This is a genomic window from Janthinobacterium sp. J1-1 (genome assembly GCF_030944405.1).
Taxonomy (GTDB): domain Bacteria; phylum Pseudomonadota; class Gammaproteobacteria; order Burkholderiales; family Burkholderiaceae_D; genus Janthinobacterium.
Genome location: NZ_CP132339.1, coordinates 114,337 through 172,007 on the forward strand (window position 1 = coordinate 114,337; position 57,671 = coordinate 172,007).

Consider the following 57,671-nt stretch of genomic DNA (forward strand, 5'->3'; position numbering starts at 1 on the left):
GCCGCGCCCTGTTTCGCGCAGGCCATCGCCAGCATGGAAATCAATTCATCGGAGCCATTGCCCAGGATCACATCGTAACCGGCAGGCACGCCCAGCTTGGCGCAGATGGCCGTCTTCAGGCTGGCGTACGATGGCGGATAACGGTTCAGCACGGCGCCAGCCAGGCGCACGCCCAGCGCGTCGCGCAAATGCTGCGGCAGCAGATACGGGTTTTCCATCGCATCGAGTTTGACGTAGCCGCTGGCATCGGGCACGTGATACGTGCCGATGGCTTGCACATCGGCGCGTACCGTGTTCTGGATTAACTGATCGAGGAAAGACATGCTGCAAACACTCCTGACATGAATGACAATTTAGACGGCGGCGTCTTCCGGCACGGCGGCGCGGCGGGGTTTCCTGGCCGCGGTCTTTTTGGCGGCCGGCCGGCTGACGGCTTTCTTTTTCGCCGGCGCCGGCGCCGGCGCCGGTGCATTCTGCTCCAGCTCCAGCGCCGCCAGCCGCTGCTCGATAATGGCGCAGTAATCGGGGTTCAGTTCAAACCCCACGAAATCGCGCCCGCAGCGCCTGGCCGCCAGCGCCGTGGTGCCGCTGCCCATGAACAGGTCGAGCACCACGCCACCGGGCGGGCACGAGGCCTTCACCATGCGCTCGATGATTTCCAGCGGCTTCTGGGTCGGATGGTCGGCCCGCTCCGGGTGTTCCTTGTGCAACCGCGACACGCTCCACAAATCCTTCGGGTTGTAGCCCACTTCCAGCCATTTGGCGCCGATGAAGATCGAGCGCGAACGGGCTTTTTTGGTCGCCGCGTCATACGCGATGCGCACCGCGTCGAGGTCGAAGTAATAGTCCTTGCGCTTGACGAAAAAGCCGATCGTGTCGTGCACCGACGAAAAGCTGCGCACGCTGCCGCCCATCGACGGCACGCGGCGGTCCCAGATGATTTCATTCATCATCGCCATGCGCTGTTTCAGCATCACGAAGATCTCGGGCGAAAAGCGCCAGGTGGTGAAAATATACAGGCTGCCGTTGGCTTTCAGCTTGGGCAGCGCCGTATCGATCCACTGCTCGGTCCAGCGCAGGTAGTCGGCCACCGTCTGCTGGTCCGAGGCATTGCCGTAGTCCTTGCCCAGGTTGTACGGCGGGTCGGTCAGGATCAGGTCGACCGCGCCATCGGGAATGCGGGCCAGCCCGGCCAGCGCGTCTTCGCACCAGACCCGGTTGAGCCAGTCCTGCGCCGGCGCCGGCGATATCATTGCGGTTTCAAGCGCAGTTCGGCGCTGCGCGCGTGCGCCTGCAAGCCTTCGCCATAGGCCAGGGTGGCGGCGACCTTGCCCAGGGTTTGCGCGCCGGCTTCGCTGACATGGATGATCGACGAGCGCTTCTGGAAGTCATACACGCCCAGCGGCGAGGAAAAACGCGCCGTGCGCGAGGTCGGCAGCACGTGATTGGGGCCGCAGCAATAGTCGCCCAGCGATTCGGACGAAAAACGGCCGAGGAACATGGCGCCCGCATGGCGGATTTGATCGGCCCACTGCCACGGCTCGTGCGCCGAGATTTCCAGGTGTTCCGCCGCGATGCTGTTGGCAATCGCGCACGCTTCGTCCATGTCGCGCACCTTGATCAGCGCGCCCCTGTCCTGCAGCGAAGTGCTGATGGTGGCCTGGCGCGGCATGGTCGGCAGCAGCCTGGCGATGCTTTCCTCGACGCGCGCGATATAGTCCGCGTCCGGGCACAGCAAGATCGCCTGCGCCAGCTCGTCGTGCTCGGCCTGCGAAAACAGGTCCATCGCCACCCAGTCCGGGTCGGTCGTGCCGTCGCACAGCACCAGGATTTCGGACGGCCCGGCGATCATGTCGATGCCGACGATGCCGAACACGCGGCGCTTGGCGGCGGCCACATAGGCGTTGCCGGGGCCGACGATTTTATCCACGGCGGCGATCGTGCGCGTGCCATACGCCAGCGCGCCGACCGCCTGCGCGCCACCGATGGTGATCACGCGCGTGACGCCGGCAATCGCGGCGGCCGCCAGCACCATCTGGTTCTTGATGCCGTCCGGCGTCGGTACCACCATGATGATCTCGGCCACGCCCGCCACCTGCGCGGGAATCGCGTTCATCAGCACCGACGAAGGATAGGCGGCCTTGCCGCCCGGCACATAGATGCCGACCCGGTCCAGCGGCGTGATCTTCTGGCCCAGCACCGTGCCGTCAGCTTCGGTGTAGGTAAAGCCTTTCAGCTCGTCGCGCTGGCGTTCGTGGAACACGCGGATGCGCTGCGCGGCGACCTGCAGCGCTTCGCGCTGGGCCGACGGCAAGCCGTTCAGGGCCGCCTGCAGCTCGGCTTGCGAGATGTCGAAGGCCGCCATTTCGGCCGCGCCGCCATGCGGGATGCGGTCGAAACGGTTGGTGTATTCCAGCACGGCGGCGTCGCCGCGCGTTTTCACGTCGGCCAGGATTTTCGTGACCGACGTTTCAATCGCTTCATCGGTGCCCGCTTCGAACGCCAGCAGCGTGTCGAGCGACTGTTGAAAGCCATCCTGGCTTGAATCGAGCTTGCGTATCTGTATCGGCATGATGATCTTCCTGCTTGTTCCGGTGCGTGTTACTTGGCTTGCGAGGCGCGTTCAAACGCCTCGATGATCGGCTGCAAGCGCTCGCGCTTGAGTTTCAAGGCCGCCTGGTTGACCACCAGGCGCGACGAGATTTCCATGATGTGTTCGACTTCCACCAGGTTGTTCGCGCGCAGGGTGCTGCCGGTGCTCACCAGATCGACGATGGCGTCGGACAGGCCGACCAGCGGCGCCAGTTCCATCGAGCCATACAGCTTGATCAGGTCGACGTGCACGCCCTTGGCGGCAAAGTGCTCGCGCGCCGTGTGCACGAACTTGGTGGCCACCCGCAGGCGCGCGCCCTGGTGCACGGCTTTTTCGTAGTCGAAGCCGGCCTGCACCGCGACCGACATGCGGCAGGCGGCGATATTCAGGTCGATCGGCTGGTACAGGCCTTCGCCGCCGTGTTCCAGCAGCACGTCCTTGCCGGCGACGCCGAAGTCGGCCGCGCCATACTGCACATAGGTTGGCACGTCGCTGGCGCGCACGATGATCACGCGCACGTTCGGATCGTTGGTCGGCAAAATCAGCTTGCGCGAGGTTTCCGGGTTTTCCAGCACGCGGATGCCGGCCGCTTCCAGCAGCGGCATGGTGTCGTCGAAAATGCGGCCCTTGGACAGCGCCAGGATCAGCTGCGAGTCGTTGTTCAAACCATTCATGTTCTTGTCTTCTTTATTTGATGCGCACGATGTTCGCGCCGACCGCGGACAATTTCACTTCCATGCGGTCGTAACCGCGGTCGAGGTGATAGATGCGGTCGATCAGGGTTTCGCCGTCGGCCGCCAGGGCCGCGATCACCAGCGAGGCCGAGGCGCGCAGGTCGGTCGCCATCACGGGCGCGCCGCGCAGCTGCTTGACGCCGGCGATGATGGCCGTATTGCCTTCGATGGTGATGTCGGCGCCCAGGCGGTTCATTTCCTGCACGTGCATGAAACGGTTTTCAAAGATGGTTTCGGTGACGCGGCTGGCGCCATTGGCGATCGTGTTGACGGCCATGAACTGCGCCTGCATGTCGGTCGGGAAACCCGGGTATTCGGTGGTGCGGAAACTGACCGGGTTCGGACGGGCCGACATTTCGGCGCGGATCCAGTCGGCGCCAAAGGTCATTGTCAGGCCCATCGCGCGCAATTTGTCGAGCGCCGCGTCGAGGATGTCGGTGCGCACATTGCGCAGGGTGATGTCGCCGCCGGTGGCCGCCACCGCGCACAAGAAGGTGCCGGTTTCGATACGGTCGGCAATCACCGCGTGGGCCGCGCCATGCAGCTCGGCCACGCCCTGGATCACCAGGCGGCTGGTGCCGATGCCGTCGATCTTCGCGCCCATCGCCACCAGCAGGTTGGCCAGGTCCGTCACTTCCGGCTCGCAGGCGGCGTTTTCCAGGATGGTCTCGCCCTGCGCCAGGGTCGCGGCCATCAGCAGGTTTTCGGTACCGGTGACGGTGATCATGTCGGTCACGATGCGCGCACCCTTGAGCTTGGCGCACTTGGCGTAGATATAGCCCGCTTCGATACGGATCTCGGCGCCCAGCGCTTCGAGGCCCTTGATATGCTGGTCGACCGGACGCGAACCGATGGCGCAGCCGCCCGGCAGCGACACTTTCGCTTCGCCGAAGCGCGCCAGCAATGGCCCCAGCACCAGGATCGAGGCGCGCATGGTTTTCACCAGGTCATACGGCGCTTCCAGGCTGGTGATGGCGCTGCCATTGAGCACCACGCGGTCGCCGTCCTGCTGCACTTTCAAGCCCGTCTGGCCCAGCAATTTGAGCATGGTGGCGACATCGTGCAGGTGCGGCACGTTCGACAGTTCCAGGTCGCCGGCGGTCAAGAGACCCGCGCACAGGATGGGCAGGGCGGCGTTCTTGGCGCCGGAGATGGCGATGTCGCCGTTCAGGCGGTTGCCGCCGTTGATCAGGAGCTTGTCCATGGCTTATCCTTGGTATTCTTCAGGGGTCAGGGTTTTCATCGACAGCGCGTGGATTTCTTCGCGCATGCGGTCGCCCAGCGCCGCGTAGACGATCTGGTGGCGCTGGATCAAACGCTTGCCGGCAAACGCGGGCGAGACAATGATGGCCTGGAAGTGCTGGCCGTCGCCCTCCACTTCGAGGTGGGTGCATTCGAGGCCGGCTTGCAGGTAGCCGTGGATCAGTTCTGGTGTGGTGGTCACGATAAGTCCTTGGAGATTTGAATTGGGTCGTAAATAGTATTAATGACGCAGGCGGTAGCCGCTTTTCAGCAGGCGGATCGAGGCGAACGCCAGGATCACCAGGAAGCCGGCGACAATCGACACGCTCAGCCACGGATTGACGTCGGAGGTGCCGAAGAAGCCATAGCGGAAGCCGTCGATCATGTAGAAGAAGGGGTTCAGGTGCGACACCGTCTGCCACAGCGCGGGCAGGGAATGGATCGAATAGAACACGCCCGACAGGAACGTGGCGGGCACGATCAAAAAGTTCTGGAAGGCGGCCAGCTGGTCGAATTTCTCGGCCCAGATGCCGGCGATCAGGCCCATGGTGCCCAGCAGGGCGGCGCCCAGGAAGGCAAACACGATGATCCACAGCGGCGCCACGAACGACAGGTCGGCGAACCAGCAGGTGATGGCGAACACGCCGAAGCCCACCGCCAGGCCGCGCGCGACCGAAGCGAGTACATACGCTGAAAAGATTTCCCAGTGCGACAAGGGGGTCAGCAGCACGAACACCAGGTTGCCGGTGATCTTAGACTGGATCAGCGAGGACGAGGAGTTGGCGAACGCGTTTTGCAGCACGCTCATCATCACCAGGCCGGGAATCAGAAAGGCGGTGTAGCTGACGCCGGGACTCGGTTCGACGCGCCCGTCCAGTACATGGCCGAACACCAGCAGGTACAGCATCGAGGTCAGCACGGGGGCGGCCACGGTTTGCGTCGCCACTTTCCAGAAGCGCAAGGTCTCTTTATAGACGAGGGTGCGAAAGCCTGACGACATCATACGGTACCTTTATCCATGATCTGCAAGAAGATATCTTCCAGGTCAGCTTGTTGCAATTGCATTTCATCGATCACGGCGCCCGACTCGCGCAGGCGGGCCAGGATCTGTTCGACTTCGCTGTAGTCGTTCACGCGCAGGCTGAACTTGTTCGGCGCCTGCTGCTCTTCGGGGTGCAGTACCAGGTGGCGCAGATCGGCCGGCAGGCTGCCGTGCAGCAGGTGTACCTGCAGCTGCGAGCCGGCGATGCGGCGGATCAGGGCCGACATGGTGTCGAGCGCCACCACCTTGCCGGTTTTCAGCATGGCCACGCGCTGGCACATGGCTTGCGCCTCTTCCAGGTAGTGGGTAGTCAAGACCACCGTGTGGCCGCCTTCGCGGTTCAGGCGCGAGATGAATTTCCACAGGGTCTGGCGCAGTTCCACGTCGACGCCGGCGGTCGGCTCGTCGAGCACGATCACGGGCGGCTTGTGCACCAGCGCCTGGGCCACCAGCACGCGGCGCTTCATGCCGCCCGACAGCGCGCGCATATTGGTGTCGGCCTTGCCGGTCAGGTCGAGGTTTTCCATCACCTCGTCGATCCACTTGTCGTTGTTCGGCAGGCCGAAGTAGCCGGACTGCAGGCGCAAGGTTTCGCGCACCGTGAAGAAGGGATCGAACACCAGTTCCTGCGGCACCACGCCGACGCTGCGGCGGGCATTGCGGAAGTCGGTGACCACGTCGTGGCCCTGGATGGTGACGCTGCCGGCGTCCGGCCGTATCAGGCCGGCGATGATGGAAATAAGGGTGGTCTTGCCGGCGCCGTTGGGACCGAGCAGGCCGAAAAATTCGCCCTCCTCGATCGCCAGCGAGACGCCGCCCAGCGCCTTGAGCGATTTATAGCTCTTTTCGACATTCGTGATTTGAATTGCGGTCATGTGCTTGTGTTCTGGTGTGATGCGCCGCTTGCCGGAGTAAGGTCAGGCCGACAGGCCGGTGCCGGGCGCCGTCTTCTGTTGAAGGTGGCGCAACAGTCAATTATAGTTGGAAAATTCGTGGAACACTTGGAGATCAGTCCGGCGGCGCTGCTGCACGGCCGGCCTGATAACTACTGCTGATGCGGGGAGCGGGACAGGATCAATGATGATGCAGGTCGGACGGGCTGCGCGCGGCGTGCGCGCCGGCAGTGCCACAGTCGTCGGCCGACAGCGTGCTCGACACGAGCGAGCAGACGCCATACAGCTTGGTCAGGTTTTTCAGGTTGGTCGGCAGGTTGTTCAGCTCCAGCACGGCGCCCGCTTCCTGTGCCGCGCGCTGCCACGTCAGCATGACCGACACGGCCGCCGAATCGACGGCCTTGACATTGCGCAGGTCAAACCTGGTCTGGCCCGAGCGGATCGCGTCCAGCCCCTGCTCCAACGCCGAAGTGGCGTTGTGCACGGTCAGGGAGGTCAAGGACTGCAAGGTGTCGAGAGGGTCTGGCATGGCGTCGGGCTGCGCTGGTCGGGTGCTGGAGCTAGTATGATAGCCGATTATTTGGCTTTGGCCGCAGGACGCGAGGCCAGCGCCTTGTTTTTGTCGGCCAGGGTCTTGATCAGGCCATCGATGCCGCCCTTGCTGATTTCGCTGTTGAAGCTGCTTTTGTAGGTTTCCACCAGCCAGGCGCCCATCACGTTGATGTCATAGATCTTCCAGCCGGCAGGCGACTTGGCCACGCGGTAGTTCAGCAAGACTGGTTCGCCACGGGCGACATTGACCTGCGAACGCACTTCCACTTCGGTATCGTCGGGGCTGGCGCGCAGCGGCTTGAAGTCCACGGTTTCATTCTTGATCTGCGACAGGGCGCCCGAATAGGTGTACACCAGCAGGGTACGGAACTCGGCCGACAGGCGCTGCTGCTGGTCCGGCGTGGCGGTACGCCAGTGACGGCCGGCGGCCAGCGAGGTCATGCGCTGGAAATCCACGTATGGCAGGATCTTGGTTTCCACCAGCTGGTTGACGCGGTTGATGTCGCCGGCCTGAATGCCCTTGTCGGCCTTGGCCGTGTCGATCACGTCCTGGCTGATGCGTTTGACCAGCGCGTCCGGCGCTTCGGTGGCGGGTGCGGCCTGGGCGGCGGTGGCAAAGGCGATGGTGGCCATCGCCAGCAATTGTTTCATCAATTTCATGGGTCTACCTTTCTGGTGGTGTTGCCAGCCGCAGGAGGCCAACAGGCGCTCGCTGCGGTGCTTGCGGTATGGCTAGTTTACTCTGAGGTCGTGGTCTCGGCGGCAACAGTATTGCTACCAGATGTTACGGGCTCCAGGGTGACGACGGGTGCCACTGGCGCCGGCTCGCTAGCGACTGGCGCCAGTTTCACGTCATCTTCCTCATCGATCGCGCTGCTGTCGTTTTTCGGTGCTTTCTGGTCGCGGCGGTCGGTGTCGCCATCGAAGACCTTGCTTTCGCGCGCTTGCAGGTAGCCGTCGCGGATGAACTCGTAACGGTCCAGCGCCGCCGCTTCCATCAGGTTGGTCGCGTCGAGATAGGCGGCGCGCTTGTCGACGATGCGCGTAAACGTGCCGATATTGCGCACATTGGTCGGATCCTTGTAGCGCCATGGGTCGCCGACGACATCGAGCGGGAGGGCGACGGTGTCGCGCATGGTCGACGGCCCCATCAGCGGCAGCACCACGTAAGGGCCGGGGCTGACGCCGTACCAGCCCAGGGTCTGGCCGAAGTCTTCATTGTGTTTCGGCACGCCTGCTTGCGAGGCGATGTCGATCAGGCCCAGGATACCGAAAGTCGAGTTCATCGTGACGCGCACGATGTCCTGCAGGCCCGCCTCGCCCTTGCCTTGCGCCAGATTGTTGGCGGCGCTCCAGACATCGGACAAGTTGCCGAAGAAATTGCTCACGCCGGTCTGCACGAACGATGGCAGCACGTTCTTGTAGGCGGTGGCGACCGGTTTCAAGGCCACTTCATCGACTTTGTCGTTGAACTTGAACATGGCGCGGTTGTAACCCTCCAACGGGTCGCGCGGGTTGCCGCTGCTGGCGCAGGCGCTCAGGGTGGCGGCGATGGCCAGCATCAGGGCGATACGGCCCGCATTTGCTACAGTATTCATGTTCGACTCGCTCATTTGCTGTCCTTTCCGTCCGCTGCCTTGCTGTAGATGAACTGATTGATCAGGTCTTCCAGCACTGTGGCCGATTGAGTGCGGGCAATCTTGTCGCCCTCCGCCAGGTTTGCTTCGTCACCGCCCGCTTCCAGGCCGATATATTGCTCACCCAACAGACCGGCCGTCAAAATCTTGGCCGAGCTATCTTTCGGAAATTTATAACCTTCTTCGATGTCCAGCTTGACCAGGGCCTGGTACGTCTTGTCGTCAAACACGATTTCCGACACCCGGCCGACCACCACACCAGCGCCCTTGACGGGTGCTTGCGGTTTCAGGCCGCCGATATTGTCGAACTTCGCCGTAATAGTATACGTATCGGTGAAAGACAGCGAACTCATGTTGCCAGCCTTGAACGCCAGAAACATCACTGCCGCCACGCCCAGCAAGACGAACAAGCCTACCCAGACATCCAGAGATTTACGTTGCATAAACAATCCTAAATAATTTTTACTTGCCGCCCCCTGCGCAAACCCTGTGCAGGCGGCTGATTTTCTTGCTTTTACGAAATTTATTTGCTGAACATCACGGCCGTCATCATGAAGTCCAGCCACCACACCATCAGCGACGAGATCACCACCGTGCGCGTGGTGGCGCCGGACACGTCTTCCGGTGTCGGCTGCGCCTGGTAGCCCTGGAACAGGGCGATAAACGTCACGGCGATGCCGAATACCATGCTTTTGATATACGTGCCGTTGACGATATCTTTCCACAGATCGACGCCGGCCTGCATTTGCGACCAGAACGAACCTTCGTCGACGCCGATCAGCACCACGCCCACCAGATAGCTGCCGATAATGCCGACCGCCGTGAAAATGCCGCCCAAAATAGGCATGGCGATCACGCCGGCCCACAGCCGCGGTGCCAGCACGCGCTGGATCGGGTTCACGGCCATCATTTCCATGGCCGACAATTGCTCGCCAGCCTTCATCAGGCCGATTTCGGCCGTCAGCGAGGTGCCGGCGCGGCCGGCAAACAGCAGCGCGGTCACGACCGGACCCAGTTCACGCATCAGCGACAGCGCCACCAGCTGGCCCAGCGACTGCGTCGCGCCATAGGTGGTCAAGGTGTAATAGCCTTGCAGCCCCAGCACCATGCCGACAAACAGGCCGGACACGGTGGTGATCACCAGCGAGCGGCTACCGACAAAAAACAATTGTTCGACCACCAGGCGCGGCCGGCGAAACAGGCCGCCCGAGGCGGCGATAATGATAAAGAAGGACCTGACGGCAAAGCCGAGGTCCTGGACCGAATGACGCAACCATGCTCCGATAGCCGCCAGGAAACGCGCGATCATCGGCTGCCCTTCGCATGCAGGCCCAGGTCATCGGCCAGGGTCTTGCCAGGGTAATGGAACGGCACCGGGCCGTCCGCTTCCGCATTGACGAACTGCTTTACGTACGGGTGGGTCGAGACGGCCATCTCGGCCGGCGTGCCGTGCGCCACGATTTTGCCGGACGACAGAAAATAAACATAATCAGCGATGGCGAAACACTCCTTCACATCGTGCGAAACCAGAATGGACGTGGAACCGAGCGCATCGTTCAGGTTGCGGATCAGATTGGCGGTCACGCCCATGGAAATCGGGTCCAGGCCGGCAAACGGTTCGTCGTACATGATCAATTCAGGGTCGAGCGCAATCGCCCGCGCCAGCGCCACGCGCCGGCCCATGCCGCCTGAAATTTCAGCAGGTTTGAGTTGCGCCGCATTGCGCAGGCCGACCGCGTGCAGCTTCATCAGCACCAGGGTGCGGATCAGCTCTTCGTTGAGGTCGGTATGCTCGCGCAGCGGGAAGGCGACGTTCTCGAACGCCGTCAGGTCGGTAAACAAGGCGCCATGCTGGAACAGCATGCCCATCTTGCGGCGCATCAGGTACAGGTTTTCAGTATCGAGTTCATGCACGATCTGGCCGTCCACATTGACGGCGCCGGAACCGGGGCGCAGCTGGCCGCCGATCAGGCGCAGTACGGTGGTCTTGCCACTGCCGGAGCCACCCATGACGGCCACAACTTTTCCACGTGGGAAATCCATTTGAAGGCCCGATAAAATCGAACGTTCTCCATAGGCAAAGTGTAAATCACGGATTTCAACAAGATTTGGCACGACAGAACTCACTATTTTAATGGCGTATTGTAGTGCAGAAACACCAATCTCTGCTGAGGCACCCCTCGCCACCAGCCTGGCAAGGGGAAGAATACAACACTAATGAATCGAAAGTCAGATATTTTAGTGTAAAAACCGTGTAAAGACCGGCCACCTTCCCGATCACTTGATGTGCGAGCAAAACAACAAAGGCCACGCCGCTATGCGCGCCGTGGCCCTGGCTTTCAAAGCGAGCGAGTGCTCGCTTATTTCTTAACGCGGCAGCAACGATGCGCCCATCAGGAACTCGTCGACGGCGCGCGCGCACTGGCGTCCTTCGCGGATCGCCCACACCACCAGCGACTGGCCGCGGCGCATGTCGCCGGCGGCAAAGATCTTCGGCACCGAGGTGTAGTAGCTGCGTTCGCCTTCCGTGACGGCCTTGGCGTTGCCGCGCGCATCAGTGTCGACGCCGAACGCTGCGAGCACCTGCTGCACTGGCGACACAAAGCCCATCGCCAGGAACACCAGGTCGGCCTTCATCTCGAATTCCGAGTTTGGCACTTCGCTCATCTTGCCGTCTTTCCATTCGACCCGGCAGGCGATCAGCTTTTCGACCTTGCCGCCCTTGCCTTCGAAGCGCTTGGTGGCCACCGCCCAGTCGCGCTCGCAGCCTTCCTCGTGCGAGGACGAGGTGCGCAGCTTGGTCGGCCAGTAAGGCCAGACCAGCGGCTTGTTTTCCTGTTCCGGCGGCATCGGCATCAGTTCGAACTGGGCCACCGAGGCGGCGCCCTGGCGGTTCGAGGTGCCGACGCAGTCCGAGCCCGTATCGCCGCCACCGATCACCACCACGTGCTTGCCGGTGGCCTTGATCTGGTCCTTGACCTTGTCGCCGGCGTTGACCTTGTTTTGCAGCGGCAGGAAATCCATGGCGAAATGCACGCCCTTCAGTTCGCGGCCCGGCACCGGCAAGTCGCGCGGCTGTTCCGCGCCACCGGCCATGATGACGGCGTCGAATTCTTTTTCCAGGTCTTCCGGGAAAATCGTTTCCTTGGCCCAGTTATTTACATGGGCAGGGAAATCCTTGCCGACCAGCACGCTGGTGCGGAATACCACGCCTTCGGCTTCCATCTGTTTCACGCGCAGGTCGATATGCGACTTTTCCATCTTGAAGTCGGGAATGCCGTAGCGCAGCAGGCCGCCCACGCGGTCGCTCTTTTCAAACACGGTGACGGCGTGGCCGGCGCGCGCCAGCTGCTGCGCCGCCGCCAGGCCGGCGGGGCCGGAACCGACGATGGCCACTTTCTTGCCGGTGCTGAACGACGCCGGCTGCGGCGTGACCCAGCCGTGCTCCCAGCCCATGTCGATGATTTTATGCTCGATCGACTTGATGCCAACCGGATCTTCGTGGATGCCCAGGGTGCAGGCCGACTCGCATGGCGCCGGGCAGATGCGGCCGGTAAATTCCGGGAAGTTATTGGTCGAATGCAAGACATCGAGCGCTTCGCGGTAGGCGCCGCGGTACACCAGGTCGTTCCAGTCCGGGATGATGTTGTTCACGGGGCAGCCCGTGTTGCAGAAAGGGATGCCGCAATCCATGCAGCGCGCGCCCTGCACGGTCGCCTGCGCGTCCGACAGGTGCAGCACGAATTCCTTGTAGTTCTTCAGACGCGCGGCAGGCTCCAGATAGTGTTCGTCCTGGCGCTTGAATTCCATGAAGCCGGTGATTTTACCCACGATGATTCCTTTGTATTTAGGCTGGCGGGGAGCGGCCTGGCCGCTCCCTGGTCACATTGTTGTCAGCTGGCTCAGGCGGCGACGGCTTGCACTTCCTGTGCGGCGTCGGCGGCCATTTCGATCAGCGCGCGCTTGTATTCGTTCGGGAAGACCTTGACGAATTTGCCGCGTGCCACTGCCCAGTCGTCGAGCAGGACGCGGGCGCGGGTGCTGCCCGTGTGCTTGAAGTGACGCTCGATCAGGCGCTTGAGGATCACTTCATCGGCTTCCGGCGTGCCGTTGCGGTGCTGGGCATGCCAGGCGTCGCGGTTGACCTGCTGTTCGCTGGCCGAGACCACCTTGTCGAGGCCGACCATGGCCGTGTTGCACTTGCTGGCAAAGTCGCCGGCCGGGTCATACACGTAGGCGATGCCGCCCGACATGCCGGCCGCAAAGTTACGGCCCGTCGCGCCCAGCACCACCACCGTGCCGCCGGTCATGTATTCGCAGCCATGGTCGCCCAGGCCTTCGACCACCGCGGTGGCGCCCGAGTTGCGCACGGCAAAGCGTTCGCCCGCCACGCCATTGAAGAAGGCTTCGCCGGCGACGGCGCCGTACAGCACCGTGTTGCCGATAATAATGTTGTCCACCGCCCAGCCGCGGAACTCGGTATTCGGCCGCACGATGATGCGCCCGCCCGACAGGCCCTTGCCGACGTAATCGTTGCCTTCGCCGACCAGGTCGATCGTGATGCCGTGCGCCAGGAAGGCGCAGGCCGACTGGCCCGCCGTGCCTTGCAGCTGGATGTGAATCGTGTCGTCCGGCAAGCCGGCATGGCCGTATTTCTTCGCCACTTCGCCGGACAGCATGGTGCCGACCGTGCGGTTGACGTTGCGCACCGGCGAGATGAAGGACACCCGTTCGCCCTTTTCCAGTGCCGCGCGCGCTTGCGCGATCAGCTTGTGGTCGAGCGCTTTTTCCAGGCCATGGTCCTGGTTTTCCACGTGGCGGCAGGCCTGCTCGCCCGTCGTTTCCGGCTTGTGGAAGATGGCCGAGAAGTCCAGGCCCTGCGCCTTCCAGTGCGTGATCGCCTTCGACTTGTCGAGCAGGTCGACGCGGCCGATCAGTTCGTCATAGGTACGGATGCCCAGCTGCGCCATCAATTGACGCGCCTCTTCGGCCACGAAGAAGAAGTAGTTGACGACATACTCGGGCTTGCCCGAGAACTTGGCGCGCAGGACCGGATCTTGCGTGGCCACGCCCACCGGGCAGGTGTTCAGATGGCATTTGCGCATCATGATGCAGCCTTCGACCACCAGCGGCGCGGTGGCGAAGCCGATTTCATCGGCGCCCAGCAAGGCGGCGATCACCACGTCGCGGCCGGTACGCATCTGGCCGTCCGCTTGCACGCGGATACGGCTGCGCAAGCCATTCAACACGAGGGTTTGTTGGGTCTCTGCCAGGCCCAGCTCCCATGGCGTGCCGGCGTGTTTCACCGACGACAAGGGCGAAGCGCCCGTGCCGCCGTCATGGCCGGCCACCACCACGTGATCGGCCTTGGCCTTGGTCACGCCGGCGGCCACCGTGCCGATACCGACTTCCGACACCAGCTTGACCGAGATCGAGGCGCGCGGATTGGCGTTTTTCAAGTCGTGGATCAGCTGCGCCAGGTCTTCGATCGAATAGATGTCGTGGTGCGGCGGCGGCGAGATCAGGCCCACGCCCGGCACCGAGAAGCGCAGGGTGGCGATGTATTCCGACACTTTATGGCCGGGCAGCTGCCCGCCTTCGCCCGGTTTCGCGCCTTGCGCCATCTTGATCTGGATCTGGTCGGCCGAGTTCAGGTAGGCCGCCGTGACGCCGAAGCGGCCGGACGCGACCTGCTTGATGCGCGAGCGCAGCGAATCGCCTTCCTGCAGGGGAATATCGACCACCATCTGTTCTTTGCCCATGATCGAGGCCATGGTTTCGCCCTGCTTGATCTTGATGCCTTTCAGTTCCATCGCATAGCGCGACGGATCTTCGCCGCCTTCGCCCGTGTTCGACTTGCCGCCGATACGGTTCATGGCGACGGCCAGGGTGGCATGCGCTTCGGTGCTGATCGAACCCATCGACATGGCGCCGGTGGCGAAACGCTTGACGATTTCCTTGGCCGGTTCCACTTCCTCGAGCGGAATCGCCTTGGTCGGGTCGAGCTTGAATTCGAACAGGCCGCGCAGGGTCAGGTGGCGACGGCTCTGGTCGTTGATGATCTGGGCGTACTCTTTGTAGCTGGAGAAATTGTTGCTGCGCGTGGAATGCTGCAGCTTGGCAATCGCATCCGGCGTCCACAGATGATCTTCGCCGCGCACGCGGAAGGCGTATTCGCCGCCGGCGTCGAGCTTATCCATCAGAACCGGGTCATTGCCGAAGGCCAGGTTATGCAGGCGCAGCGCTTCTTCCGCCACTTCGAACACGCCGATGCCTTCCACGTTGGAGGCCGTGCCCTTGAAGTACTTGTCGACCAGCGATTTATTGAGGCCGATGGCTTCGAAGATCTGCGCGCCGCAGTAGGACATGTAGGTCGAAATACCCATTTTCGACATGACTTTCATCAAGCCCTTGCCAACTGCCTTGGTGTAGTTATAGATCGCCTTGTCGCCCGACAGGTCGCCCGGCAAGCCGTGCGCCAGTTCGACCAGGGTTTCCATCGCCAGGTAAGGGTGGACGGCTTCCGCGCCATAACCTGCCAGCAAGGCGAAGTGATGGGTTTCACGGGCCGAACCGGTTTCCACCACCAGGCCGGCCGACGCGCGCAGGCCCTTGCTGACCAGGTGCTGGTGCACGGTCGAGGTGGCCAGCAGCGCCGGAATGGCGACCTGCTCGGCGCAGATGGCGCGGTCCGAGATGATCAGGATGTTATGGCCCGACTTGACGGCGTCGACCGCTTCGGCGCACAGCGAGGCCAGGCAGGCTTCCACGCCTTCCTTGCCCCAGGCCAGCGGGTAGCAGATATCGAGTTCATACGACTTGAACTTGCCGCCCGTGTGCGCGCTGATATTGCGCAGGCGCGCCATGTCGTCAAAGCCCAGCACCGGCTGCGAGACTTCCAGGCGCATCGGCGGGTTGACGTTGTTGGTGTCGAGCAAGTTCGGTTTCGGGCCGATAAACGACACCAGCGACATCACCATCGCTTCGCGGATCGGATCGATCGGCGGATTCGTCACTTGCGCGAACAGCTGCTTGAAGTAGTTATACAGCGGCTTCAGTTTGTTCGACATGACGGCCAGCGGCGAGTCATTGCCCATCGAGCCGGTGGCTTCCTCGCCGGCAACGGCCATCGGTGCCAACAGGAATTTCAGGTCTTCCTGGGTGTAGCCGAACGCTTGCTGGCGGTCGAGCAGGGACGGCTGGGCTTTTTCGCCCTGCGCGCGGTCCTGCTTGAGCAGGCTGTCGGCCATCTTGATTTCGTCGAGCTTGATGCGCACCGAGTTGATCCAAGCTTTATACGGCTTGGCGTTGGCGTAGGTGTTTTTCAGTTCCTGGTCGTCGATGATGCGGCCCGCTTCCAGGTCGATCAGGAACATTTTGCCAGGCTGCAAGCGCCATTTCTGGATGATCTTCGATTCCGGGATGGGCAGCACGCCCGATTCCGAAGCCATCACCACCAGGTCGTCGTCGGTAACGATATAGCGCGCCGGACGCAGGCCATTGCGGTCCAGCGTGCCGCCGATATGGCGGCCATCGGTAAATGCCATGGCGGCCGGGCCGTCCCACGGTTCCATCATGGCCGCATGGTATTCGTAGAAGGCGCGGCGGTTGTCGTCCATGGTGGTATGGTTTTCCCACGCTTCCGGGATCATCATCATCATCGCCTGGGCGATCGGGTAGCCGGCCATCAAGAGCAGTTCGAGCGCATTGTCGAAGCAGGCCGTGTCGGACTGGCCTTCATAGATCAATGGGAACAGCTTTTGCAGGTCGTCGCCCAGCACGGCCGACTTCATCACGCCTTCGCGCGCGCGCATCCAGTTGAAGTTGCCTTTTACCGTGTTGATCTCGCCGTTGTGCGCGATCAGGCGATACGGGTGGGCCAGCGGCCATTCCGGGAAGGTATTGGTCGAGAAACGCTGGTGCACCAGCGCCAGCGCCGAGATGCAGCGCGCGTCCTGCAGGTCTTTATAGTAGACACCGACCTGGTCGGCCAGCAGCAGGCCTTTATACACGATGGTGCGCGCCGACATCGACGGCACGAAGAATTCCTTGCCATGCAGCAGTTTCAGGGCCTGGATGGCGTGGCCCGACGATTTGCGGATCACATACAGTTTGCGCTCGAGCGCGTCGGTGACCATGATGTCCGGGCCGCGGCCGATAAAGATCTGGCGGATCACGGGCTCTTTCGCGCGCACGGTCGGCGACATCGGCATGTCGGTATCGATCGGCACATTGCGCCAGCCCAGGATCACCTGGCCTTCGATGCGCACGGCGCGCTCGATTTCCTGTTCGCAGGCGATGCGCGAGGCGTGTTCCTTCGGCAGGAACACCATGCCCACGCCGTATTCGCCAGGCGGCGGCAATTCCACGCCCTGCTTGGCCATCTCTTCGCGGTAATACTGGTCAGGAATCTGGATCAGGATGCCGGCGCCATCGCCCATCAGCGCATCGGCGCCCACGGCGCCCCGGTGATCGAGATTTTTCAGTATCAGCAAACCCTGTTCGACGATCGAATGGGTTTTGTTGCCCTTGATATGGGCGACGAAACCGACGCCGCAGGCATCGTGTTCATTGGCTGGGTCGTACAGGCCTTGCGCTTTCATGGGCTTCTCCGCTGCAGATGACTATCGAAAAACTAGAGTAGTGCAATGCAGCAGAAAACTCAACTAGAACAATCAGGGTCGGAGTCGAATTAAATGCAATTTTGTCGCCGTCAAAATTTAATAGGGACATAGTCACGAATACACCAATGAAAATGCGTCTTGTTTACCCTGGCGTTTTTTCGCTGATCTCGGCCGCCATCTTGCGCGGCCGGCCCCGTTTCGCGGGCAGCACTTGCCGTTTCATCTTCTGTTCCAGCGCCTGCTTGAACGCGTCCGAACCGAGCGGCCAACCCTTCAATACCGCCGCTTCCAGGGCCTTGACCTGGCTGCTGCCCAGGCCCTGCTCGACCAGGCGCAGATAGGCCGCCTCGCGGTCGAACGGGGTATTGCCCAGCGCCCAGTACAGCGCATGGTCGGTGACGATGGGGTCGGGCTGCAGGCCGGCATGGTAGGCGTGGCTGGACCAGGGGTAGTCGCGCGGCTGGGCCGCCAGGCCCGCCTGCACCGGCACCATTTCCAGATAGTGACAGGAAAGCAGGAAAAAATGCTCGGCATCGATCACCGAGGTTTTGTAGCGTCCCTGCCACAATGCTCCCTCGCGGCCATACTTCTGGTTAAAGTAGGGTACGTAATAGCGCCCCAGCCACTGCATCAGCTGGCCCAGGCCAGTCGCATCGCCGGGCGTGGCCAATAAATGCAGCTGATCGGGCAATAAAACATAGGCGTGGATGGCCACCTTGAACATTTTGGCGCCGGTTTTCAGCCACGCAAGAAATTGCAGGTAATCGGCGTTGTCCTGGAACACCGGCTGGCGGTTGCTGCTGCGCTGGATGACGTAATGGGGCAGGTGCGGGATGATCAGACGGGGCAGGCGGGCCATGGCAGAGTCGACAGATTAGGGCGAATGCCTTGATTCTACACAGCTTGCGTGCTGTGGCGCGACTCTGACCCTGATTTTTTTCACAAACGAAAAAAAAGGGACGACTCCGTCCCTTTTATTATTGTCAGCCTGTCTTCAGGACAGATTGAAACTGGCCGACAGGCTGTAGCCCTCGCCATAGGCGCTGCGCAGCGGCAGGTCCTGGCCCAGCCCCGTCTTGGCTTTCTTGCGCAATCGATACACCAGCATGTCGACACGGCGGCCCGCATCGGGATCGTCGCCACCCATGCCGGCCACGATCACGTCGCGCGGCACCGGGCGGGTATTGATGGTCAGCAGGTGCAGGAAATTGAATTCCTTTTCCGTCAGCGCGATCACCGAACCCATCAATTCCAACTGGCGCGCGCTCACTTTCAAGGTCCACTTGCCCGGCTCCGGCGCCGCCGATTCCTGCGGACCGACGCGGCGGTCCAGCGCCTCGATATGGGCGGCCAGTTCCGGGAACTTGATCGGCTTGGTCAGGTAGTGGTCGGCGCCCAGGCGCAGGCCCAGGATGCGGCTGTCGAACGCCACCCGTCCGGTCAGCACCAGCACGCCGATCTGCGGGTACAGCTGGCGCATGCGCGGGATGACATTGAAGCCGTCCTCGTCGGGCAAGCCCAGATCGAGCACGACCACATCGACATTGCCGTGGCTGAGCGCTGCCCACATATCGCCGGCCGAGCTGGTGATATGGACTTCATGTTCGAGCTCAACGAGGAACTCCGCCATGTCTTCTGCGTAGTCCAGATTGTCTTCGACGATCAGTATTTTCGTCATTGCTACGCCATTCTTCTGTTAATAAGCATTTCATGCGGCAAACCTTGCCATGCACTTCTTGCACCATCATGGACGGCAGGGCAGGTCTACGTCAAGGAATTATCACGGTTGACTTCAGCGTAAGCAAGGCTTTTCCCGGTGGCCACCGGCAGCGGCAGCCAAATCCGGAAAGCGGCGCCGCCCTCCCCGCGGTGATCGAGCTGCAAGCTGCCGCCATGGACCTCGACCACGGCGCGCGCCATATACAGGCCCAGCCCCGCGCCCGGGTGGCCGGCCGCAAGACTGCCGCGGTAGCCCTTGTCGAACACTTGCGCCATTTCAGACGCCGGCACGCCGGGACCATGGTCCAGCACCACGAACTCCACCCCACCCTGTGGCCCCAAGCGGCCTTCAAGTACGATCGGGCTGCCGGCCGGGCTGAATTTGACGGCGTTTTCCAGCAGGATTTTCAGGGCCAGGGCCATGCCGGCCACGTCGCAGCGCAGGCGGGCCGGCAAGTCTTCATCGAGATGCAGCTGCACCGGATGGCTGGCCGGCACGGTGGCGGCGGCCTGTTGCAGCAGCGCCAGGGGGGCGATGCCGTCGGCGGCGCGCTCGCGGCCGATGGCCGCCATGCGCTCGGGCGACAGATAGTCGTCGATCATGGCCAACAAACGGTCGACCGCCGCCTGTATCTTGAGATAGCGCTTGCGCGTGGCCTCGTCGGCACCGCCGCCGGTCGCCACCAGGCGCTGGGCGGCGCCATCGATGGTGGCCAGCGGCGTACGGAATTCATGCGACAGCATCGAGGCAAAGCGTTTCTGCTCGACGCCGCGCTGTGCTTCTTCCCGCTGCGCCTGCGTCACGTCGCGCACGCTGCCGACCAGGGTCCAGGGGCGGCCCGCCATGCGCTCGACGATGGTGGAGGTGATTTCCAGCGCCAGCTGGCCGTCGCCGTGCGGCAGTTCCGCTTCGCGCATGAGCGTCAGCCGGCTGGTGTCGCCGTCTTGCCAGCGCTGCAAGCGGGCCGGCACGTCGGCGCACAACAGCGCCGCATGCCGCTGCAAGGCGGACAGGTCCAGCCCGGTGACACGCTGTGCGGCCGGGCTAATATAAAGCAATTCGAGGGTGGTCGCGTCGAGCAGGAATTGCGCGTCACGGCTATGCTCGGCCAGCAGGCGGAACTGCGCCTCGCCGGCGCGCGCGCGCAGCAGGGCGCGGCGCAATTGCACGAAACGCAGCGCCATCAGGATGGCGCCGGCCAGCAGCAACAGGAAGACAGGCAGCATGTTTACACCCGGCATGGAATCAATACGCCAGTATAAGCGTGCTTAATCCTCCAGCGGCGCGAAAATCTGCTGCAAGTCTTCCTGGGTGAGCGCCATTTTCTGCGACTCGCCTTCGGCCAGGATCGATTGCGCCAGTTCCGATTTCTTTTGCTGCAGCAATTGAATCTTTTCTTCCAGCGTGCCCTTGGCGATCAATTTATAGACAAACACGGGCTTGTCCTGACCGATGCGCCAGGCGCGGTCGGTGGCCTGGTTTTCCGCGGCCGGATTCCACCACGGATCGTAATGGATGACGGTGTCAGCGGCCGTCAGGTTCAGGCCCACGCCGCCGGCCTTCAGGCTGATCAAAAAGATCGGCACGGCGCCCTGCTGGAAGGCCGCCACCTGGGCGCTGCGGTCCTTGGTTTCGCCGGTCAGCAAGGCGTAGGGAATATCGCGCGATTCCAGTTCTTCCTCGATCAGTTCCAGCATGCTGGTAAATTGCGAGAACACCAGGATCTTGCGCCCTTCGTCGAGCAGGTCTTCCACCATCTGCATCAGGTCGGCCAGCTTGGCCGAACCGGCCGCCTGCTTTTTCGCCGGCAGGGATTTGACCAGGCGCGGATCGCAGCAGACCTGGCGCAGTTTCAGCAGCGCTTCGAGGATCACGATCTGGCTGCGCGCCACACCCTTCTTGTCGATTTCCTCGCGGACCTTCTGGTCCATCGCCAGGCGCACGGTTTCGTACAGGTCGCGCTGCGGCCCCGTCAGTTCGACCTTGCGCACCATTTCCGTCTTTGGCGGCAACTCCTTCGCGACATTGTCTTTCGTGCGGCGCAGCAGGAAGGGCTTGATGCGGCGGTTGAGCAGCATGCGGCGCAGCGGGTCGTCCTGGCGCTCGATCGGATGGCGGAACTGGCTGTTGAAGGTTTTCTCGTCGCCCAGCAAGCCCGGCAGCAGGAAATGGAATTGCGACCACAGTTCGCCCAGGTGATTTTCCAGTGGCGTGCCGGACAAACACAGGCGGTGGCGCGCGCGCAACAGGCCCGCGCTTTGCGCCGCCTTGCTGCGCGTATTCTTGATGTAGTGCGATTCGTCGAGGATCACCAGGTGGAAATCATGCTCGCGCAAGATTTCCTCGTCGCGCGGCAGCAGCGCATACGTCGTCAGCACCAGGTCGCAATCGTCGATCTGGTCGAATTGCTGGGCGCGGTCCTTGCCTTGCAGCAGCAGCACTTTCAGGCTCGGGGCGAATTTGGCCGCCTCGTCCTGCCAGTTGCCCATCAGGCTGGTCGGCGCGATCACCAGCGCCGGATGCGTCAAGCGCCCCGCCTCTTTTTCGATCAGGATATGCGCCAGCGTCTGCACCGTCTTGCCGAGGCCCATGTCATCGGCCAGGATGCCGGCCAGGTCATGGTCGCGCAGGAATTGCATCCACGCCAGGCCGTCGGCCTGGTAATCGCGCAAGGTGGCTTGCAGGCCAGCGGGCGCCGCCACTTTCTGCACCGAGCCGAACTGGCTCAGCTTGCGGCCCATGGCGCGCAACTGCTCACCACCGGTCCAGCGCAGTTCCAGTCCGCGCGCCAGCTCTTCCAGGCGCGCCGCATCCAGGGTCGACATGCGCACGGCGCGCTTGATCTTGTCGTTGAAATACAGCTCGCCCAGGGTGTTCAGGATAGGACGCACCCTGCCCCACGGCAGCGCCACGCGGGTGCCGTCAAGCAGGGTGGCCAGCATCTGGTCATCCTCGGCATGCGCATCGATGATCTTCGGATTGAAGTCGTTCGGCGCATTGCGGATCAGTTGCACCAGCACCGGCAGCAGCGGCACGCGCTCCTGGTTGACGACGATGCCCAGTTCCAGCTCGAACCAGGCGTTGCCGCTGTCCGGGTCCTGGTCATCGATATCGGCGTACCAGTCATCGACATCAAGCACGTCATAGCGGTATTTATTGGTTTTCTCGACGATCCAGCCCGCATCGAGCAAGGTATCGATGCCGGACTCGGCAAAGCGCAGCCATTCGGCCTGGCTCGGCAGCAGCAAGGCGCCCTTCAGGCCGCTCAAGGGTGCCGAGCCTGGTTTCTTGAATTGCAGTTCGGCCAGCAGCGCCAGCGCGCGCGCCTCGTCGACCGTGTTGCGCTGGATAATCTCGGTGACTTCGCCGACCTGGCGCACCACGCGCTGGGCCGGGTCGAACGACACCCTTTCGCCATCGTAATCGTAGGACAGCACCACAAAATCATGCCAGCGCTGCACGCTGCCGTCGGCCAGCATGGCGCTGTCCATCAGCAATACCGGCGTGGCCGCCACATCCTTGCGCAGACGTTGCGGCAAGGGCTGCGGCAGCGGCATCAGGTGCTGCAAGCCCTGCGCCAGCAACAGTTGCGACACACGCACCTTGTCGTTCGCATTCAAGGGCGGCGCCTGCGCCACCAGCGCCTGCAGGTCGGCCAGGGAAATGTCGGAGCCGCCCTGGTTCAGTTCCAGCACGCCGCACGACAGATTGTCGATATACCACGGCGGATCGGTCGGCAGCATGTAGTCGATCTGGTCGGCGCCGTGGTGGCTGACGCCTTCCGGCGGGTCGACCTGCCAGCCCAGGCGCATGGTCTTGCCCTCGTCGCGCCAGAACAGCCGCGCCGGACGCACCGGGCCTTCTTTCAATGGATACACCAGGCCATTGCCGACATCGGCCCAGGAATTGGCCCACAACAGTTTGTCCTGCTCGGCCAGCATGGAAAGCAAAGCCGCGCCGACTTTCCCCTTCGGTTCGGTGGCGCTGCCGGTCTGCGAATTCTGGCCCGTGCGCATGGCCACAAAGAAGCGCACCAGGTCTTCATCGGCCGGCGTCAAAAACGTGGGCGGCGCCGACAGCAGCGAAAAGATCTCGCTGATGGGGCTGGCCGCAGCGACATCGCCATTCGGCCGCAGCCGCGCCTTGTACAGGCACAGCGCCACATGGCGCCCGCCGCTGGTGGGCGCCAGCACATAGATCAGGCGGTGCGCATTGAGCTTGGGATCGGGTTCGGCCAGCGGCAGCACGGGCTTGGGATGGGCGGCCGCCTCCACGCGCTGCAGCCAGGTGGCGACGGCGTACGGCAAGGGCCCGCCAGGCGCGCTGGCCGGTGCGGCAGGGGTGTCACTGATGTCGTCGCGGGTAAAATCCATGGTACGCATGATGGTTGGAGTGTGTATCAAAATCGGCAACAGGCAATATTATCCTTCATACGCGGCCGAATAGCTTATTCAATATCAGTTCCGCAGCGCACACTGTCCAAAGACTGACACAATCGCGCCGATTGCGTATCATTCCAGCCTTGATCGCTTTGGAAACAACCATGCTGCCCACCATCGAACAACGTCTTGCCCTTGAACTTGCCGCCAAACCGGTGCAGGTTGCCGCCGCCATCGAACTGCTCGACGAAGGCGCCACCGTGCCCTTTATCGCCCGCTATCGCAAGGAAGCGACCGGCGGCCTGGACGATATCCAGCTGCGCCTGCTCGAAGAGCGCCTGCGCTACCTGCGCGAACTGGAAGACCGGCGCGCCGCCATCGTGGCCTCGATCACCGAACAGAACAAGATGACGCCGGCCCTGCTGGACGCCGTCATGCACGCCGAAGACAAGACGCGCCTGGAAGATTTGTACTTGCCCTATAAACAGAAGCGCCGCACCAAGGCCCAGATCGCCATCGAAGCGGGCTTGAGCCCGCTGGCCGATGGCTTGCTGGACAATCCGGAGCTGACGCCGGAAATGGAAGCGGGGAAGTTCCTGCGCGATGCGTTTACGAGTGCCGACGGCAATAACCCGGGCGTGGCGGACACCAAGGCCGCGCTGGACGGCGCGCGCCAGATCCTGATGGAGCGCTTCGCCGAAGACGCGACCCTGCTGCAAACCTTGCGCGAGTACGTGCAGGAGCATGGCGTGGTCGAATCGAAAGTGGTCGAAGGCAAGCAGGACGAAGGCGAAAAATTCGCCGATTATTTCGATTACTCGGAAACCATTGCCACGGTGCCATCGCACCGCGCGCTGGCCCTGCTGCGCGGCCGCCGCGAAGGCATCCTCGACGTCATCCTGCGCCTGGACACGGAAGCGGAAAAACCGAAATGGGATGCGCCGCACAATCCGTGCGAAGGCCGTATCGCCGCCCGCTTCGGCATCAAGAACCAGGGCCGCCCGGCCGACAAATGGCTGTCGGACACGGCGCGCTGGACCTGGCGCGTGAAAAGCTTCATGCACCTGGAAACCGAACTGATGGGCGCGCTGCGCGAACGCTCGGAGCAGGACGCCATCAATGTGTTTGCCACCAATTTGAAAGCGCTGCTGCTGGCGGCACCGGCCGGCCAGCGCGCCACCATGGGCCTGGACCCGGGCCTGCGCACGGGCGTGAAGGTGGCCGTGGTCGACGCCACCGGCAAGGTGGTCGACACGGCCGTGATCTACCCGCACCAGCCGAAAAACGACTGGGATGGCTCCTTGCATACCTTGGGCCGCCTGGCCGCCAAGCACAATGTGTCGTTGATTTCCATTGGCAACGGCACCGCCTCGCGCGAAACGGACAAGCTGGCGCAGGACCTGATCAAGCAGCATCCGGAAGCGAAGATGACGAAGATCGTCGTCTCGGAAGCGGGCGCGTCAGTGTATTCGGCGTCCGAGTTCGCCTCGAAAGAATTGCCGGACATGGATGTGTCCTTGCGCGGCGCCGTCTCGATCGCGCGCCGTTTGCAGGACCCGCTGGCCGAGCTGGTGAAAATCGACCCGAAATCGATCGGCGTGGGCCAGTACCAGCATGACGTCAGCCAAAGCCAGCTGGCGCGCTCGCTCGATGCGGTGGTGGAAGATTGCGTGAATGCCGTCGGTGTCGACGTCAATACGGCGTCGGCGCCACTGCTGGCGCGCGTGTCGGGCCTGTCGGCCAGCGTGGCGCAAAGCATCGTCAGCTACCGCGACATGAAGGGCGCGTTCACTTCGCGCGCGGCTTTGAAGGGCGTGCCGCGCCTGGGCGACAAGACGTTCGAACAGGCGGCCGGCTTCCTGCGCGTGATGGGCGGCGACAATCCGCTGGACGCCTCGGCGGTGCACCCGGAATCGTATCCGCTGGTGGAAAAGATCCTGGCGGACATCAAGAAGGACATCAAGGCGGTGATCGGCGAAACGTCGCTGCTGAAAACCCTGAGCCCGGCAAAATATGCCGACGAAACCTTCGGCGTGCCGACCATTTCCGATATTTTGAAAGAGCTGGAAAAACCGGGCCGCGATCCGCGTCCGGAATTCACCACCGCCACCTTTAAAGAAGGCGTGGAAGAAATCCGCGACCTGCGCCCGGACATGATCCTGGAAGGCGTGGTCACCAACGTGGCCGCGTTTGGCGCCTTTGTCGATATCGGCGTGCACCAGGACGGCCTGGTGCATATCTCGGCGCTGTCGAATACCTTTGTGAAGGATCCGCACACGGTGGTGAAAGCCGGGCAAGTGGTGCGTGTGAAAGTGCTGGAAGTCGATGAGAAGCGCAAGCGCATCGCACTGACCATGCGGCTGACGGACAGCGCGCCGCAGGCCGGCAGCAAGCCCGAGCAAAAGGGCGACCGCAACGACCGCCGCAGCATGGCCCAGCACCAGTCGCAAACGCGCAACGCGCCGGAGCCGGCCGGCAGCATGGCGGCCGCGTTTGCCAAGCTGCGCGGCTAAAGCAATATGTCGGAGATCGTCATTGCAACAGCCAGCGCCAGCAGTCCCGAGGCGCGGCTATTGCAGGATGAGTTGTCCGCCGTGCTGCAGCAGCTGAGCGGCGACAGCGGACGGGCGTCATTTGATGCCGATGCACCGGACCAGCGCGCTGGATTTTACTTGGCCAAAAACAGTGCCGGCCAGCTGCTCGGCTGCGCCGCCCTGCGACCGCTGGGTGCGCCAAATAGTACGACGGCCGAACTCAAGCGCATGTTTGCCCGTCCGGGCAGCGTGGGTGTGGGTGCGGCATTGCTGGCTCATGCCGAAGCCGAAGCCCTGCGCCTGGGTTACCGCACGGTGGTCCTGTCCACCCGCGTGATCAATAGCCGCGCCGTGGCGTTTTACCGCAAGCACGGCTATGCGTCCGTCGCACCGTATGGCAAATACGTGGGCGCGGCCCAGTCCGTCTGCCTGGGCAAGATCCTGTAGCGTGGCGCGCATCCTGAATTAATGACCTGAGCGCATACCCCTGGCGTCGTTTTCTTATAAAATGACGCCATCTATTTATTTACCCAATCAGAGGCCACCATGAGCGACGTACAAACCTGGATCAAAGAAACCGTGACGAGCACGCCGGTCGTGCTGTTCATGAAAGGCACCGCCCAATTTCCACAATGCGGCTTTTCCGGCCGCGCCATCCAGATCCTGAAAGCCTGCGGCGTGGAAAATATCGCGACCGTCAACGTGCTGGACGATCCGGAAGTTCGCCAGGGCATCAAGGACTACTCGAACTGGCCAACCATTCCACAACTGTATGTCAAGGGCGAGTTCATCGGCGGCTCCGACATCATGAATGAAATGTTTGAATCGGGCGAACTGAAGTCCCTGCTCGATGCCTGATGTACCGCAGCGGCCGCGCCGTATCGTGGTTGCCATCACGGGCGCCACTGGCGCCGTGTACGGCTTGCGGCTGCTGCAATTATTAGGCGCCATCCCCGGCGTCGAAACCCACCTGGTGTTGTCGGACGCGGCGGTATTGACCTTGCACCAGGAAACCGGCATGGGCCGCAAGGACGTCGAAGCACAAGCGCATGTGGTGCACAAGCTGCGCGATATCGGCGCATCGATTGCCAGCGGCTCGTTCCAGTCGGATGGGATGGTGATCGCGCCCTGCTCGATGAAGACGCTGGCGGCCGTGGCGCATGGCCTGTCGGATAATCTGATCACGCGCGCGGCCGATGTGGTGCTCAAGGAGCGCCGGCGCCTGATCCTGATGGTGCGCGAAACGCCGTTCAACCTGGCGCACCTGCGCAATATGACGGCCGTCACCGAAATGGGCGGCATCATCTTCCCGCCCCTGCCCAGCTTTTATAATTTGCCGGACAGCATAGCCGAGATGGTCGACCATACGGTCGCGAGAGTCATCGACCTGCTCGGCATCGAGCACAGCCTGGCGCCGCGCTGGCATGGATTGAAGGCCGGCGACAGCAATCCTGCGTGAAGCGTTATCTTTTATCGAACTGACTGGCGCTTGCGCGCTTCAAATCCCTGGCTTCTTCAACCATCCTGCGGTGGGCGATCCGTTTGCGCATCACTTCCGCATGTTGCGCGGCGGTCATGGGTGGCACGGTCATCAAGTCTTTCAGCTGCGCGGTGTTGCTGTAGTTGCTTTTCATAAGACGGCTCAAATGCTCGGCTCCGTGTTGGATGACAAACTGGCTGCTGCTGGTCTTATTATGCGCCGCTATTGGCGACTGCGCTGTCTGTTACGGGATGATTGTCGAATAATCCAGTTGCAGTGCAACATAAGAGGTCTTATTGTGCAGCAAAATCATGTCTCCAGCATGACCTCGCGCAAAAAAACAGCCGACCTTGAACGGCCGGCCTGGCGCCATGCGATGGCGCCGTATCTACGGGAAAATACTTACTTTTGGTAGTTGACGCGCACCAGCATGCGAATAAATTCGCGCGCGATTTGACGATGATGCTCATCTAATCTTTGCAGATCAGCAATTAATTTCACATCGGCCGACTCGAAGCGCGACAAGGCGCTGCCCGCTTCGCCATTCGGCACGGCGCTTTCGGGACCGCCAAAGCGCAGCCATTCCGCCGGCACGCCCAACCATTGGGCGATCATGCGCAATTTTTCTTGCGTGGGTATGGCTTCCCCGACTAACCATTTCCTTGCAGCATGCACGGTAATCGGGCGTCCGTCGAAGCGGATATTGAATTCCCGGGCCAGTCTGGTCGGGCTGTCGGGGGAGTAGTGGGCGTTTTTCAGAGCCAGCTGAAGTCGCTGGCTAAAGCTTTCGCGTTCGTTAGAAGAATTCATAGGTGTACTATTTCATGTTGTAACATGAAAGTCAGTTTCTTGAATGACCATACGGATTGTTACTTTTTGAAAAGAAAATAATTTACAATTAACACTCCGGCGGACTTTTTGGGTAAAAAAGCGGCCAAATTTTCTCTTGTTATCCTGCATGGCTTCGGGTCAAATTCGCGGCTGGCTTTGAATTTCGCAATGCAGCACGATTTCAAAGCCTCGTTTTGGCGCTACAACATACGGTAGTGGATCATGCGCCCCTGCGGCGACACATGCAAGGCCCACGCCATACAATTTCTTAATAACAAACTTTGCACAAAAACCATTTAATTTTTAATATGGAAACTTATGGCAGTATGCTTGTCTGGATAGCAAATTTACTTCCATCATAACGAAAAGCGCTTATGTTGGCACAAAGAAAGTTCTTTTTGGTGTCATCTGCGCCACCAACTTTCAATCTTCATTGACTTTTTCGTACTAAAATCCGTCAATTTCAATAAATTTTGTATCGTGCATAACGATTGCCGTCACCACGTGCCAGCATTTCTTTTCTGGCAGCACGGCGTGGGCACGCTACAATGGCATTGACGTGAACGTAAACGTCAATCCAGTCCACACCATCATGCCCACCAGCCCCACGCCCATGTCCCTGCCTGCGCCCGCACCAAGCATTACCTATACCATTACCGAACTGGCCCGCGAGTTCGACATCACGGCGCGTGCCATCCGCTTCTATGAAGACCAGGGACTGCTGAGCCCGAAACGCGAAGGCGCGGGCGGGCGCAGCCGCGTCTACACGCCGCGCGACCGCACCCGCCTGAAACTGACCCTGCGCGGCAAGCGCCTGGGCCTGGCCTTGTCCGAGATCAAAGGCCTGGTCGACATGTATGAATCGCCTAAGGACACGCGCGCGCAGATGGACCGTTTTCTTGGCGTGCTGGCGCAGCACCGGCAGACGCTGGAGCAGCAGCGCATCGACATCGAAATGGCGCTGGCCGAGATCAGCAGCCACGAAGCGGCCTGCGCGCGCATGCTGGCAGAACTGGACGACGGCGCGCTGGCGCCAACCTGATGCGGCAGGCCTGATGCAGGCCAGGCGGACCTGTTTTATACTTTGCTTTACGTTTACGTAAACGTCACAACTGAGTATCATTGCTTTTGACACGATGACTTTTGAAGCGGCAGACAGCCGACACCACATAACGACGACGAGGACGACATGCTCCATCTCCCAGGCTTGACCTTTGACCACGGCGAAGACATCGCCTCCCTGCGCGAAGCGATTCAACAATTCGCCGCCGCCGAAATCGCACCGCGCGCCGCCGAAATCGACCGCAGCGATCAGTTCCCGATGGACTTGTGGCGCAAGATGGGCGACATGGGGCTGCTCGGCATTACCGTCAGCGAAGAATACGGCGGCGCCGGCATGGGCTACCTGGCCCATATCATCGCCATGGAAGAAATCTCGCGCGCCTCGGCCTCGGTCGGCCTGTCCTATGGCGCCCACTCGAACCTGTGCGTCAACCAGATCAAGCGCAACGGCACCGACGAACAGAAAGCCAAATACCTGCCGAAACTGATCACCGGCGAGCATATCGGCGCGCTGGCCATGTCGGAACCGAACGCCGGTTCGGACGTCGTCAGCATGCAGCTGCGCGCCGATTTCAAGGGCGACCGCTGGGTGCTGAACGGCACCAAGATGTGGATCACCAACGGCCCCGACGCGGACGTGCTGGTGGTGTACGCCAAGAATGACCTGGCGGCCGGCGCGCGCGGCATGACGGCCTTCCTGATCGAAAAAAGTTTCAAGGGTTTCTCGATCGCGCAAAAGCTCGACAAGCTGGGCATGCGCGGCTCGCACACGGGCGAACTGGTGTTCCAAGATTGCGAAGTACCGGCCGAAAATGTATTGGGCGGCCTGGGCAAGGGCGTCAATGTGCTGATGTCGGGCCTGGACTTCGAACGCACCGTGCTGTCCGGCGGACCGCTGGGCATCATGCAGGCCTGCATGGACCTGGTGGTGCCGTATGTGCACGACCGCAAGCAGTTCGGCCAGGCCATCGGCGAATTCCAATTAATGCAGGGCAAACTGGCCGACATGTATTCGACCATGATGGCTTGCAAAGCCTATGTGTATGCGGTGGGCCAGGCTTGCGACCGCGCCACCACGCCGGAAGCCGTGCGCCAGTTGCGCAAGGATGCGGCCGGCGCGATTCTGTACAGCGCCGAAAAAGCCACCTGGATGGCCGGCGAAGCGATCCAGGCGCTGGGCGGCAATGGCTATATCAATGACTACCCGGCGGGCCGCCTGTGGCGCGACGCCAAGCTGTATGAAATCGGCGCCGGCACCAGCGAAATTCGCCGCATGCTGATCGGCCGCGAACTGTTTGCCGAAACCAAATAACCCATTACTGATACGGAGATCCATCATGCATGATCCAGTCGTTATCGTCGGTGCCGCGCGCACCCCCATGGGCGCCTTCCAGGGCGATTTTTCCAACATCACCGCCAGCGACCTGGGCGCCGTGGCCATCAAGGCCGCCGTCGAGCGCGCCGGCATCGCCCCCGAATTGGTCGAACACGTATATTTCGGCAATTGCCTGATGGCCGGCCAGGGCCAGGCGCCCGCGCGCCAGGCCCTGCGCAAGGCCGGCTTGCCGGACTCCACCGGCGCCGTCACCCTGTCCAAAATGTGCGGCTCGGCCATGCAGACCACCATGTTCGCCCACGACACCCTGCTGGCCGGCAGCGCCGAGGTGGTGGTGGCCGGCGGCATGGAATCGATGACCAATGCGCCCTATCTGGTGCCGAAGGCGCGCGGCGGCTACCGCATCGGCCACGGCATGCTGTTCGACCACATGATGATGGACGGCCTGGAAGACGCCTACAGCCGCGATGAAAAAGGCAATGCCCGCTCGATGGGCACGTTTGCCGAAGAATGCGCCAGCCAGTACGCCTTTACGCGCGAAGCGCAGGATGCGTTTGCCATCGCCTCGGTGCAGCGCGCCCAGGCAGCCGCGAAAGATGGCGGCTTTGACTGGGAAATCGCGCCCGTCACCGTGCCCGGCCGTGGTGGCGACACCGTCGTCAGCGTTGACGAAGGACCATTGAAAGCGCGCCTGGAAAAGATCCCGGCCCTGAAACCGGCGTTCAGGAAAGACGGCACGATTACCGCCGCTTCGTCCTCGTCGATCAACGATGGCGCGGCCGCCCTGGTGCTGATGCGCGAATCGACGGCGAACAAGCTGGGCTTGACCATCATCGCCAAGATCCACGGCCACGCCACCCATGCCCAAGCACCGAACCTGTTTACCACCGCCCCGATCGGCGCCGTGAAAAAACTGTACGCCAAGACCGGCTGGAGCAGCAGCACTGTCGACCTGTTTGAAATCAACGAGGCGTTTGCCGCCGTGCCGATGGCCGCCATGCATGACCTCGATATTCCACACAGCAAGATCAATATCCACGGCGGCGCCTGCGCGCTGGGCCACCCGATCGGCGCCTCGGGCGCGCGCATTATCGTCACCCTGCTGGGCGCGCTGAAGCAGACGGGCGGCAAGCGCGGCGTGGCGGCCCTGTGCATCGGCGGCGGCGAAGCGACGGCAATGGCGATCGAACTGGTATAAGCTGGGCTTTTTCCATCACTCCAGGGAGCAGCATATGCCTACAGCATTGATCATCGGCGCCTCGCGCGGCATCGGCCATGAAATCGTCCGTCAATACCGCCAGGATGGCTGGCGCGTGATCGCCACCGCGCGCAGGCCCGAGGATTGCGACACCCTCAAGGCCTTGGGCGCCGAAGCGCACCAGCTCGACGTGACCGATGTGGAAGGTTGCGCCGGCCTGGGCTGGAAGCTCGACGATGAAAAACTCGAGGTCGCCATCCTGAACGCGGGCGTATATGGTCCGCGCCACGACGGCTTTCCCGCGCAAGCCGATTTTGATGCCGTGATGCACACCAATGTACTGGCGGCGATGCGCCTGCTGCCGATCTTGGCGCCGCTGGTGGGCAATGCCAAGGGCAAGCTGGCCGTGCTGTCATCGCACATGGGATCGCTCAGCGAGCGCAGCAGCGCCAGCGGTTCGCTGTACCGCGCCAGCAAGGCGGCCCTGAACTCCGTGCTGATCGACACCGCCCTGGTGCATGGTCCGCAGGGCGTGAGCTGCGTGGCCTTCCACCCGGGCTGGGTGCGTACCGACATGGGCGGCGCCGGCGCCGATATTTCCCCTGAAGAAAGCGCGGCCGGCATCCGCGCCACCCTGGCCAGCCTGCCCGCAAGCAAGCAGGCGGTCTTCCGCAATTACGACGGCAGCCCTATCGGCTGGTAAAAAAATCCATGATACTCAATGAAGAGCAAAGCATGATCCAGGACGCGCTGCGCAGTTTTTCGCGCGAGCGCCTGGCGCCCAACGCGGCCCGCTGGGACAAGGAACACCATTTCCCGAAGGAAGAACTGCAGGAACTGGCGGCACTGGGCGCGTTTGGCGTGGCCGTGCCGGAGGAATTCGGCGGTGCCGGCCTCGACTATGTGTCGCTGGCGCTGGCGCTGGAAGAAATCGCCGCCGGCGATGGCGGTACCTCGACCATTATCTCGGTCAACAATTGCCCCGTCTGCAGCATCGCCATGATGTACGCGAATACCGCGCAGAAAGAGCAATGGCTGCGCCCGCTGGCACAGGGCACCATGCTGGGCGCCTTCTGCCTGACCGAACCGCACACGGGCAGCGACGCCTCGGCCCTGCGCACCACGGCCACCCGCGATGGCGACGAGTACGTCATCAACGGCACCAAGCAGTTCATTACCAGCGGCAAGCATGCGGACGTGGCCATCGTGCTGGCCGTCACCGACAAGGCGGCCGGCAAGCGCGGCATCAGCGCCTTCTGGGTACCGACCAGCGCACCCGGCTATATCGTGGCGGGGCTGGAACAGAAGATGGGCCAGCACTCGTCGGATACGGCACAAATCCTGTTTGACAACTGCCGCATTCCCGCCGCCAACCTGATCGGCGAAGAGGGCCAGGGCTACAAGATCGCCTTGTCGGGCCTGGAAGGCGGGCGTATCGGCATCGCCTCGCAGGCGGTCGGCATGGCGCGTGCCGCCTATGAGGCGGCCTTGACCTACGCGCGCGAACGGGAGAGTTTCGGCAAAGCCATCTTTGAACACCAGGCGGTGCAGTTCCGCCTGGCCGACATGGCGACGCAGATCGAAGCGGCGCGCCAGCTGATACGCCACGCGGCGGCCATGAAGGATGCGGGCCTGCCCTGCCTGAAGGAAGCGGCGATGGCGAAACTGTTTGCCTCCGAGATGGCGGAAAAAGTGTGCTCCGACGCCATCCAGGTGCATGGCGGCTATGGCTATGTGTCGGATTTCCCGGTCGAGCGCATCTACCGCGATGTGAGGGTGTGCCAGATTTACGAGGGGACCAGCGATATCCAGAAGATACTCATCGCAAGAGCCTTGTAAAGCGCCCGGCAGTAAAAGTTTCAGCGCTTTTAGAAACCGTAGCGAGCAAGCCCGATATCGGATTGAGTAACGCAGCCGTACATTCGGTACGGCGAGTAACGCCGATTCGAGAGCGGGCGGCGCAGTAGGTTTATAAAGGCGCCATCCGGACGAAAAAAAAGCCCGCTAGCGCGGGCTTCGTTCCAATGTATTACCAATGCTTTAATCGTGTCATGGACGCCAGTGCTATCTGCAAAGTGCCTCCTGATTTTCGGACTCCCATGCTATCTGCATGGTGACTCCAAGTGTAAAATCGACCAACGTATCCGGAATTACAAAATCCACTCTTTCGTACTAGTCACGCCATCGACATTACACCTGTCGGTCGCCGTACTGAAACTGGATAGTGAGAGCATCTGCAAGCAAATCTCAACCACTGAAAGCATTATAGCATACGTTTTTGTGCGGCGCAACAACCTTTTTAAATCAAGTCCTTAGCTCCAGCGGCTTGTCTTCTTCGCCACCGCGCGCCACCCGCTCGTACTCGGAAATCACCTGTGCCCCCAGCAGCAGCAGGGTGGCGCCGATTTCCAGGCTGAACATGACGACAATCGCCGTCGTCATCGAACCGTAGACAATATTGACCTGTGACAATGTGGAAAAATACCAGACCAGCACATGGCGTGCGATTTCCCACAGCAGCGCCGCCGTCACGCCGCCCATCAGTGCATGCGTAAACGACAGCCGGCCCACCGGCATCACCAGGTAAATTGAACTGAGCACCAGGATCTCGCCCGTCAGCCCCAGCAAATACAGCAGCGCGCCGGACAAGCCTTCCAGCCCCCAGTCCCGGCGCAGGAAGCGCACGCTTTCGTCGCCCATCACCTGCAAGCCACCCGCCACCAGCGTGATCAGCAGTATACCCACGCCCAGGCACAGGATGTAGCAATACGGCAGCACGGCGGAAATCAGGAAATGGCGGCGGCGTATCGCCACGCGATGGTTGAAGATCACGCTCATGGCGTTTTCCAGCACGGTAAACGCCAGCGAGCTGAAAAACAGCATGGTCAGCAACAATAGCCAGCCGATCACGCTGCGGTTATCGAGAAAATGCGCGACCTCCGTCACGATGGCCTTCGATTGTCCCGGCACCAGCCATTCCAGGTAATGGCCTATGGTGCGCAGCAATTCTTCCTGCGCGATCACGTGCGACAGGGCCACCACCACCAGCATCAGGAGCGGCACGATGGACAGCAGCGAATAATAGGCGACGGCGCCGGCCAGCAGCAGGCCCTGGTTGGCGCGAAAGCCTTTCAACACCTGCAGCACGAAGCGCAAGGGATGGCTGAGAATATACGCGCTGGCGTGGCGGTTGATGATCATGAACGGTACACCTGGTGAATGAAACGGCATGGCCTTGTGCCATGCCGCCCATGCACCATAGCATACGGACAATTCACGCCCACCGCTGTACGCAAGCTAACTGACGGCCGCTTCCAGCAAGGTCACCGTCTGGCGCTGCGCGTCCAGGGTGGCCATTATGCCCATCGGCAAGGTGAACTGGTCGCGGATATGGCCGAAGGAATAGCCGGCCACGGCCGGCACCGTCAAGGGCTGCAGATGCTGGTCCAGCGTCTGGTCCAGGCTCAGGGCGATATCGCCCTCGTCCGCCTCGCAATGCATGAACACGCCCAGCATCAGCGCCGCCGCGGTCGACAAGTTGCCGGCGAGATCGAGCTGGTACAGCATGCGGTCGACCCGGTACGGCGCTTCGTTGATTTCTTCCAAAAACAAGATGCGGTCGTGAAACTCGGCCGCATACGGCGTGCCGGCCAGCGCGCTGACCATGCACAGGTTGCCGCCGGTCAGCCTTCCCGTCGCCTGGCCGTCATGCACGGTGCGGATCGTGAAGTTGGCGTGGGTTTGCGCGCGGCGGTGGTTTTCCAGCGCCATCGGGATCGTGTACTGCTCCTGCGGCTGCATCAGCACATTTTTCAGATGCGTCACCGTGTACTCGGAAAACGTCGAGGAAGCGACGGGGCCATGGAACGTCACCAGGCCCGTGTGGCGATGAATCGCCAGGTGCAGCGCCGTGATGTCGGAGTAGCCGATCAGTATTTTCGGATTGGCGCAGATCAGCTTGTAATCGATCAGCGCCAGCAGCGAGATGCAGCCCGAGCCGCCGCGTATCGCCCACACGGCTTTCACTTGCGGATCGCGGAAGGCCGCGTGCAAGTCGTCGAGCCGCTGCTGCACCGTACCGGCATAGTTGCCATGCACGGCACGGATATTGGTGCCGAGGGTGACGCGCAGGCCCAGCGATTCGAGATTGCCCACGGCCTTGGCGATGGCGTCGTCGTCCGTAAAGCCGGCGGGGGCGATGATGGCGACCAAGTCGCCCTGGCGCAGGCGCGCCGGTTTGATCAGGGGGTGTGCTTGCATGCGTGCTCCTTTTGGCTGCGCGGCAGCGGCCAGGGCCGGTGCGCCGGCCGCGCCGACGGCGGCGGCCAGCATGCCGCCAAACTGGCGCCGGCTAAAACTGCGGTGACTGCTCATGCGGCCCTTTCTGGAAAAGAAAACGGCGGCGCCAGGCGCCGCCGCTGCGAACATGTTCCGCCAGCGCGGATTACATGAACTTGTATTTCACCTGGAACGACAGGGCGCGGCCACGCGGATCGGCCACCCGTGGATCCCAGCCGGCGCCGACCACATCGTCGACGTTGTGCGCGGTGAACGGCGGGTCCTTGTCGAACAGGTTCTGGATACCAACCGTCAGGGTGGTGTTCTTGAAGCCCGTGTAGGTGCCCGACAGGGTGTAGGTAGTATAGCTGCCGACCTTCGGATTGAAGCCCACCGGATACGGCAGCGCGCCGCCGTTCGGTACCTGGTCCTTGTAGCCGGTGCTGTATTTTTGCGTCAGCAAGCCGCTCCAGTCGCCGCGCGCCAGCGAGAACGAGGCGTTGTGCTTCCAGCGCAAGTACAGGTCGCGCGTGTAGAAATTGCCCACGTACTCCTTGTATGGCTGGCCGGCGATCTCGGCAAACTTGAAGCTCTGGGTCCAGGTGCCATCGAGCGCCGCATTCCATTTGAAGCCGTTGGTGCTGCCTTCGCCACGCAAACTCAGGTCGGCGCCGCGCGTGCGCGAACCGGCCGCATTGATCCAGCCGGCCTGGATATAGTTGATGGTGTCGTCCGCGTTGCGGATGATGTACTGCGGCAGCAGGGCGGCATTGTTCAGCACGATGGTAGCCGAGCGGTTCAGGATGCGGTCCTTGGAATTGATGGCCCAGTAGTCGAGCGAGGCGGAATATCCCTTGACCGGTTCGATCACCATGCCCACGCTGCCTTGCTTCGAGGTTTCCGGTTTCAGTGTGGTATTGCCGCCCGAGAAATAATTCAGGCGTGCCGGTGCGCAGAAAGCCGGGTCGCCAGGATGGCGCGCGCAACCGAGCGTATCGATTACGCCGCTCGACAATTCCTGGAACAGCTGGCCCGAATACAGCTGGGTAAAGCTGGGTGCCAGGAAACCCTTGTTGGCCGAACCACGGAACAGCAGCCAGGAAGCCGGCTGGTAGCGGAACGACACTTTCGGATTGGTCGACGCGCCCACCAGGCTGTAGTCATCGCGGCGCAAGGCCAGCTGCATTTCCAGGTCCTTGATGATCGGCACCAGCAACTCGGCATACACGGCCTTGACGTTGCGGCTGGCTTTTTCCAGCGCCGCATTGCCCGGCGACAGGTAGACCAGCGTCGCGTCGATATCCTGGCCAAACGCATAGCTTTCGCGGCGCAAGTCAAAACCGACGGCGGCCGACATGGCGCCGGCCGGCAGTTGCAGCAGTTCGCCCGACACCGAGCCATCGATGGCGGTCAGCGTCGTCTTGCCGTGTTGAAAATCGCCACGGAACTTGGTCGACTCGATCAGATCCCTGGCGGCCTGGCTCTGGCTTTGTCCGGCACCCACCCACGGGTTGATCACGCCGCTGGCCAGCGCCGGGAACAGCTGCGCCGTGTACGAATAACCATCGGTCAGCTTGGTGTTGGTCTTGCTTTGCGCATGCGACACGCCCGCCTTGTAGTCCCACTTGCCGACCGTCCCTTCGAAGCCGACCAGCAAGCGCAGGTTGTCGGTGGTATTTTCCTGGGTGCGGTTGCCGAAATCGTTGGCGCGCCACTTGTAGGCGATCGGCTTGGTGCGGTCAAAGGTCGAGATATATGCCGACAGGTCCTGGTAATACGCGCCACCCACCGGATACAGGCCGCCGTTGGCCGCCGTGGTCTGAATCTGCATCGGCGTGAATTCCGCCGTGGCCTTGGTGCGCGAACCGAGCAGCTCGACGAACATGGTATGGTCCTGCGCCAGCTTGAAGGTGCCGCGGCTGAGCAAATTGGCGCGCTCGACCGGGAAGGAGATCACATAGTCGCCGCCATAGTCATAGGCGCAGGAATAGGTGGTGCGCAGCGGCGAGGTCACTTTCGACCACAGCGCCGTCTGGTATTGCGACATGCCGGCCACCGTATCGCACTTGCCCGTGAAACTGAGCGGATTGGCTTGCAGGTATTGATTGGTGCTGCCGGGAACCGTAAACGCGGTACCCAGGGCCGTGCCGGCACCGGTCATCTGGTTGGCGAACGGCGTGCCGGTGGTATCGGGCGACAGGCCGCGGCCCGGCTGGAAACCGTTGGCAAAACTGCGCTGGTTCGAGCTGAGCTTGTCGTTATTGTCGACCGTCAGGCTCATCATGACGTTGTAGCCGTCTTCTTCCAGGTTGCCATGGCCAGCCAGCAAGGACGCGCGGCGGTTCATGCCGCCGCCCGCTTCGGTGGAATTGGTGGTGGCCGACGCTTCCACGCCGTTGTAATTGGTTTTCAGAATGAAGTTGATCACGCCGCCGATGGCGTCGGTACCGTAGATGGCCGACGCGCCGTCTTTCAAAATTTCCACGCGCGAAATGGCGCCCATCGGAATCGAGTTCAGGTCGACCGCCTTGCCGCTGGCGCCGTGGGTGGCGATGCGGCGGCCGTTCAACAGCACCAGGGTGCTGTTCGGCCCCAGGCCGCGCAGCGAAGCGAACGAGGCGCCGCCACTGACCCGGTCGGCATCGGCGCCAAATACGTTATTGCCGGACGTCATATTGTCCGCGCCGGTGCCGTTCGAGGAGATCGTCGACAGCAATTGCTCGGCGCTGGTAATGCCCTGCTTTTCGATCTGGTCGTAGGTGATCACCTGCACCGGCAGCGCGCCTTCCTTGGCGATGCGCTTGATGCTGCTGCCCGTCACTTCGACCCGTTGTATCGCCTGCTGCGCCGCTTCTTGCGCAACGGCCGTGCCAGCCACCCCTATCAATGCCATCAACTGCGCTAGCTTCTTCAATTTCACGGGCCTTCTCCTTATTGGGCAATCGATACTTGAATTCTTCAAGTCAGGTTGTTAGTCACATCGCTGCATCTGTCTCGCAGTACATTTTCTTATGATGTTTGCGCATGACTTTATTTGTTTTCATTTTCAGAGTAGCGCGTTGCTTCCGCCGCCAGCTAATGAAAAATGCTTTCCTAACCATAACTTTTTGGAATGAATGCCCTTTTTCAGCGCCGGCCTACTTTGCCGTGGGGCGGCCCCGTGCCATATCGACGTCCAGATAGCGCCAGGAGGTGAATTCCACGGGATGGCGCCTGTAGTTTTTTAGCCACGCTTGCTGCAGGTCGGCCGAGATAGGATGGGTCAGCAGCACCCATGGCGTATACGCATGGATCAGCTGAGACATGTCGAAGTACAGGCTGCGCCGGCGTGGCGAATCGGACAGCAGGCGCGCCTCCTCATAGCGTTTATTGTAATCGGGCAAGTTAAAGCGGGCGTAGTTGGCTCTGCCACTGTTGGGGCCGTACAACAATTGCATAAAGTTATCACCATCGGGGAAGTCCGCGATCCAGTTGGTCTCGAACATCTGCACCTTGCCCAGGCGCGAGGCCTTGATGATTTCGGTCTTCTTGTCGCTCTTGAATTCCACGCGCAGGCCGATCGCATTGAGGTTGCGGCGCCATAATTCGTCGCGCAGCCGCCCCACCGTGCTCGGCTCCGTATGCATGGTGAGGGTCAAAGGAGTGCCATCGGGCTGCTGGCGAAAGCCACTGGCTCCCAGCTTGTAGCCGTAACGGTCCAGCAGCGCGCGCGCCAGCACCGGATCGTATGACACGGGACTGCGGTATGCCTTGTCGTAGCCCAGCACATTCGGTGGCAACGGCGACTGCGCCGGCAGGGCCAGGCCCTTTTTCAGCAAGGCGATATCCTCGCGGCTGTTGTAGCTGAGGGCAATCGCGCGCCGCAGCGCCAAGCGTGCCTTGCTGTAGCCGCCCAGCACCGGGTCGTCCATATTCATCCACATGTAATAGGTCTGCAGCACGGGGAAACGCTCCAGGGTGATGCCTTTCGCCGCCAAGTCCTGCTTCAGGCCACCGTTGGCCAGCACCATGTCGGTCAGCGACTCGGGCACCTGCTCCAGGTAATCGAACTCGCCTTTCAGGAAGCCCAGCATGCGCGACTGGTATTCCTCGACGATGCGCACTTCGATGCGCTCGACCAGCGGCAGTTTCTTTCCTTCCAGCGATCTGGCAATTGTCTGGTCGGCCGGTGGCAGCGCGGCCAGTGCCGCCGCGTCCACATGAAACACGGTGGAGCGGAAATTCGGATTGGCCTGCAGCACGATCTTGTCGCTGCGTTTCCATTCCGTGATCATGAATGGCCCCGTGCCGACCGGATGGTTGCCGATCTGGCCTGGCGCCTTGTACGCTTCGGCCACTTCGCGCGCCACCACGCCGGTGGCCGGCATGGCCAGGTAAAACAGGAAGTTCGGATCGATGCTGTTCAGGCGGATGCGCAGCGTATATTTGTCCAGCGCCTGCAGGCCCGCGATCGGCCTGTCGTAGCTGAAGTTGCTCTTCAGGGCAGCATCGCCCACCAATTTATCTTCCAGCAAAAACAGCCAGGGCGATTTCAGCGCGGGATCGTACAAGCGCGTCAGGCTGTACACATAATCTTGCGCCGTCACTTCGCGCGGCTTGCCCTTGAAGGCCGGATCGGGCGTAAAGAAGACGCCGGGCTGGAGCTGGAAAATATAGGTCAGTCCGCCATCCTCGACCTTCGGCAGGCCGCGCGCCGTATTGCCCTGCAGCTTGACCGGACGCGCCAGGTAGTCGTAGCGCAGCAGCGGGTCGAACACGTTTTCCATCAGGTTCAGACTGGCCAGGTCGGAGGCGACAGCCGGGTCCAGACCCGTCTCGCTGGTGCTCAGGAACAGGTGCAGGGTCTTGCCGGCGCGCGCCTCAGGCGCGGCATGGCTGGCAGTTGCAAACAAGGTCAGCAAGGCCAGGCCGGCGGCGCAGGCGGTTTTACGCAAAAACATCATCAATGATCCAGTACAGGTGAAAGCAGGCATCAGCCAGCGTACGCGGGCGGGCGACGGGATGCCAATGAAAACAGGCTGCCAGCTTATAACTTTTTGGCATGCGGCTGCTGCATTCTTTCATCAACGCGCCGCACGCTGCCTCTATACTTTGCTTGCAGGTATTTTCCTCGTCTCGAAAACAAACATTGATCACCTATGGCACTTAATTACATCTGGTCCGGCTTTTTCCTCGTAGGTTTCCTGGCCGCCGTGCTGCAGTGGCTGTTTTTGGGCGATACCGATATCTTCAAGCGCATCATCGACGGTACCTTCGAGACGGCGCGCATGGGCGTGATGGATATCGCGCTGCCACTGGCCGGCGTGATGACCTTGTGGCTGGGCATCATGAATATCGGCGAAAAGGCCGGCATCGTCGGCTGGCTGGCGAAAGTGATCGCACCGTTCTTTTCGCGCATCTTCCCGGAAATTCCGAGAGACCACCCGGCCACCGGCCATATGGTGATGAATTTCTCGGCCAACCTGCTGGGCCTGGACAATGCGGCCACGCCGTTCGGTTTAAAGGCGATGGAAAGCCTGCAGACGCTGAACCCGAACAAGGACGAGGCCACCAATGCGCAGATCATGTTCCTGGTGCTGCACACCTCGGGCCTGACCCTGATCCCACTGGCCATCATGGCGCAGCGCTCCATCCTCGGCGCGGCCGATCCGTCCGACATCTTTATTCCCTGCATGATCGCCACCTATGTCGCCACCGTGGTCGGCATCATCACCGTCTCGATCAAGCAGCGCATCAACCTGCTCAACAGCGTCGTGCTGAGCTGGCTGGGCGGCATGACGGCCGCCATCGTCGCCATGATCTGGTACTTCACGCAATACCTGACGAAACAGGAAATCGAGCTGGTGTCGAAGGTGGTCAGCAACCTGGTCTTGATCAGCGTGATCGCCATCTTCATCATCGGTGCGCTGCGAAAAAAAGTGAATGTGTATGACGCCTTTATCGAAGGGGCGAAAGGCGGCATCCAGACCTCGATCACCGTGATTCCCTACCTGGTCGGCATGCTGGTGGCGATCAGCGTGATCCGCAATGCGGGCGTGTTCAATTTCGTCATGAGCGGCTTTAACTGGTTCTTTGCCAACCTCGGCATCAATACGGATTTCGTGCCCGCCTTGCCGACCGCCATGATGAAGCCGCTCAGCGGTTCCGGCTCGAAAGCCATGATGATCGACGCCATGAATACCTATGGCGTCGACTCGTTTGTCGGCCGCCTGGCCTGCGTGTTCCAAGGCTCGGCCGACACCACCTTCTATATCGTGGCCCTGTACTTCGGCTCGGTCGGCATCCGCAAGACGCGCTATGCCATCACGGCCGGCCTGATCGCCGACCTGGCCGGCGTGATCACCGCCGTGTTTGTCGCCTACGTCTTTTTCCATTGAGGAGCACCATGTTACGTCCTGTTCTGATCGCCGCCCTGTTGGCCGGGCTTGGCCTGTCGACGGCGCATGCCCAATTGCCGGACTCCGTCAGCGTGCTGCTGCGCAGCGCGAATATTCCCGAAGACGCCATCGGCGCCATCGTCCTGCGTGGCAATACGGTAGTGATGTCGCATGGGGCCGAACGCAGCATGCAGCCGGCGTCGACCATGAAACTGGTGACCACGGCCGTCGGCCTGGAACAGCTGGGCCCCACCTTCCGCGGCCGCACGGAGCTGCGCACCAGCGCCGACGTCATCAATGGCGTGCTGAAGGGTGACCTGATTTTGCGCGGTGGTGCGGATACCGACTTCAATGCGGACGTGCTGGAGCACATGCTGCAAACCCTGCGCAACCAGGGCATCGTGAAAATCAAGGGCGACCTGATCCTCGACCGCCAGCTGTTCCAGCCGGCTCGGCCCGACATCGACGCGCCACCGTTCGATGAGTCGGCCGAGTTCCGCTACAACGTGATTCCCGACGCCTTGCTGCTCAATACCAATCTGCTCGATATCGAGCTCAGTTCGACCGCGCAGCAATTGAAATTGCTGATGCTGCCGGCGCTGGAGAACGTCAGCATCAGCAGCGACATGACGCTAATAAAAGGCAATTGTGCGCGCTGGGAAGATGGCTGGCGCCCACCCGAGTACCGGCGCGATGCGGGCGGCAAGCTGCAGGTCATCTTGCACGGCACCTTTCCACAGAATTGCCACAAGGCTTTCAGTATCAATGTGCTGGACCGCAATGATTATGCAGACAAGCTGTTCCGCACGACCTGGAAGCGGCTGGGCGGCACGATTAGCGGCAGCGTGCGCGAAGCGCCAAACACAGGCTTGCCGCCGAGTGCCGAACCGGTCGGCACGCGCATGCTGGCCGACCATGTGGCGCGCGCCCTGCCGGAAGTGCTGCGTGATATCAACAAATCGTCCGACAACACCCTGGCCCGTACCCTCTTCCTCAGCATCGGCAGCCTGCAAAGCGATGGCTGGCTGGGCAGCCGCCCGGTGGCCATGACGGCGCAGGAAGACACGGCCACGCGTTCGCGGCAAGTGATCCAGGAATGGATGCAGCGCCACAATATCGATACGAACGGCATGCTGATCGACAATGGCTCCGGCCTGTCGCGCACGGGCCGCATCGCGCCGCGGCAACTGGCCGGCGTGCTGCAGGCGATGCAGCAAAGCGTGTGGGCGCCCGAGTTCCAATCGAGCCTGCCCATCGTTGCCCTGGACGGCACCATGCGCAAGCGCCTGCTGGGCAGTCCGGTGGCAGCGCGCGCCCGCATCAAGACGGGAACGTTAAAGAATGTGGTGGCGATCGCCGGCTATGTGCCAGACGCCAACAACCAGCAATGCGTGGTGGTGGCCATGATCAATAGCGACCTGGTGGGCAACGGCAATGGCCGCGCGGCAGTCGATGCATTGATCGAGTGGGTGGCCAGAAGCGGTACAACGCCAGTGATCGCAAGCCAATAACCCTTGAACAGCCGGGTCAGCCCCCTCGCCCGCTAGCAATGAACTCTGCGTTGGCGGCATTGAGGGTCTGACCCCAGACTTCGCTTGGGGTCAACAATAACGAATCTTCAGACGAAAAAAAACCCCACTCATCACTGATCGGGGTTTTTCTCTTACTGCGTATAACAAGCCTGACGATAACCTACTTTCACACTGGTTGCAGCACTATCATCGGCGCAAAGTTGTTTCACGGTCCTGTTCGGGATGGGAAGGGGTGGGACCAACTTGCTATGGTCATCAGGCATAACTTGTACTGACGGTTGCTCCCGATTGGGCAGCAGCGTCATGAATCTGGAAGAAGCAAAGATTTTGGGTAATGAATGTCGTATCAACACACACGCAACGTTGTACCGTCTTATCCTCTGCACCTGCTAAGGTTATAGGGACAAGCCGTACGGGCAATTAGTACTGGTTAGCTTAATGCATTACTGCACTTCCACACCCAGCCTATCAACGTCCTGGTCTCGAACGACCCTTCAAAGAGCTCAAGGCTCTGGGAAATCTCATCTCAAGGCAAGTTTCCCGCTTAGATGCTTTCAGCGGTTATCTCTTCCGAACTTAGCTACCCGGCAATGCCACTGGCGTGACAACCGGTACACCAGAGGTTCGTCCACTCCGGTCCTCTCGTACTAGGAGCAGCCCCCTTCAAATTTCCAACGCCCACGGCAGATAGGGACCAAACTGTCTCACGACGTTTTAAACCCAGCTCACGTACCACTTTAAATGGCGAACAGCCATACCCTTGGGACCGGCTACAGCCCCAGGATGTGATGAGCCGACATCGAGGTGCCAAACTCCCCCGTCGATATGAACTCTTGGGAGGAATCAGCCTGTTATCCCCAGAGTACCTTTTATCCGTTGAGCGATGGCCCTTCCATACAGAACCACCGGATCACTATGTCCTACTTTCGTACCTGCTCGACTTGTCAGTCTCGCAGTTAAGCACGCTTATGCCATTGCACTATCAACACGATGTCCGACCGTATCTAGCGTACCTTCGAACTCCTCCGTTACACTTTAGGAGGAGACCGCCCCAGTCAAACTGCCTACCATGCACTGTCCCCGATCCGGATCACGGACCAAGGTTAGAACCTCAAACAAACCAGGGTGGTATTTCAAGGTTGGCTCCACGAGAACTAGCGTCCCCGCTTCAAAGCCTCCCACCTATCCTACACAGATTGGTTCAAAGTCCAATGCAAAGCTACAGTAAAGGTTCATGGGGTCTTTCCGTCTAGCCGCGGGTAGATTGCATCATCACAAACATTTCAACTTCGCTGAGTCTCGGTAGGAGACAGTGTGGCCATCGTTACGCACATTCGTGCAGGTCGGAACTTACCCGACAAGGAATTTCGCTACCTTTAGGACCGTTATAGTTACGGCCGCCGTTTACTGGGACTTCAATCAAGAGCTTGCACCCCATCATTTAATCTTCCAGCACCGGGCAGGCGTCACACCCTATACGTCCACTTTCGTGTTTGCAGAGTGCTGTGTTTTTATTAAACAGTCGCAGCCACCAGTTTATTGCAACTTTCACCCTCATGGAGTAAACCAATCAAGCTACCGGGGCGTACCTTTTCCCGAAGTTACGGTACCAATTTGCCGAGTTCCTTCTCCCGAGTTCTCTCAAGCGCCTTAGAATACTCATCTCGCCCACCTGTGTCGGTTTGCGGTACGGTCTCGTATGACTGAAGCTTAGAGGCTTTTCTTGGAACCACTTCCGATTGCTTCGTGAACAAGTTCACTCGTCCCATCCCCTTGAATCCTGCGCCCGGATTTGCCTAAGCGCCTTCTATGAGACAGAAACTGACTATTCCAACAGTCAGACAACCTTCCGCGATCCGTCCCCCCATCGCATCATACGACGGTGCAGGAATATTAACCTGCTTCCCATCAGCTACGCATCTCTGCCTCGCCTTAGGGGCCGACTCACCCTGCTCCGATGAACGTTGAACAGGAAACCTTGGGCTTACGGCGTGGAGGCTTTTCACCCCCATTATCGCTACTCATGTCAGCATTCGCACTTCTGATACCTCCAGCATCCTTTACAAGACACCTTCGCAGGCTTACAGAACGCTCTCCTACCATATCCAATAAAGGATATCCGCAGCTTCGGTGACTGGCTTAGCCCCGTTACATCTTCCGCGCAGGACGACTCGATCAGTGAGCTATTACGCTTTCTTTAAATGATGGCTGCTTCTAAGCCAACATCCTGACTGTTTTAGCCTTCCCACTTCGTTTTCCACTTAGCCAATGTTTGGGACCTTAGCTGGCGGTCTGGGTTGTTTCCCTCTTGACGCCGGACGTTAGCACCCGACGTCTGTCTCCCAAGCTCGCACTCATCGGTATTCGGAGTTTGCAATGGGTTGGTAAGTCGCAATGACCCCCTAGCCATAACAGTGCTCTACCCCCGATGGTGATACTTGAGGCACTACCTAAATAGTTTTCGGAGAGAACCAGCTATTTCCAAGTTTGTTTAGCCTTTCACCCCTACCCACAGCTCATCCCCTAATTTTTCAACATTAGTGGGTTCGGACCTCCAGGGCGTGTTACCGCACCTTCATCCTGGCCATGAGTAGATCACTTGGTTTCGGGTCTACACCCAGCGACTGATCGCCCTATTCGGACTCGATTTCTCTACGGCTTCCCTATCTGGTTAACCTTGCCACTGAATGTAAGTCGCTGACCCATTATACAAAAGGTACGCAGTCACGGAACAAGTCCGCTCCTACTGTTTGTATGCACACGGTTTCAGGATCTATTTCACTCCCCTTCCGGGGTTCTTTTCGCCTTTCCCTCACGGTACTGGTTCACTATCGGTCGATTACGAGTATTTAGCCTTGGAGGATGGTCCCCCCATATTCAGACAGGATGTCACGTGTCCCGCCCTACTTGTCGTACGCTTAGTACCACCGGTCCGATTTCACATACGGGGCTATCACCCACTATGGCTCCTATTTCCAGAGGATTCTGTTATCGGTCCGACTATCACGTACAGGCTCTTCCCATTTCGCTCGCCGCTACTTTGGGAATCTCGGTTGATTTCTTTTCCTGCAGCTACTTAGATGTTTCAGTTCGCCGCGTTCGCCTTGCATACCTATGTATTCAGTATGCAATACCCTAAAAGGGTGGGTTGCCCCATTCGGAAATCTGCGGATCAAAGTGTGTTTGCTCACTCCCCGCAGCTTATCGCAAGCTACTACGTCCTTCATCGCCTGTAATCGCCAAGGCATCCACCATGTGCACTTATTCGCTTGTCCCTATAACGTTAGCCTCTAATCATTTGCATGGTTAAAGAGCGCTACAGGGATAAGAAAGTACAACGTTGTTGCTTGTTTGTTGATACATACAATCATTACCCATCAAGTCGCCTCATGCATTCCTGCACGCATAGACTTGATCAATAAATAATCTTTACTTCTTCCAGATTGTTAAAGAACGAAACAGCAATGATCGCTAAAAGATCAAACCTAAATCCCGGTGTTGTATTCAACACTGATTTACGTTTGCACTTTTAAGTGGTGGAGGATGACGGGATCGAACCGACGACCCCCTGCTTGCAAAGCAGGTGCTCTCCCAGCTGAGCTAATCCCCCTGGGTATGACTACTCGGGTATTACTGGTAGGGCTGGTTGGACTCGAACCAACGACCCCCGCGTTATCAACACGGTGCTCTAACCAGCTGAGCTACAGCCCCAACGCGGTGCTACTGACGACTACTGTTTCTTCTTCAGCTAACAGTCGATAAGTGTGAACATTTGATGGTGAAGCATTGCTGCCTCGTGCAAACTCTAGAAAGGAGGTGATCCAGCCGCACCTTCCGATACGGCTACCTTGTTACGACTTCACCCCAGTCACGAATCCTACCGTGGTAAGCGCCCTCCTTGCGGTTAAGCTACCTACTTCTGGTAAAACCCGCTCCCATGGTGTGACGGGCGGTGTGTACAAGACCCGGGAACGTATTCACCGCGACATGCTGATCCGCGATTACTAGCGATTCCAACTTCATGCAGTCGAGTTGCAGACTACAATCCGGACTACGATACACTTTCTGCGATTAGCTCCCCCTCGCGGGTTGGCGGCGCTCTGTATGTACCATTGTATGACGTGTGAAGCCCTACCCATAAGGGCCATGAGGACTTGACGTCATCCCCACCTTCCTCCGGTTTGTCACCGGCAGTCTCATTAGAGTGCCCTTTCGTAGCAACTAATGACAAGGGTTGCGCTCGTTGCGGGACTTAACCCAACATCTCACGACACGAGCTGACGACAGCCATGCAGCACCTGTGTACTGGTTCTCTTTCGAGCACTCCCTGATCTCTCAAGGATTCCAGCCATGTCAAGGGTAGGTAAGGTTTTTCGCGTTGCATCGAATTAATCCACATCATCCACCGCTTGTGCGGGTCCCCGTCAATTCCTTTGAGTTTTAATCTTGCGACCGTACTCCCCAGGCGGTCTACTTCACGCGTTAGCTGCGTTACCAAGTCAATTAAGACCCGACAACTAGTAGACATCGTTTAGGGCGTGGACTACCAGGGTATCTAATCCTGTTTGCTCCCCACGCTTTCGTGCATGAGCGTCAATCTTGACCCAGGGGGCTGCCTTCGCCATCGGTGTTCCTCCACATATCTACGCATTTCACTGCTACACGTGGAATTCTACCCCCCTCTGCCAGATTCTAGCCTTGCAGTCTCCAATGCAATTCCCAGGTTGAGCCCGGGGATTTCACATCAGACTTACAAAACCCGCCTGCGCACGCTTTACGCCCAGTAATTCCGATTAACGCTTGCACCCTACGTATTACCGCGGCTGCTGGCACGTAGTTAGCCGGTGCTTATTCTTCAGGTACCGTCATTAGCAGGAGATATTAGCTCCCACCGTTTCTTCCCTGACAAAAGAGCTTTACAACCCGAAGGCCTTCTTCACTCACGCGGCATTGCTGGATCAGGCTTGCGCCCATTGTCCAAAATTCCCCACTGCTGCCTCCCGTAGGAGTCTGGACCGTGTCTCAGTTCCAGTGTGGCTGGTCGTCCTCTCAGACCAGCTACTGATCGATGCCTTGGTAGGCTTTTACCCTACCAACTAGCTAATCAGATATCGGCCGCTCCACGAGCATGAGGTCTTGCGATCCCCCACTTTCATCCGTAGATCGTATGCGGTATTAGCGTAACTTTCGCTACGTTATCCCCCACTCCAGGGTACGTTCCGATATATTACTCACCCGTTCGCCACTCGCCACCAGAGCAAGCTCCGTGCTGCCGTTCGACTTGCATGTGTAAGGCATGCCGCCAGCGTTCAATCTGAGCCAGGATCAAACTCTTCAGTTTAATCTCTGTTACTTTGCCATTTTATTGGCATGGTCGAACCTTTTAATCGGTTCAAACCCCTCGCATTGCGAGGTGTTTGCTCACTCAAAAAACTGACAGGCTACTTCCGAAGAAGTATCCTATTTCATTATTTCTTGTGAACATTTGATATTTTAAGTTTTACAGCAATCCGAAGATCACTGCTGCACTTCATCAAATGCCCACACTTATCGACTGTTAATTGTTAAAGAACGGTATTCGGTGCTACGTTTCGCGCTATCGACAAAGCGTTGTGTTTGTCAGCTGCGAAGAAGGAAGAGTATGAAGCATTTCGCTAAATCCGTCAACACCTTCTTTTTTCTGCTTCACTCGGCATTTGCATGCGTCGTTCAGCGAGGGGGCGAATTATAGCCAAGCGCCGCGTGGCCTGCAAGGACTATTTAAGCTCTTCGCAACCAGCCACGATCCACTCGCGAAAGCTGTCCAGCGCCTCCCATGGCTCACGCCCGCGCGGCTGCACCAGGAAGTAGCCGCGCCGTGTGCGCAAGGACGGCACCGGCAGGCTGGCCAGCTGACCATCACGCAGCAGCGCATCGACCAGCGGACGCCAGCCCAGCGCGACGCCGTGACCGGCGACGGCCGCCTGGATCAGCAAGGGATAATTGCCCAAGGTCAGGCTCTGCAGCTCGCCGTCGCTTGGCAAGCCCTGCAGCTGCGCCCATTCCTGCCAGGTCATCCACGGTTCCTGGCCGCTGCTGCCCAGATGCAGCAAGGGCAAGGCCATCACTTGCGCCGGCGTGCCGCCGGCCGCCAGATGCCGTTCCAGCATGGCCGGGCTGCACACAGGCACCACCTCTTCCGGCAGGATTTGCTGCGCATCGCAGCCCGGCCATTGCCCGTCGCCAAACGAAATCGCCAGGTCGACCGCTTCGCCGCGGATATCAAACGCCTGTTGCGAGGTGACGATGCGCACGTCCAGCTCCGGGCGCCGCTGCTGAAACTCCGCCAGGCGCGGCATCAGCCAGAACTGGGCAAAGCCGAAGTCGGCCGCCACCGTCAGCACCTGCCGCGTACGCCGCGTGCGGATCTTGTCGACCGCCACGTGGATGGCGGCCAAGTGTTCCCTTACCGCCTCGTGCAGGGCGGCGCCGTCCGCCGTCAGGCTCACCCCTGGCGCCCTGGCCGCTTACGGCAACCAGGTTACGCGCACGCCGCATATCGATGCGCTGGCGTCGGCAGGCGTGGTATTCGAATCGGCCTATTGCAACTCGCCCCTGTGCGCGCCTTCACGCTACGCGCTGATGAGCGGCAAGCTGCCGTCGAAAACGGGCGGCCATGACAATGCGGCGGCACTGTCGTCCGAAGCGGTGACCTATGCGCATTATTTGCGCCATGCCGGCTATCGCACCATTTTGTCGGGCAAGATGCATTTTTGCGGCGCCGACCAGTTGCACGGTTTCGAAGAGCGTCTGACCACCGATATCTACCCGGCCGATTTCGGCTGGACACCGGACTGGCAACGCCCGGACGTGCGCCCCAGCTGGTACCACAATATGACGTCGGTAACCGATGCCGGCCACTGCGTGCGCAGCAACCAGCTCGACTTCGACGATGAAGTGGTGTTCGCGGCGCGCCAGAAGCTGTTCGACCTGGCGCGCGATCCCGACCAGCGCCCGTTCTGCATGACGGTCTCGCTGACCCATCCGCATGACCCGTACGCGATATCCTCGCCTTACTGGGAGCTATATAGCGACGAAGAAATCGACATGCCGCGCGTGCCCGCTGCGCCGCAGGATGACGATCCGCATTCACGCCGCCTGCGCGCGGTAAGCGGCCTCGACCAGACACCGGTCACGCCGCAGCAGGTACGCCAGGCGCGGCGCGCCTATTACGGCGCCATCTCGTATGTCGACGAGCAGTTCGGCGTGCTGCTGCGCGCACTGGAACACAGCGGACAGCTGGACAACACCATCATCATCGTCACCTCCGACCATGGCGACATGCTGGGCGAACGGAGCCTCTGGTACAAGATGAGTTTTTTCGAGCCGTCCGCCCGCGTACCGCTGATTATCCATGCGCCGCAGCGCTTTGCCGCGCACCGGGTCGCCGCCTCGGTGTCACATGTCGACCTGCTGCCGACCCTGCTCGACCTGGCCCATGGCGGCGAAACGCCATCGGCCAGCGCCGACTTTCCGCTGGAGCTGGACGGCCGCAGCCTGCTGCCGCATCTGCAACAACGGGGCGGCCACGATGAAGTGGCGGCCGAATACCTGGGCGAAGGCGCACTGGGTCCGATCGTCATGCTGCGCCAGGGCGATTATAAATTCATCCATGCGGCCACCGACCCGGACCAGCTGTATCACTTGCCCAGCGACCCCGACGAATTGCGCAACCTGGCGCAGGACGCCGGCAGCGTTGAAGTGCTGCAAGGCTTTCGCGCACAGGTCGCCAACCGCTGGAACCTGCCCCAGCTGCATGAACAAGTGGTCGCCAGCCAGGTCCGCCGCCGCTTTATCGGCGCGGCCAATATGCTGGGCGCGTATCACGCCTGGGACTATCAGCCGCCGCACGACGCCAGCCGCCGCTATATCCGCAATCACCTGGACCTCGATGCGCTGGAAGCACGCGCCCGTTTTCCTGTCCCGCAACGGAGCGATGCATGAAACGTCTTTTCCTGGCAGCCCTGCTGTGCGCAGCCATCTTGCCGATTCACGCCGCCGAACCTGACGCCTGCCGCCTGGTACGCATGGCAGACCCCGGCTGGACCGATATCGGCGCCACCAATGCCCTGGCCGGCATCGTGCTCGAAGCGCTCGGCTATGAACAGAAGGTAATGCCGCTGTCGGTACCGATCGCCTATGCGGGTCTGCAGAAGGGCCAGGTCGATGTGTTCCTCGGCAACTGGATGCCGGCCCAGAAGCAACTCGTGACGCCGTTGCTGCAGGCCGGCACGATCGAGACCGTGCGCGCCAACCTGCCTGACGCCAAGTTCACCCTGGCCGTGCCCGACTATGTGGCGCGCGCCGGCGTGCGCACCTTCAGCGATCTGGCCAAACATGCGGACAAGTTCGACCGCAAGATCTACGGCATCGAATCGGGCGCGCCCGCCAACCAGACCATCAAGAAAATGCTGGCGGAAAAAAGTTATGCGCTCAGTGGCTGGACACTGGTCGAATCGAGCGAACAGGGCATGCTGAGCCAGGTAGCCCGCAAGAACCGTGGCCAGCAGTGGATCGTGTTCCTGGCGTGGGAGCCGCACCAGATGAACAACAACTTCAAGCTGGTCTACCTCGATGGCGGCGACCAGTATTTCGGCCCGCGTTTCGGCAGCGCCAGTGTCAACACGGTGGCGCGCCGCGGCTACCGTGCCGCCTGCCCGAATCCGGGAAAACTGTTTGCGCAGCTGGAATTCACTGTCGCGCTCGAGCACGCCATCATGGCCGACATGCTCGACAAGAAACAGACGGCGCGCGCCGCCGCCCTGCGCCAATTGTGCGCCAGGCCAGAGCTGATCAATGCCTGGCTGGCCGGCGTGACCACCCGCAGCGGCGCCGACGGCGCAGCCGCCGTGCGTGCGCGCCTTGCGCAGCCCTGATTCTTTCTCATTCCCACACCACCGCCGGAGCCACTGATGTCAAGCAAGCCAACTGCACTGCGATTCAAACCCCTGACCTTTTTCGTGCTGCAAGCGCTTGCCTGCTCGGCCTACGCCGTTGATACGGCGCCGGCCGAAGTACCGGACGCGCCGGTCGAAACCGTCTTCGTGCAAGGCCAGGGCCGCCAGGTACAAAATATTACGCGTAAGGACCTGGCCGAAGCCACGCCCGGCACCAGCCCCTTGAAAACGCTTGAAAAACTGCCCGGCGTGTCGTTCCAGTCGGCCGACCCGTTTGGCGCCTACGAATGGTCGGCGCATATCTCGATCCGCGGCTTCAGCCAGAACCAGCTCGGTTTCACCCTGGACGGCATTCCGCTGGGCGACATGAGCTACCGCAACCATAACGGCCTGCATGTCAGCCGCGCCATTTCGTCCGAAAACATCGGCAACGTCAGCGTGTCGCAAGGCACGGGCGCGCTGGGTACGGCCTCGACCAGCAACCTGGGCGGCACGGTCAGCTTCAGCACAAGGGGACCAGCCGACACGGCCGGTGCCGCCCTGGCGCAAACCCTGGGCAGCGACAATACTTCCCGCACCTACCTGCGCTACGACACGGGACTGCTGTCGACCGACACCAAGGCCTATGTTTCGCTGACGCGCCAGCGCGCCGACAAATGGAAGGGCGACGGTGGCCAGGACCAGGATCTGTTCAATTCCAAGGTGGTGCAAAAACTGGGCAACAGCCAGCTCAGCACCTTTTTTAATTACTCCACGCGCGATGAGACCGACTACCAGGATCTGTCCTTCGACAGCGTCAAGCGCCTTGGCTACAAGTGGGACAACTACGCCCCCGACTGGCAGCGCGCCGTCAATGCGGCCAAGGGCGTCTACACGGGAGGCGTCAACAATCTCGATGACGCGTATTACCTGGGCCGCGGCCTGCGCAACGACTGGCTGGGCGGCGTCGCCTTTGACTGGCAAGCGAGCGACACCGTGCGCTTGAAAACCACCGCCTACGATCACCGCAACCATGGCGAAAGCCACTGGTATACACCGTACACGCCCTCGTCGGCCAGCGTGCCGATCTCGGTGCGGGCGCAGGAATACAAGATCGACCGCCATGGCGTGGTCAGTGACCTGAACTGGGAAATCGGCAATCACACTGTCACGGCCGGTGTCTGGGCCGAGCGCAGCGTGCACAGCTGGACGCGCAGCTTTTACGCCGTGAATGGCCCGGAAAGCACCGACCACTTCCTGTCCGATCCATTTTCCACCGTGATCGCACAGCGCTTCGTCAGCAAGACCACCCAGTTCTACCTGCAGGACAACTTTGCGGCCTTGAACGACCGCCTCAATCTGAGCTACGGCTTCAAGAGCACCAAGGCGCGCATCAAGGGCGACAACCAGGCGGGCGGGCGCGCCGGCGGCACCCTGGAAGCATCGAAAAAATTCCTGCCGCAAGCGGGCCTGACGTTTGCGTTGAGCGGCCAGGATGAACTGTTCTCGTCGTGGGCCAAAAACATGAACGCCTACCAGGCGGGCGCCGACGGTCCGTTCTCGCAAACCCAGGAAGCGTTCGACCTGAGCAAAGGCAAGGTCAAGCCACAAACCTCGACCACCATCGACCTGGGCCTGCGTTCGCGGCGCGGTCCGGTGCAAGCCTCGATCGCCTTGTACGCGGCGGACTTCAAGAACCGCCAGCTCAATGTGGCCACCTGCACCGGCATCGTCGGTTGCCCGACCACGCTGACCAATGTGGGCAAGGTGGAAACCAAGGGGGTCGAAGCGGCGCTGGACTGGAAGATCTCGTCGCAATGGGCCTGGTTCAATTCGTTTACCTATAACGACTCGTCGTACAAATCGGCGCCGCTGTATTACGAGGGCGCCACCGCCATCAACGTCAACGGCAAGCGCGTGGTCGATGCGCCGAAAGTGCTGTTCAACACGGAATTGTCGTACGAGCGCGCCGGCTGGTTTGCCAAGGCCGATGCCAAGTACACGGGCCAGCGTTACTACACTTACCTGAACGACAGCCCGGTGCCGTCGTTCTGGCTGGCCAACCTGAGCGGCGGCTACAAGCTGGGCAATATCGGCCCGTTCAAGAGCGCCACCGTGCAGCTGAACGTGACGAATCTGCTGGATAAACGCTATTACGCCACCATCGGCACCAACGGCTTTGCCAGCAGCGATCCAGCGGGCAGTTTTGCCACCATGCTGGTCGGCGCCCCGCGCGCGGCCTTCTTGACCATCAGCGGCAAGCTGTAACCACGAAAGAACACCATGGCCTCCATCAAAGTGTCATTACGCCAGGTCGGCAAAGTCTTCGATGCCGGTATCGCACCGGCGCTGGACAATGTCTCGCTCGATATCGCCGAGGGCGGCATCTGCGTGCTGATGGGGCTGTCCGGCTCCGGCAAGTCGACCTTGCTGCGCACCATCAATGGCCTGGCCGTGCCGACCACGGGCCAAGTGCTGGTCGACGGCGTCGACCTGGCGGGACTGTCCGCGCGCCGCCTGCAGCAATCGCGGCGCGACACGATGGGCATGGTGTTTCAATCGTCTGCACTGTTTGCGCACTTGCGCGTGATCGACAACGCCGCCTTCGGCCTGGAGCTGGCCGGCGTGGACCGCAAGGAACGCCACCGCCGCGCCAGCGCCGTGCTGGAACAGGTGGGACTGCTGGCCCATGCGACACAGTATCCGCATCAGTTGTCGGGCGGCATGCGACAACGGGTGGGACTGGCACGCGCGCTGGCCGTCAATCCCTCGCTGCTGCTGATGGATGAGGCGTTCTCGGCGCTCGACCCGCTCAAGCGCCGCGAGATGCAGGAGCTACTGTTGGATCTGCAGCGCGCACAGCGCCGCACCATCGTGTTTGTCTCGCACGATATCGACGAAGCGCTGCGCCTGGGTGACCAGATAGCATTGTTGCACGCAGGAAAACTGCTGCAACAGGGAACGCCGCGCGAATTGCTGGCCCATCCCGTCAACGAGCATGTGCGCGCATTTTTCGACAGCGCCGATACCTCGGGCCACTTGCTGGCCAGCGACCTGATCGACCATGAGGCGAGTGCCACCACCGTGCCCGAAGCCATCGGCGTGGCCGCCGACAGCCGCCTGTCCGAACTGATGCCGCGCCTGGGCGCCTTCCGTTTGCCCCTGACCGTGCGCGACGCCAGCGGCATGGCGCTCGGCCTGATCACCGCCGCCAGCGCACTGCGCACCATCACGCGCGCCAGCGCCAGGAACTGACATGGACCAGGCTTTTTTTGAACAACTGCATGCCTGGCTGCCGCTGGGCAGCTGGATCAATACGACCGTCAGTTTTCTGATGGAACACAATGGCGGCCTGTTCGACAACGCCGGCCAGGTGATCGAACAGCTGTCGATCGCGGCGGAAAAGCTGCTGCAACTGCTGCCGGCCTGGCTGATGATCGGACTGGTTGCCGCGCTGGCCTGGCGCCGCCTGTCATGGCGTTTCGCCGTGTTCACAACATTGGCGTTGCTGCTGATCGCCGTGCTCGGCTACTGGCCGCAGACCATGGTGACACTGGGACTGACCTTGTCGGCCACCCTGATCAGCCTGGTATTAGGCGTGCCGCTGGGCATACTGGCCGCGCGGCACCGCCACCTGCATGCGCTGCTGCGGCCGGCGCTGGACTTCATGCAAACCATGCCTGCGTTCGTTTATCTGATTCCGGCCGTGATGCTGTTCGGCCTGGGCCGCGTGCCCGGCATTATCGCCACCGTGATTTTCGCCATGCCGCCGGCGGTGCGCCTGACCACCCTGGGTATCTTGCAGGTAGATAAGGAACAACTGGAAGCGGGCCAGGCCTTCGGAGCCAGCCGCTGGCAATTGCTGTTCAAGGTGCAACTGCCCTTGGCCTTGCCGGCGCTGATGGGCGGCATCAATCAAACCATCATGATGGCGCTGTCGATGGTGATCGTCACCTCGATGGTGGGCGCCGGCGGCCTGGGCGGCGAAGTGCTGAGCAGCATCCAGCAACTGGACGTGGGCCTGGGCTTTGAAAGCGGGCTGTGCGTGGTGCTGCTGGCGATTATTCTGGACCGCATCACCCAGAGTTTTGGACAGCACGAATCGCCGCGCTGACCCAATGAAAACCCAGGCGTTCCTGTTCCATGCGCAGGCGCTCGCCCAGCACATCGTCCCGCAGCAGTTGAAATAATGCCTGCTCGTCCGGCGTCAACCGGCCCAGGCTGCCGGTATAACGTTTGTGCGTCTCTTCACTGCCCCACAACACGCGGTGCGCTTCCAGGGTCGCCAGATCCATCAGCATGGAGCGCGCTTGCGGCAACAAGCCGCGCAGGCGGTCGAGAATCGCAAAGCCATGCGTATCGATATCGCCCCAGTAGATGATCTGCCTGTCATCGAGCCAGCGCACATCGGCCAGGCGCTCGATACCGTAACCGCCGCCAAAGATCACCATGCTGTCCGGCACCTCCGGAAACGCCAGGCCGTTGATTTCGTTCTCGGTAATGAACACTCGTTTGACCGTGGCGTGCAAGGCGGCAAACTGCGCCACCGGCACGCTCAGGTCGGACAGGCCACCGATATGGTGGCGGGCGTCGAGCAAACGAAAACGGATCAGTGCCGGCTTGGCCAGCAAGCCATAACGCGCTTCAAATTGACGCGCGCCAACGGCGTCTGCATTGACGGCTTCGGGCGGCAGCAACTGGTCCAGCAGTTC

At 60.9% G+C, this 57,671-nt stretch carries 44 protein-coding genes, 2 tRNA genes and 3 rRNA genes (2 of these 49 only partly in view); 16 read left to right on the forward strand and 33 right to left on the reverse strand.

The features are described from left to right. The 20 genes from hisC to Q8L25_RS00590 all read right to left on the reverse strand — a co-directional run. Positions 1-323, reverse strand: the start of a protein-coding gene (gene hisC, locus Q8L25_RS00495) for a histidinol-phosphate transaminase (protein WP_308923060.1). The gene continues 772 nt to the left of window position 1, outside the view; 323 of the gene's 1,095 nt are visible here — the first part of the coding sequence; it begins with the start codon at positions 321-323; its stop codon lies off the left edge, out of view. Positions 324-353: 30 nt separating this feature from the next. Continuing rightward, on the reverse strand, positions 354-1,253 hold the full coding sequence (locus Q8L25_RS00500) for a site-specific DNA-methyltransferase (RefSeq protein WP_308923061.1): 900 nt from the start codon (positions 1,251-1,253) through the stop codon (positions 354-356). Next, entirely contained in the window at positions 1,250-2,572 is a 1,323-nt protein-coding gene (gene hisD / locus Q8L25_RS00505; RefSeq protein WP_308923062.1) for a histidinol dehydrogenase, read from the reverse strand. Before hisD ends, Q8L25_RS00500 begins: the two co-directional genes overlap by 4 nt. Positions 2,573-2,601: 29 nt before the next feature. Continuing rightward, positions 2,602-3,267, reverse strand: coding sequence for an ATP phosphoribosyltransferase (hisG, locus tag Q8L25_RS00510; protein WP_308923063.1), 666 nt, complete (start codon positions 3,265-3,267; stop codon positions 2,602-2,604). Between the two features lie 13 nt (positions 3,268-3,280). Continuing rightward, positions 3,281-4,531 (reverse strand): UDP-N-acetylglucosamine 1-carboxyvinyltransferase, encoded by a 1,251-nt coding sequence (gene murA, locus Q8L25_RS00515; protein ID WP_308923064.1) that lies wholly within the window; start codon positions 4,529-4,531, stop codon positions 3,281-3,283. 3 nt (positions 4,532-4,534) lie between these two features. After that, a complete protein-coding gene (locus tag Q8L25_RS00520) occupies positions 4,535-4,771 on the reverse strand; it encodes a BolA family protein (protein ID WP_094442502.1) in 237 nt (78 codons plus the stop codon). A 39-nt stretch (positions 4,772-4,810) separates the two neighbouring features. Beyond that, positions 4,811-5,572: an ABC transporter permease gene (locus Q8L25_RS00525; protein WP_308923065.1), complete on the reverse strand. Its 762-nt coding sequence runs from the start codon at positions 5,570-5,572 to the stop codon at positions 4,811-4,813. Further along, complete coding sequence (locus Q8L25_RS00530) at positions 5,569-6,486, reverse strand: ABC transporter ATP-binding protein (protein WP_308923066.1); 918 nt, start codon at positions 6,484-6,486, stop codon at positions 5,569-5,571. Before Q8L25_RS00530 ends, Q8L25_RS00525 begins: the two co-directional genes overlap by 4 nt. A 199-nt stretch (positions 6,487-6,685) precedes the next feature. Beyond that, positions 6,686-7,033 carry an STAS domain-containing protein gene (locus tag Q8L25_RS00535; RefSeq protein WP_308923067.1) on the reverse strand — a complete coding sequence of 116 codons (348 nt, stop codon included), beginning with the start codon at positions 7,031-7,033 and terminating at the stop codon, positions 6,686-6,688. Between the two features lie 47 nt (positions 7,034-7,080). Next, complete coding sequence (locus Q8L25_RS00540; RefSeq protein ID WP_308923068.1) at positions 7,081-7,716, reverse strand: ABC transporter substrate-binding protein; 636 nt, start codon at positions 7,714-7,716, stop codon at positions 7,081-7,083. 77 nt (positions 7,717-7,793) lie between these two features. Then, positions 7,794-8,654, reverse strand: a complete 861-nt coding sequence (locus Q8L25_RS00545) for a VacJ family lipoprotein (protein ID WP_308923069.1) — start codon at positions 8,652-8,654, stop codon at positions 7,794-7,796. A gap of 11 nt (positions 8,655-8,665) precedes the next feature. Beyond that, entirely contained in the window at positions 8,666-9,136 is a 471-nt protein-coding gene (mlaD, locus tag Q8L25_RS00550) for an outer membrane lipid asymmetry maintenance protein MlaD (protein ID WP_308925834.1), read from the reverse strand. Between the two features lie 80 nt (positions 9,137-9,216). Further along, positions 9,217-10,002, reverse strand: coding sequence for a lipid asymmetry maintenance ABC transporter permease subunit MlaE (gene mlaE, locus Q8L25_RS00555; RefSeq protein WP_308923070.1), 786 nt, complete (start codon positions 10,000-10,002; stop codon positions 9,217-9,219). Continuing rightward, positions 9,999-10,808, reverse strand: coding sequence for an ABC transporter ATP-binding protein (locus Q8L25_RS00560; RefSeq protein ID WP_308923071.1), 810 nt, complete (start codon positions 10,806-10,808; stop codon positions 9,999-10,001). The genes mlaE and Q8L25_RS00560 overlap by 4 nt, the downstream gene beginning before the upstream one ends. 252 nt (positions 10,809-11,060) lie before the next feature. Next, positions 11,061-12,524: a glutamate synthase subunit beta gene (locus Q8L25_RS00565; RefSeq protein WP_308923072.1), complete on the reverse strand. Its 1,464-nt coding sequence runs from the start codon at positions 12,522-12,524 to the stop codon at positions 11,061-11,063. A gap of 71 nt (positions 12,525-12,595) precedes the next feature. Further along, positions 12,596-17,296, reverse strand: coding sequence for a glutamate synthase-related protein (locus tag Q8L25_RS00570; RefSeq protein ID WP_308923073.1), 4,701 nt, complete (start codon positions 17,294-17,296; stop codon positions 12,596-12,598). Between the two features lie 163 nt (positions 17,297-17,459). Then, complete coding sequence (locus tag Q8L25_RS00575; protein ID WP_308923074.1) at positions 17,460-18,176, reverse strand: transposase; 717 nt, start codon at positions 18,174-18,176, stop codon at positions 17,460-17,462. Positions 18,177-18,311: 135 nt separating this feature from the next. Beyond that, complete coding sequence (locus Q8L25_RS00580; RefSeq protein ID WP_308923075.1) at positions 18,312-18,995, reverse strand: response regulator transcription factor; 684 nt, start codon at positions 18,993-18,995, stop codon at positions 18,312-18,314. 86 nt (positions 18,996-19,081) lie between these two features. After that, positions 19,082-20,263, reverse strand: coding sequence for a PAS domain-containing sensor histidine kinase (locus tag Q8L25_RS00585; RefSeq protein WP_308923076.1), 1,182 nt, complete (start codon positions 20,261-20,263; stop codon positions 19,082-19,084). 42 nt (positions 20,264-20,305) lie between these two features. Further along, positions 20,306-23,410, reverse strand: a complete 3,105-nt coding sequence (locus tag Q8L25_RS00590) for a DEAD/DEAH box helicase (protein WP_308923077.1) — start codon at positions 23,408-23,410, stop codon at positions 20,306-20,308. Between the two features lie 170 nt (positions 23,411-23,580). On the opposite strand from Q8L25_RS00590, the gene Q8L25_RS00595 reads away from it, so the two are divergent. The 4 genes from Q8L25_RS00595 to Q8L25_RS00610 all read left to right on the forward strand — a co-directional run bounded on the left by Q8L25_RS00595 (position 23,581) and on the right by Q8L25_RS00610 (position 27,409). Continuing rightward, the gene (locus Q8L25_RS00595; RefSeq protein ID WP_308923078.1) at positions 23,581-25,929 is read left to right on the forward strand and encodes a Tex family protein; all 2,349 of its coding nucleotides are present in this window, start codon (positions 23,581-23,583) and stop codon (positions 25,927-25,929) included. Between the two features lie 6 nt (positions 25,930-25,935). Next, entirely contained in the window at positions 25,936-26,397 is a 462-nt protein-coding gene (locus Q8L25_RS00600; protein ID WP_308923079.1) for a GNAT family N-acetyltransferase, read from the forward strand. A 99-nt stretch (positions 26,398-26,496) separates the two neighbouring features. Then, positions 26,497-26,808: a Grx4 family monothiol glutaredoxin gene (gene grxD / locus Q8L25_RS00605; RefSeq protein WP_010402157.1), complete on the forward strand. Its 312-nt coding sequence runs from the start codon at positions 26,497-26,499 to the stop codon at positions 26,806-26,808. Beyond that, entirely contained in the window at positions 26,801-27,409 is a 609-nt protein-coding gene (locus tag Q8L25_RS00610; RefSeq protein WP_308923080.1) for a UbiX family flavin prenyltransferase, read from the forward strand. The genes grxD and Q8L25_RS00610 overlap by 8 nt, the downstream gene beginning before the upstream one ends. Positions 27,410-27,413: 4 nt before the next feature. Here Q8L25_RS00610 and Q8L25_RS00615 read toward each other — a convergent pair whose 3' ends face one another. Together Q8L25_RS00615 and Q8L25_RS00620 are read right to left on the reverse strand one after the other, a co-directional pair. After that, on the reverse strand, positions 27,414-27,584 hold the full coding sequence (locus tag Q8L25_RS00615) for a hypothetical protein (protein ID WP_308923081.1): 171 nt from the start codon (positions 27,582-27,584) through the stop codon (positions 27,414-27,416). Positions 27,585-27,832: 248 nt separating this feature from the next. Beyond that, positions 27,833-28,240 (reverse strand): hypothetical protein, encoded by a 408-nt coding sequence (locus tag Q8L25_RS00620; protein WP_308923082.1) that lies wholly within the window; start codon positions 28,238-28,240, stop codon positions 27,833-27,835. 634 nt (positions 28,241-28,874) lie between these two features. On the opposite strand from Q8L25_RS00620, the gene Q8L25_RS00625 reads away from it, so the two are divergent. From Q8L25_RS00625 to Q8L25_RS00645, 5 genes are all read left to right on the forward strand, one after another. Beyond that, a complete protein-coding gene (locus Q8L25_RS00625) occupies positions 28,875-29,303 on the forward strand; it encodes a MerR family DNA-binding transcriptional regulator (protein ID WP_308925835.1) in 429 nt (142 codons plus the stop codon). Positions 29,304-29,450: 147 nt separating this feature from the next. Further along, on the forward strand, positions 29,451-30,635 hold the full coding sequence (locus Q8L25_RS00630; protein WP_308923083.1) for an isovaleryl-CoA dehydrogenase: 1,185 nt from the start codon (positions 29,451-29,453) through the stop codon (positions 30,633-30,635). Between the two features lie 25 nt (positions 30,636-30,660). Continuing rightward, the gene (locus tag Q8L25_RS00635) at positions 30,661-31,857 is read left to right on the forward strand and encodes an acetyl-CoA C-acyltransferase (protein ID WP_308923084.1); all 1,197 of its coding nucleotides are present in this window, start codon (positions 30,661-30,663) and stop codon (positions 31,855-31,857) included. A gap of 34 nt (positions 31,858-31,891) precedes the next feature. Beyond that, the gene (locus tag Q8L25_RS00640; protein WP_308923085.1) at positions 31,892-32,560 is read left to right on the forward strand and encodes an SDR family oxidoreductase; all 669 of its coding nucleotides are present in this window, start codon (positions 31,892-31,894) and stop codon (positions 32,558-32,560) included. Positions 32,561-32,568: 8 nt separating this feature from the next. Then, entirely contained in the window at positions 32,569-33,696 is a 1,128-nt protein-coding gene (locus Q8L25_RS00645) for an acyl-CoA dehydrogenase family protein (protein ID WP_308923086.1), read from the forward strand. Between the two features lie 465 nt (positions 33,697-34,161). On the opposite strand, the gene Q8L25_RS00650 is transcribed toward Q8L25_RS00645, so the two are convergent. The 4 genes from Q8L25_RS00650 to Q8L25_RS00665 form a co-directional block, all read right to left on the reverse strand. Beyond that, positions 34,162-35,058 carry a YihY/virulence factor BrkB family protein gene (locus tag Q8L25_RS00650; RefSeq protein ID WP_308923087.1) on the reverse strand — a complete coding sequence of 299 codons (897 nt, stop codon included), beginning with the start codon at positions 35,056-35,058 and terminating at the stop codon, positions 34,162-34,164. A 96-nt stretch (positions 35,059-35,154) separates the two neighbouring features. Then, positions 35,155-36,231, reverse strand: a complete 1,077-nt coding sequence (locus tag Q8L25_RS00655) for an LD-carboxypeptidase (protein WP_308923088.1) — start codon at positions 36,229-36,231, stop codon at positions 35,155-35,157. 70 nt (positions 36,232-36,301) lie between these two features. After that, entirely contained in the window at positions 36,302-39,055 is a 2,754-nt protein-coding gene (locus Q8L25_RS00660; protein WP_308923089.1) for a TonB-dependent receptor, read from the reverse strand. A gap of 217 nt (positions 39,056-39,272) precedes the next feature. Then, the gene (locus Q8L25_RS00665; protein WP_308923090.1) at positions 39,273-41,078 is read right to left on the reverse strand and encodes an ABC transporter substrate-binding protein; all 1,806 of its coding nucleotides are present in this window, start codon (positions 41,076-41,078) and stop codon (positions 39,273-39,275) included. Positions 41,079-41,273: 195 nt separating this feature from the next. Between Q8L25_RS00665 and Q8L25_RS00670 the strand changes: the two genes are divergently transcribed. Both Q8L25_RS00670 and dacB read left to right on the forward strand, forming a co-directional pair. After that, positions 41,274-42,512 carry a nucleoside recognition domain-containing protein gene (locus Q8L25_RS00670; protein ID WP_308923091.1) on the forward strand — a complete coding sequence of 413 codons (1,239 nt, stop codon included), beginning with the start codon at positions 41,274-41,276 and terminating at the stop codon, positions 42,510-42,512. Between the two features lie 8 nt (positions 42,513-42,520). Next, complete coding sequence (dacB, locus tag Q8L25_RS00675) at positions 42,521-44,023, forward strand: D-alanyl-D-alanine carboxypeptidase/D-alanyl-D-alanine-endopeptidase (RefSeq protein WP_308923092.1); 1,503 nt, start codon at positions 42,521-42,523, stop codon at positions 44,021-44,023. 168 nt (positions 44,024-44,191) lie between these two features. Here dacB and rrf read toward each other — a convergent pair. From rrf to Q8L25_RS00705, 6 genes are all read right to left on the reverse strand, one after another. Next, positions 44,192-44,304: ribosomal RNA gene (gene rrf / locus Q8L25_RS00680) — 5S ribosomal RNA — on the reverse strand. Between the two features lie 139 nt (positions 44,305-44,443). Next, positions 44,444-47,319, reverse strand: a 23S ribosomal RNA gene (locus Q8L25_RS00685). Between the two features lie 259 nt (positions 47,320-47,578). Next, positions 47,579-47,654: transfer RNA gene (locus tag Q8L25_RS00690), tRNA-Ala, on the reverse strand. Positions 47,655-47,678: 24 nt separating this feature from the next. Continuing rightward, positions 47,679-47,755 (reverse strand) — tRNA-Ile (locus Q8L25_RS00695). Positions 47,756-47,853: 98 nt separating this feature from the next. Further along, positions 47,854-49,385, reverse strand: a 16S ribosomal RNA gene (locus Q8L25_RS00700). Together the 16S, 23S and 5S rRNA genes with 2 tRNA genes alongside form the textbook arrangement of a ribosomal RNA operon. Positions 49,386-49,800: 415 nt before the next feature. Then, on the reverse strand, positions 49,801-50,481 hold the full coding sequence (locus Q8L25_RS00705; RefSeq protein ID WP_308923093.1) for a LysR substrate-binding domain-containing protein: 681 nt from the start codon (positions 50,479-50,481) through the stop codon (positions 49,801-49,803). On the opposite strand from Q8L25_RS00705, the gene betC reads away from it, so the two are divergent. The 5 genes from betC to Q8L25_RS00730 are packed head-to-tail and all read left to right on the forward strand — an operon-like array spanning position 50,471 to position 57,073. Next, a complete protein-coding gene (betC, locus tag Q8L25_RS00710) occupies positions 50,471-52,027 on the forward strand; it encodes a choline-sulfatase (RefSeq protein WP_308925624.1) in 1,557 nt (518 codons plus the stop codon). The two genes, Q8L25_RS00705 and betC, sit on opposite strands and share 11 nt — an antisense overlap. Then, complete coding sequence (choX, locus tag Q8L25_RS00715; RefSeq protein ID WP_308923094.1) at positions 52,024-52,959, forward strand: choline ABC transporter substrate-binding protein; 936 nt, start codon at positions 52,024-52,026, stop codon at positions 52,957-52,959. Before betC ends, choX begins: the two co-directional genes overlap by 4 nt. A gap of 36 nt (positions 52,960-52,995) precedes the next feature. Then, complete coding sequence (locus tag Q8L25_RS00720) at positions 52,996-55,227, forward strand: TonB-dependent receptor domain-containing protein (RefSeq protein WP_308923095.1); 2,232 nt, start codon at positions 52,996-52,998, stop codon at positions 55,225-55,227. Positions 55,228-55,242: 15 nt separating this feature from the next. Then, a complete protein-coding gene (locus Q8L25_RS00725) occupies positions 55,243-56,214 on the forward strand; it encodes an ATP-binding cassette domain-containing protein (protein WP_308923096.1) in 972 nt (323 codons plus the stop codon). A gap of 1 nt (position 56,215) precedes the next feature. Next, positions 56,216-57,073 carry an ABC transporter permease gene (locus Q8L25_RS00730; RefSeq protein WP_374694221.1) on the forward strand — a complete coding sequence of 286 codons (858 nt, stop codon included), beginning with the start codon at positions 56,216-56,218 and terminating at the stop codon, positions 57,071-57,073. On the opposite strand, the gene Q8L25_RS00735 is transcribed toward Q8L25_RS00730, so the two are convergent. Further along, a protein-coding gene (locus Q8L25_RS00735) for a Wadjet anti-phage system protein JetD domain-containing protein (protein ID WP_308923097.1) crosses the window boundary here: on the reverse strand, positions 57,036-57,671 show its 3' portion. 579 nt of this gene lie beyond the right edge of the window; the window shows 636 of its 1,215 coding nt (coding positions 580-1,215); its start codon lies off the right edge, out of view — the gene reads right to left on this strand; the stop codon is at positions 57,036-57,038. The genes Q8L25_RS00730 and Q8L25_RS00735 overlap by 38 nt on opposite strands.

Bases quoted from the DNA above. Each gene is read 5' to 3' on its own strand.
- Q8L25_RS00655 (WP_308923088.1), bottom strand. From the start codon at position 36,231: ATGAGCAGTCACCGCAGTTTTAGCCGGCGCCAGTTTGGCGGCATGCTG.
- Q8L25_RS00650 (WP_308923087.1), bottom strand. From the start codon at position 35,058: ATGATCATCAACCGCCACGCCAGCGCGTATATTCTCAGCCATCCCTTG.
- Q8L25_RS00590 (WP_308923077.1), bottom strand. From the start codon at position 23,410: ATGGATTTTACCCGCGACGACATCAGTGACACCCCTGCCGCACCGGCC.
- Q8L25_RS00525 (WP_308923065.1), bottom strand. From the start codon at position 5,572: ATGATGTCGTCAGGCTTTCGCACCCTCGTCTATAAAGAGACCTTGCGC.
- Q8L25_RS00545 (WP_308923069.1), bottom strand. From the start codon at position 8,654: ATGAATACTGTAGCAAATGCGGGCCGTATCGCCCTGATGCTGGCCATC.
- dacB (WP_308923092.1), top strand. From the start codon at position 42,521: ATGTTACGTCCTGTTCTGATCGCCGCCCTGTTGGCCGGGCTTGGCCTG.
- Q8L25_RS00580 (WP_308923075.1), bottom strand. From the start codon at position 18,995: ATGACGAAAATACTGATCGTCGAAGACAATCTGGACTACGCAGAAGAC.
- Q8L25_RS00645 (WP_308923086.1), top strand. From the start codon at position 32,569: ATGATACTCAATGAAGAGCAAAGCATGATCCAGGACGCGCTGCGCAGT.
- Q8L25_RS00610 (WP_308923080.1), top strand. From the start codon at position 26,801: ATGCCTGATGTACCGCAGCGGCCGCGCCGTATCGTGGTTGCCATCACG.
- Q8L25_RS00720 (WP_308923095.1), top strand. From the start codon at position 52,996: ATGTCAAGCAAGCCAACTGCACTGCGATTCAAACCCCTGACCTTTTTC.
- Q8L25_RS00625 (WP_308925835.1), top strand. From the start codon at position 28,875: ATGTCCCTGCCTGCGCCCGCACCAAGCATTACCTATACCATTACCGAA.
- Q8L25_RS00615 (WP_308923081.1), bottom strand. From the start codon at position 27,584: ATGAAAAGCAACTACAGCAACACCGCGCAGCTGAAAGACTTGATGACC.
- Q8L25_RS00570 (WP_308923073.1), bottom strand. From the start codon at position 17,296: ATGAAAGCGCAAGGCCTGTACGACCCAGCCAATGAACACGATGCCTGC.
- betC (WP_308925624.1), top strand. From the start codon at position 50,471: ATGGCGGCCAAGTGTTCCCTTACCGCCTCGTGCAGGGCGGCGCCGTCC.
- Q8L25_RS00530 (WP_308923066.1), bottom strand. From the start codon at position 6,486: ATGACCGCAATTCAAATCACGAATGTCGAAAAGAGCTATAAATCGCTC.
- Q8L25_RS00665 (WP_308923090.1), bottom strand. From the start codon at position 41,078: ATGATGTTTTTGCGTAAAACCGCCTGCGCCGCCGGCCTGGCCTTGCTG.
- Q8L25_RS00575 (WP_308923074.1), bottom strand. From the start codon at position 18,176: ATGGCCCGCCTGCCCCGTCTGATCATCCCGCACCTGCCCCATTACGTC.
- Q8L25_RS00640 (WP_308923085.1), top strand. From the start codon at position 31,892: ATGCCTACAGCATTGATCATCGGCGCCTCGCGCGGCATCGGCCATGAA.
- murA (WP_308923064.1), bottom strand. From the start codon at position 4,531: ATGGACAAGCTCCTGATCAACGGCGGCAACCGCCTGAACGGCGACATC.
- Q8L25_RS00725 (WP_308923096.1), top strand. From the start codon at position 55,243: ATGGCCTCCATCAAAGTGTCATTACGCCAGGTCGGCAAAGTCTTCGAT.
- mlaD (WP_308925834.1), bottom strand. From the start codon at position 9,136: ATGCAACGTAAATCTCTGGATGTCTGGGTAGGCTTGTTCGTCTTGCTG.
- Q8L25_RS00535 (WP_308923067.1), bottom strand. From the start codon at position 7,033: ATGCCAGACCCTCTCGACACCTTGCAGTCCTTGACCTCCCTGACCGTG.
- Q8L25_RS00500 (WP_308923061.1), bottom strand. From the start codon at position 1,253: ATGATATCGCCGGCGCCGGCGCAGGACTGGCTCAACCGGGTCTGGTGC.
- hisD (WP_308923062.1), bottom strand. From the start codon at position 2,572: ATGCCGATACAGATACGCAAGCTCGATTCAAGCCAGGATGGCTTTCAA.
- choX (WP_308923094.1), top strand. From the start codon at position 52,024: ATGAAACGTCTTTTCCTGGCAGCCCTGCTGTGCGCAGCCATCTTGCCG.
- Q8L25_RS00585 (WP_308923076.1), bottom strand. From the start codon at position 20,263: ATGCTGCCTGTCTTCCTGTTGCTGCTGGCCGGCGCCATCCTGATGGCG.
- mlaE (WP_308923070.1), bottom strand. From the start codon at position 10,002: ATGATCGCGCGTTTCCTGGCGGCTATCGGAGCATGGTTGCGTCATTCG.
- hisG (WP_308923063.1), bottom strand. From the start codon at position 3,267: ATGAATGGTTTGAACAACGACTCGCAGCTGATCCTGGCGCTGTCCAAG.
- Q8L25_RS00595 (WP_308923078.1), top strand. From the start codon at position 23,581: ATGCTGCCCACCATCGAACAACGTCTTGCCCTTGAACTTGCCGCCAAA.
- Q8L25_RS00620 (WP_308923082.1), bottom strand. From the start codon at position 28,240: ATGAATTCTTCTAACGAACGCGAAAGCTTTAGCCAGCGACTTCAGCTG.
- Q8L25_RS00670 (WP_308923091.1), top strand. From the start codon at position 41,274: ATGGCACTTAATTACATCTGGTCCGGCTTTTTCCTCGTAGGTTTCCTG.
- Q8L25_RS00540 (WP_308923068.1), bottom strand. From the start codon at position 7,716: ATGAAATTGATGAAACAATTGCTGGCGATGGCCACCATCGCCTTTGCC.
- grxD (WP_010402157.1), top strand. From the start codon at position 26,497: ATGAGCGACGTACAAACCTGGATCAAAGAAACCGTGACGAGCACGCCG.
- Q8L25_RS00730 (WP_374694221.1), top strand. From the start codon at position 56,216: ATGGACCAGGCTTTTTTTGAACAACTGCATGCCTGGCTGCCGCTGGGC.
- Q8L25_RS00630 (WP_308923083.1), top strand. From the start codon at position 29,451: ATGCTCCATCTCCCAGGCTTGACCTTTGACCACGGCGAAGACATCGCC.
- Q8L25_RS00600 (WP_308923079.1), top strand. From the start codon at position 25,936: ATGTCGGAGATCGTCATTGCAACAGCCAGCGCCAGCAGTCCCGAGGCG.
- Q8L25_RS00635 (WP_308923084.1), top strand. From the start codon at position 30,661: ATGCATGATCCAGTCGTTATCGTCGGTGCCGCGCGCACCCCCATGGGC.